Below are 57,671 nucleotides of genomic sequence, written 5' to 3'. Positions count from 1 at the left end.
TGTGAAAATGGTGCATAACGGTATCGAGTACGGTGACATGCAGCTGATTGGCGAAGCCTACCACCTGCTCAAGGACGTTCTGGGTCTGGATGCCAAGGAGCTGCACAGCACCTTCGCAGAATGGAACAATGGCGAGCTGGACAGCTATCTGATTGAGATTACGAAGGATATCTTCGCTCAGTATGACGAAGAGACCGGCAAGCCGATGGTGGATGTTATCCTTGATGCTGCCGGACAAAAGGGTACCGGCAAGTGGACAAGCCAAAGCTCGCTGGATCTAGGCGTGCCGCTGTCCATGATTACCGAATCTGTCTTCTCCCGCTTCCTGTCGGCCATGAAGGAGGAACGCGTTGAAGCCAGCAAAGTGCTGAGCGGACCTGCTGTGGCTCCTTTCGACGGCGACAAGGCTGAATTCATCGAGAACGTGCGCAAAGCATTGTTCGCCAGCAAGATCGTATCGTATGCCCAGGGCTTTGCCCAGCTGCGTGTAGCTTCTGACGAATACGGCTGGAATCTGAAATACGGCGAGCTGGCCAAAATCTGGCGCGGCGGCTGCATCATCCGTTCCCGGTTCCTGCAGAACATCACAGATGCTTATGAGAACAATGCAGAGCTGAAGAACCTTCTGCTTGATCCGTTCTTCAAGGATGTTATGGACAACTACCAGTCGGCATGGCGCAAGGTTATCGCTTCGGCTGTAACTCTGGGCATTCCGGTTCCGGGATTCTCCAGCGCCCTTGCATACTACGACAGCTACCGTACAGAACGTCTTCCAGCGAACCTGCTGCAGGCACAGCGCGATTACTTCGGCGCTCACACCTTCAAGCGTGTGGACAAAGAAGGCGTGTTCCACCACAACTGGCTGGCAGAGTAACAGGCAGCGTTCAGCTTCATGCTTAGGAACCCGAGATGCTTTCCGCTTCACGCGGAGGGCTATCGGGTTTTTTGCATCCATGTGGCATAGCCATGGCAGGTACAGGCCGCTTCAAAATGAAGGCTGCCGGCATTGTGCAAACTTTTCACCCTGTGTTATGATATGACAAATGTCGCGGCTTGGAGGTTGTTATGGACGATCGAAATATCATTCTCGTCGGGATGATGGCTACGGGGAAGTCTACAGTAGGCGCCATTCTGGCTGAGGAGCTTGACTATGAACTGGTTGATCTGGATGCAGTAATTACCGGAAGAGAGGGCCGCAGTATTGCGGATATCTTCGCAGAAGGCGGAGAGCAGGCATTCCGGCGCATTGAATCAGCGGTGCTTCAGGAAATGCTGCAGGGAGAGCGCAAAGTGATCTCTACAGGCGGAGGGGCGGTTCTTGCGCCAGGGAATGCCGCAGTCATGCTGGAGCATGGATTTGTTGTGGCTCTTACAGCCACGGAGGATGCCATTATTGAACGGGTCAGCGGGGATGTGAACCGGCCGCTGCTCGCCGGCAATGCGGCAAACCGGGTCCGTTCCATTATGGAACAGCGCAGGGAAGCTTACCGTTTCGCGCATTGCACGGTCGATACAACGGAGCTGAATGTGGCTGAGGTCTCGCAATACATTTTACTGCGTTACCGCGCTTGAGCTTTTATGTGTGTTGGCGCTTAACATCAGGATGAAGTTCAATTACGCTTCGGTATCATCCCACTCGATCATGCCGCCGCTCAGGTTAGAGCCTTGAATGCCGAATTGCTGCAGATATTCACAGACCCGCTGGCTGCGGTTGCCGGAACGGCAGATGAAGATGATCTCAGTGTCTGACGGAAGACTCTCCGTCTGCTGCGGGATCTGGCCCATCGGGATATGCTGTGCACCGGGAATCATGCCGAAGGCAACCTCATCCTCTTCACGGACATCGATCAGTACAAGCTCTTCGCCGGCAGCGAGCCGCTTACGCAGCTCCTGCGGTGTAATTTGCGGAATTTCATTCATGATAGTACCCTCTTTTCTGCCTGAATGGGAATGGACTTTCTTCACGCAATGATAACACAACTGCGGATTACCCTGTCAAACAGGACCGTACATACTGACTATATATGATGAAGGAGCGCTTATACTATGGACGTTATTGTTAGGCCTACGCCGACGCTGCAAGGAGAATTCGGAGCTCTGTCCTCCAAAAACTACACCACGCGCTACCTGCTGGTAGCCGCTCTCTCTGAAGGAGTCAGCACGATCTACCATCCTGCCCACAGTGAGGACAGCGACGCGATCCGCAGATGTATTGCCGATCTTGGCGCAGTCCTGACTGAAGATGATGAGAAAATCGTAGTCCAGGGGTTCGGACGCCATCCCCGTGACGTCAAGGAGCTGAATGTCGGGAATGCCGGCGCTGTGCTGCGCTTCCTGATGGCGGTGGCTGCTCTTAGCCCGGAGGTTACCTTCGTGAATACGTATCCCGATTCTCTCGGCAAGCGGCCGCATGACGACCTCATTCTGGCACTGGGCCAGCTCGGCGTGGAGGTCGAGCATAATAACGGAAGGCTGCCCATTACGATCCGCGGCGGCAAGCCGCAGGGCGGACGGATTACCGTTTCTGGCGCTGTCAGCTCGCAGTATCTCAGCGCACTTTTATTCCTTACGCCACTGCTTGAAGAAGACAGTGAGATCATCGTGGTGGATGATCTGAAATCAAAGGTGGTCATCGGCCAGACGCTGGAGGTGCTGGAGCAGGCCGGGATTATCGTACATGCGGCTGACGATTATATGTCCTTCAAGGTGCCTGGACGCCAGAACTATGCAGCCAAGACCTATACGGTGCAAGGCGATTATCCGGGATCAGCCGCAGTGCTTGCGGCCGCAGCAGTGACGAAGTCGGATGTGACCATTCACCGGCTGGCTGAGAGAAGCAAGCAGGGAGAGCGGGCCATTGTCGATGTGCTGCGGATGATGGAGGTGCCGCTCACCCATGAGAACGGAACAGTGCATGTGCAGGGGAACGGCATTCTGAAGGCGGTGGAATTCGACGGCGATGCGGCAACCGATGCAGTGCTGGCAATGGTAGCTGCGGCGGTTTTTGCTGAAGGGACCTCGCGCTTCTATAATGTGGAGAATCTGCGCTACAAGGAATGCGACCGTATCACAGACTATCTGGCTGAGCTGACCCGGGCCGGTGCGAAGGTCGAGGAACGCCGGGACGAGATCATTGTGCATGGCACACCGGATGGCGTGGAAGGCGGCGTAACGATCAATGCCCACTATGACCACCGTGTAATTATGGCGCTTACTGTAGTTGGCCTGCGGGCCCGCCAGCCGCTGCTGATCAAGGATGCCCATCATGTGGCGAAGTCTTATCCGCAGTATTTCGATCATCTGCGCTTGCTGGGTGCGGATGTGGAATGGGTGAATTGAGCAATCTAGGTTCTTTAAGCATCACACCTCTTGCTCCGGAAGATATCCCTTCCGTATCGAAGCTGTTCAAGGTGACGATCGCCGACGCCTTCGAACGGGAAGGATTGGGGCACCTGCAGGAAGACATCCGGCAGGAGACCGCAGCCAAGATACAGATGGCCAATGCTGCGCTGAATCCGCAGGATACGGATGTGTATTTCTGGCTGGCCAGAAGCGGTGGAGTGGTTATCGGCACGGTTTCTTATGCGCCTTGCGGAGAGGACATACGGAACTGCACCGATAACCGCCTATCGGCTGTCGGTGAGCTGGGAAGCTTGTATGTCCTGCCTGAATTTCAGGGGCAGGGTGTAGGCTCAGCTTTAATTGAGGAGGTCACGGTCTTTCTCAGAAAGCGGGGGATTTCCGAATTCTGCCTGGACAGCGGATATAAGCGAGCGCAGGACAGATGGCTGCGGAAATTCGGAACGCCCCATGCAGCAGTGCAGGATTATTGGGGGCCGGATTCCATTCATATGGTATGGCTGTGCAGCTTGGGGCACCCAGAGGATTCGTAGATCCAGATATAAATGAACAGTTACGTAAGGCTGACGGGAATTTGGAACTTCTGGTGCGGCGCTGTATGATATAGGTGTTGCTGAAAATGACAGAACCGTGGCTGAAGCGGCAAGCAGTGCTGCGGAGGGCATGGACGAAATCAGACGGAAGGGGAAATACACATATGAGCTTTGAGAACCCTAGCAGGGAAGAGATCGGCGAGATTCTGGCTGCGGCAGGCAATATCGCTGTTGTTGGCCTATCCGACAAAACTGACCGCACCTCATATATGGTTGCAGGGGCTATGCAGAGCCGGGGCTACCGGATCATTCCGGTCAACCCGTCAGTGGACGGGGAGATCCTGGGCGAGAAATGCTACCATACGCTGGCGGAGATTCCGGAGCCGGTGGATATTGTGAATGTATTCCGCCGCAGTGAATACTGCGCGGCTGTTGCGCAGGAGGCTGCTGATATCGGCGCACGTGTGCTTTGGCTGCAGCAAGGGATCATTAGTCAAGAGGCGGCGGACATTGCCGCTGCCAATCATATGATCGCGATCATGGACCGCTGCATTAAGGTGGAGGAAGCGATTACGATGAAGGGCCGGAGCCGGGGATAAGACGATTCGCATGTATGATCAGGTGTGCAGATACCGGATATACTTGTAGGTCAAAGCTATCCAGATTTAATTTTTTCAAATGTCCCTCAGACCTGGTTGCAGTATTCTTGATTAGTTCTCGCTAACAATTATTGAAATGATTTACACAGACGAAGAACGTCCTTTACTCCATTAACAAGGGGAGAAGGGCGTTTTTTTGCATTTTCCGGGAGGGGGAAGGTAGATATGGAATTTGAAATGGCACACAGCAGCTTTATGGAGGCACATACGAATGAAAGAACGGGTGAACGGAGGGGGAGGCTGCTGCGCGGACATAACTATGCGGAGAAGCTGTTTCTGCAGAATGTATGGTGGCCGCTATTCGAGTCACTGGAGCATCTGCACCCTGAATATGAGGTGTACGACTGGAACCGGAAGTCGCAGTTTCTGGATTTTGCTTTTCTGCCGCAGAACGGAACCCGCTTTGGCATCGAATGTGACGGTTATCAGAGCCATATCAAGGATATGGACCGGGAAAAGTTCAACTATGCGCTGAACCGGGACACCTTCCTGACCGGGATGGGCTGGAAGATGCTGCACTTCTCGTTCGACGACATCCAGCAGCGTCCCGAAGTGTGCCGGATGCTGCTGCAGCTGGCGCTGGCACCGTTTTTGGCGCGGAGTAGAGTGGCCGGAGCACAACTGTTGTCTGGAGAAAAAGACGTATTACGTTTAGCCTGGCAGATTGGAAGACCCCTTCGTCCTAAGGATGTAACGGATTATTTCGAGATTAACTTTAGAACGGCACACAAACTGCTCAGCGCTCTGAGCGAGAAAGGACTGCTCCAGCCTGTCGCTGGCGGAAGAGGGATAAGATCCTATGAACTGAGGCCAATGCATCAGGATCAGAGTTGGTGAGAAGACGGAACATCATTGGTTAAAAGGCTTTGAATAGTCGCAGCCGCACCAGTGTGAATGTATTTTGTACATTAGAATTTAGTCAAAACCCGCGATTTCGAGCTTCTGTTGCATTTTATACAGTAGAATTTTGATTTATGGTTGGTTATGATGTAATTCTGAGAATTCTAATGTACGAAATACAATAGATCGTGGATATGAGCGGAATTTCGGCCAATCTGTTGTACAAAATACAATCACCGCTCTATTGGTAGGCTGTCTGTGCTCATGCTACACTTTAGCGGGTGCGAAGGGTGCGAAGGGTGCGAAGGGTGCGAAGGGTGCGAAGGGTGCGAAGGGTGCGAAGGGTGCGAAGGGTGCGAAGGGTGCGAAGGGTGCGAAGGGTGCGAAAGGCGCTGATGGCGCTGACGGTGCCGTCTTCGTAGCGCGCTTCACCTCCGGTTCACGCCCAGATTCTTTTGACAAAAACTGCTGTAACGCTTACCATTCAATATAGAAAGAAAGGAGAGGGTCGCCTTGAATTGGCTCGGATCTTTGCAGCAGTTGGGCAGAGCCATTATGCTTCCTACCATGGTGCTGCCGGCGGCGGCTATCCTGCTGAGTCTGGGCAGCTTACCGTGGTCTGCATGGGGACTTTCTTCGGTATCCGAAGTGACGACGTACGCGGGGCAAGGAATATTCTATTTCATGCCTTATTTGTTTGCTGTCGGTGTGGCGTGGGGGTTGTCCAATCAGGCCGGACCGGCCGGACTGGCCGCACTCGCAGGGATGTTCACTTATGACCGGATTGTGTCCAACATGGGAGACGGGGCTGTACAGCCTGCAACATTAATCGGGATTATCCTTGGGATTGTAGCCGGTGTAGCGCATAACCGGTTTAAGAATATCAAGCTGCCGGAGGCGATCCAGTTTTTTGGAGGGTCGCGTTTTGTTTTGCTGTTCATGGGCTTATTCTCGGCTCTGTTCGCCTGGGTCATGCTCGGGGTGTCTCCGCTCTTGCAGCAGCTGCTCAATGAGCTGTTCAGGGTAGTGCAGGTGACCGGCGGCTATGGAGTGTTTGTCTACGGGGTGCTATACAGGGTACTGACGGCCTTTGGCCTGCACCATATTCTGAATAATGTGTTCTGGTTCCAATTGGGCTCCTTTACGACGCCTGACGGCAGTACAGTCGTACAGGGGGATTTGCCGCGCTTTTTTGCCGGTGACCCTACGGCGGGGGTGTTCATGGCCGGGCTGTTCCCGATCATGATGTTCGCCCTGCCCGCAATTGCTTTTGCGATCATTCAGGAAGCGCGCGAGGATCTCAAGCCCAAGATCAAGAAGACTTTTTTGCGTGCAGCATTGGTGTGCTTTCTGACCGGCGTGTCGGAGCAGATTGAATTCGCCTTCCTGTTCGCGTCGCCGTATTTGTTTGCGCTGCATGTGGTCATGTCCGGGCTTGCGATGGTGTTGACCTACTCGCTCGGGATTCATCACGGCTTCTCCTATTCGGCGGGGACCATCGACTTCTTCCTCAATATGCATCTGTCCCAGCGGGCCTGGCTGCTGATTCCAATCGGGATCGGCTATGGCATTGTCTATTATAACGTGTTCCGCTGGGCGATCCGCCGGTTCCAGATTCCTACGCCGGGCCGCGAGGAGGGTTCTGAGCTGGGCGACTGGGCGGGCAATATCCCGTATCAGGCTCCGCTGATTCTGGAGGCGCTGGGCGGCAAGGAGAATATTGTGCAGGTTCAGGCCTGCATTACCCGGCTGAGATTAACGGTGCATAATGACCGCTTCATAGATACAGGGGCGCTTAAGGGACTGGGCTCCGCAGGCATTATCAAGCTGGGCGGGGGCAATGTGCAGGTCGTCTTCGGTACATATTCGGAGCTGATCCGTGAGGAGATTGACAAGCTGATGCTGCGCGATCTGCCGCAGGTGCTGTTCAGTGCGCCGATCCAGGGACGGATGATGCCGATTGAAGAGGTGCCGGATCATATTTTTGCCGCGAAGCTGGTCGGAGATGGAGTGGCCTTTGTCCCGGAAAAGGGAGAGCTGGTCTCGCCCGTATTCGGCAAAGTGATGCACGTATACCCTACGATGCACGCAGTGGGCATTGCTACGCCCGAAGGGCTCGAGGTGCTCATGCATATCGGAATCGATACTTCGCAGCTTAAGGGTCCGTTTGAGGCGCTTGTACAGGAAGGTGACAGTGTGGAGCCGGGGCAGCTGCTGGTCAAGTTTGATCTGGCCTACTTGAAGGAGCATGCCGCTTCGCTGGCGACACCGATGGTGATTACCAACCCGGACCGGGTCAAATCCTGGAGCTATGCGCCATTCAAAAACGTGAAAAAGGGGCAGTCTTCCGTCATGTCCGTGGTACTACATGAAAGCAATGTTGGAGGGATCGAAGCATGATACAAGGCATAGGCGCCGCAGCAGGTGTTGCCATCGGGAAGGCCTTTGTCCTGCCGAACTGGGAATGGAGTCTGCCGGACACCCAGGTGAATCCGGTGGATCTGGCGAAGGAGTTCGAACGGTTGTACGAAGGCATTCGGACCTCCAAGGACGAAATCGAGTTTATCAAAAAAGAATTCCGCGAGGTCGTCGGACCGGAGGAATCGAGTATTTTCGATGCCCATCTGGCGATCCTGGATGATCCGGTGTTCATGAGCGAAATCCGCGGCATTATCGAACGCCAATACAAGGCAGCCGAGGTGGCGGTCAAGGAAGCGATCGACCACTTCGTGGCGATGTTCGATTTGCTCGACGATGAATATATGAAGGAGCGTGCGGTGGATATCAAGGATGTCGGCAACCGCCTGCTGAAGCATCTCCTGGGTGCGCCTGAGGTTACACTGCCGTCGGATACCCAGCCGTACATCCTGGTAGCGAAGGAGCTGTCCCCCTCACAGCTGGCGCATTTGAATCCGGCGTATGTGCTGGGCATAGCGACGATGATGGGCGGCAAAACCTCGCATTCCTCCATCATGGCCCGTGCGCTCGGCATTCCGCTGGTGGCGGGCCTGGAGAACAAGATCCTGACTCCTATCCAGACAGGGGACATGCTGGTGCTCGATGGGGAGACCGGGGCGGTCATGATTCATCCGGATGAATCCACACTGCTTGATTTCAACACCAGACGCGCGAAGCAGCAGCGGAAGCGGGAGCAATTGGAGCTGCTGGCAACCGTGGAAGCGGTGACGAAGGACGGGGTGTCTCTGCGGCTGGCTGGCAATATCAGTTCCGTGAAGGAGCTGAATATGGCGCTGAAATACGGGGCCGAGGGAGTGGGGCTGTTCCGTACAGAGTTTCTGTACATGGACCGCAGCTCTTTTCCGACAGAGGAGGAGCAGTTCGAAGTCTATAAGCTGGTCGCGGAAAAAGTCGGCAAGGAGACCGTGGTCATCCGTACGCTTGATATCGGGGGAGACAAGCATCTGGATTACTTCCAGCTGCCGGAGGAGCAGAACCCGTTTCTTGGCTACCGGGCCATCCGGATCAGCCTGGACCGCAAGGATATGTTCAAAACCCAGATTACAGCCATTCTGCGGGCCAGTCATTACGGCAATGTGCGGATGATGTTCCCGATGATCTCTTCGGTCGAAGAGCTGCAGGCGGCCAAAGCGGTGCTGAACGAGGTGAAAAGCGAGCTGGACAGCCGGGGAGTACCGTATAACCGCGACATGAAAGTAGGTATAATGATTGAGGTTCCGGCCGCAGTGATGATTGCCGACCTGCTGGCAGAGGAAGTGGACTTCTTCAGTATCGGCACGAATGATCTGGTGCAGTATGTACTGGCTGTGGACCGGATGAATGAGCAGATCGCCCATATGTATCATCCGTACCATCCGGGAGTGCTGCGCATGATCCGCATGACGGTGGATGCGGCACGCAGCGCAGGCATTGATGTCAGTGTCTGCGGCGAGATGGCCGCAGACGAGCGCTCACTGCCGCTCTGGCTGGAGCTGGGGATCAGTGTGCTGAGCATGTCGCCGCAAGCCTTGCTGAAGGTGAAGCACCGTACGCTCAACACCCTGGCTTCTGAAGCCAGGGAGATTGCGAAGGTCTGCTTCCGCAACCGCACCAGCTCGGAGACAGAGGAGCAGCTTACTGCTTTTGTAGGTCGGAGCGGATTTCCGCTGGGTGCCGGCGGAGACTCCAAAGAGAAGACGTCATAGCCTTCTAGCGGCCGAATGTTATCGGCGGAACAAAGACAAGGTGAACAGGAACATCGATATAAAGTCCGGTGAAGGTCAAGGGGCCATACACACCGGGCTTTTTGCTGTAAAGGGGTGCGAATCATCCATGGCTGTATTGCAGCTGAATTCATGTGCAACAGCATCATTCGCCCAAAAAGCAAAACCGTTTGGACTGCTGGACAGTCAGTATATACAGAAGTCAAAAAAAGAAGGGGGATACTAAGCCTCGATGGAACATACGTGGGAAGGCGAGCAGGTGCGCCGCTTGAATGAACAGGAGCAGCTGTTCATCAGCCGGGTACTGGAACAGAAGAAAATACTCTACAGCATTGCGTACAGTTACTTGCGCAGCGAGGCGGAGGCACTTGAAATGGTTCAGGAAACTACATACCGGGCCTGGGTCAAGCGCGGGAGTCTGAAGGATGAGGACCGGTTCGCACCCTGGCTGACCCGGATTCTGATCAACTGCTGCAAGGATGAACTGAAACGCAGGAAGCGGCTGGCCGCTCCTGTGCCGGAACAGGCAAGCGCTGGACTGCAGGAGATGACCAGTGACCGTAAGCTGGATATGGAGCGGGCTCTGGAAGCAGTGAAGCCGAAGTACCGTCAGGTGCTTGTCCTGAAGTACTACCGGGATATGACACTGACGGAAATTGCCGAGGTGCTGGGCAAGCCGGAAGGAACGGTCAAGACCTGGCTGAATAAGGGGCTTAAGCAATTGCGCGACAAGATGAAAATCAAAGGGGGACTATAGCATGGTCAAGACAGAAGAAGAGCTGCTGAAGGAGTACTACCACAGTCTGTCGGCGGAAGCCGAGGAGGTCCCGGAAATGAGGCTGAATACGGCAATCCGCAGAGGAATAACGCGTTCCAGAAGAAGCTCTATGTCACTTAGGAAGCGTTATGCTCTGGCCGCAGCGGCGGCAGTACTTGGACTAGTACTGTTGTTCTCTTTTCCCCGGGCAGGCGGGGTGTTGAAGACACAGGGAGCTGCTCCGGATCAGGCAGTATTACTTCCAAGCAATGGGGTGTTTGAAAAGTATAATCTGGCAGTAAGACATTCCACAGTATCTTCGGCAATCGAGGCTGGCCTTGTACAGCGCATCACTGGTGTTACCGCGGAGCAGAACGGATTTGTCCTGACTGTAGATGGAATTGCTGCGGATCAGAAGGGGATTATCATTTTATACTCATTGCAGAATAAGACTGGCGAGAATGCCGGAGTTGAACTTATGCAGCTTACTGGAGCTGCTGCAAACCCTTTGAATACAAGCAGGGGGCCGGGGAACTCAATTTCCCCAAATCGTATAACCTACGGTTATGAAGTAAGGCAGTGGGAGAGTGGTGCGGGAGCTCTTCCTGATCAAATTACGTTTGAGCTGGAGCTTGGGAAGTACAAGCAGTTCACTCCAGTTTCAGCAGATAGCCCTCTCTCTAAATTGTCTGTAGCTCTTCCGCTGGACCGGGAGCAGCTCGCCAAGGCAGGAGAAACCGTACATGTAGACAAAACACTGGAAATAGAAGGTCAGAAAATTAAAATCAATGAGGTCTATCTGGCCGCCTCCGGCATTTATCTGGACTATACCTGCGGCCCGCTGAACTCCAAACAGATCTTCTCCATATACAAACCGGGTTTCTTAGCAGGTGGCAGCGGTGACTATACGTATCTGGATTTACGCGCCGCCGACTTTACAGACAGTGGGGGCACACTGATATTTGCGAACGACAGCCGCCTGGCACAATCACTCCAGCTGCAAATCAATGGAATTCTGGCGCTGGATAAGAAGGCAACCCAATTAGTAATTGATACGGATAAGCAACAAATTATCAAGGCTCCGGATCAGAATTTGCAAATGTCCATTCATAACACGGAGAAGGGCTCCACGATGGTGCTGGAATATGATTCTCAGGCAAAGAACAACAGTATCTACAATGACTTTAGGCTGGGGCAAACATTTACCGATGGAGCAGGTACAGTTCATTCAGCAGAAAAGTTTGATATCGATATTCCGCAGCGCACGGAGCCGGAGAATGCGAAGTCAATCCCTCACATGTATTACAAAGGTCTGGGAAGTAATAAATATCCGCAGCCGCTGACGTTCACCATTGAGGCGTATCCTGCCCTGATCAAAGAGAAGCTGTCCGTTCCTATCCGCTAATCCCCTTTAAAAGCGGCAAAAAGCCCTGAATCCTGTCAGACGACAGGGCAGGGCTTGTGTTTATATCAGATATCATGCTGCCTGTTATTCACCGGCCAGCGCATCGCAGAACGCTTTGCCGTATGGCGGCAGGTCCGGCGGGCGGCGTGCGGAGATGATGTGGCCGTCCACAACGACAGGCTCATCCTTCCAGATAGCCCCGGCGTTCTCCATATCATCACGGATACCCGGTGTGGAGGTGACTGTTACACCTTCAAGAATTTTGGCGGAGATTAAGACCCAGCCGGCATGGCAGATCTGGCCAATCGGCTTCTTCGCAGTATTGAAATCCTGCACCAGCTTCAGCACTGCGCTGTACCGGCGGATTTTGTCGGGAGCCCAGCCTCCGGGAACAAGGATGCCGTCATAGTCGGCTGCCTTCAGCTCGTCCCAGCTGTATTCAGCAGTGGCCGGAACGCCGTATTTGCCGACATACGTCTTCCCCTTCTCAAGGCCGGCCAAATGAACCTCGGCCCCTTCCTCGCGGACGCGGTATACGGGATACCACAGCTCAAGATCTTCAAATTCATCGTCCACCAGCGCAATCACTTTTTTACCAGATAGTCTCATTCTGTACAGCTCCCTTCGGCTTAACTTCCTGATATCTATGTCATTCTATCAAAAGAGACAGTTGAAGTCACATTTCGATATGGAAAATACTAAAACTATTACCAATTAAAACATGATATGCTAACTAGCAGGGATTCAGGGGAATGAGGTAGAATACTAGAATAGGGAAAAGCCAATACTATGCGTTTTTAAAAGATCATTCTGAGGTGTGGGAGATGTATAAGGAACAATTAATGAAGAAGTCTTGCGGCTGCGGCGGGGTCATGACCATACATATGCATACGCTAATTTATAGTGCGAAGATCAAAATTACTCATGTCCCTGTATATACCTGCGGGCAATGCGCCCGCTATGAGCCCTTGACGGCGATTAAGCGTGACCTGGGTCTGCTGATCCGGGAGCTTGGAGAGCGCCCTGCGGGCAAGCTGCATCTGTCCTTTGCGGACCGCAATGAGTGGGCCAGTGTGCTGAAGGATACGCTTTCTGCGGGCTTGTTTGCCGGCGGCTTGCCGGAACTGGAGGAGGCTATCCGCAAGGCTATGCAGAGCCGGATTGATCTGCTGCTGGATGTATACCGCACGGCGGCGGATCTGTCCGACAAGAAGTGGATGGAAGAGATCGGTCTGCGGCTCTCCCAGTTGACTGCCCAATCGGCAGAAAGTGCCAAATAAAGAGCATTTTTTGACATTTTGAAAAAAAGTCTGCAAAAACAATGAAAAACTTTCAGCGAATGTTGGATTTTTCACGCGCTTTTTGATACGATAGAGAAAGCATACGGAATTATTGAAATTTTAAGGGCTTTCAACTGGAAGCTATTGGAGAATCAGGAATTGGCGGAAGGCGTTAAAGCCGCGCCAGAACTGGCGTTTCAACCTTTGAAAGAAATTTTGAAAGGAAAATGAAGCGTTATCATTGCACAATTGTACAAAGTGTCGTATCATAATTTTAATTAGTCGAACGATAAAATTTATCGCAATGGAGAGAGTAATTTGACGGTAACCATTTACGATGTAGCTCGAGAAGCAGGCGTATCTATGGCTACGGTATCACGGGTTGTGAATAATAACCCCAACGTGAAACCGCAGACCCGGAAGAAGGTTTTTGAAGCGATTGAGCGTTTGGGCTATCGTCCGAATGCTGTGGCGAGAGGTCTCGCCAGCAAGAAAACGACAACCGTAGGGGTTGTTATCCCTGATATCTCAAACTCGATTTTTGCGGAAATTGCACGCGGGATTGAAGATATTGCCAATATGTATCATTACAACATTATTCTCTGCAACGCTGACAAGCGCAAAGAGAAAGAGATTCGTGTCATTAACACACTGCTTGAGAAGCAGGTGGACGGGCTGCTGTTCATGGGCGGAACCGTTACGGAAGAGCATATTCAGGCGTTCCAGACCTCTGCTGTGCCTATCGTGCTCTGTGCGACCCGCGATGAGAAGGGGACGTATCCATCCGTGGATATCGACCACGAGACGGCTGCATTTGATGCAGTGAATACGCTGATCCGCCATGGACACCGTGAGATCGCCATGATCAGCGGCACACTGCAGGACCCTGCGAACGGGTATGCCCGGTTCCACGGCTACAAGAAGGCGCTGGAGGCGGCAGGTATCGAGTATCAGGAGGATCTGGTACGCATCGGTAACTATCGTTACGAATCCGGTGTCGAAGCTATGAAGTACTTCCTGGGTCTGAAGAAGAAGCCGACGGCTATCTTTGCCGCTACTGATGAGATGGCGATTGGCGCCATTCACAGCATCCAGGATGAAGGCCTCAAGGTGCCGGATGACTTCTCGATTATCAGTGTAGACAACATCCGGATGGCTTCGATGGTTCGTCCGCTCCTCACTACTGTAGCACAGCCCATGTATGATCTCGGTGCTGTAGCGATGAGACTGCTGACGAAGCTGATGAAGAAGGAGACGGTTGAGAATCCGCGGGTTATTTTGCCGCATGAGACCATTCTTCGTCTATCTGTCAACCATGTCAACAAATAAAATTAGTATGTTTAGCTCGTGAATATAGGTTTCATAAGAAGCTCCTTCGGGAGCTTTTTATGTTTGCGGGCATAAAGTTCAAGGGGGATATGAAATGAGCGGTGTTCTGGGTCTGATTGGTGCAATGGATGAAGAAATCAAGCTGCTGCTGGAAAAGATGGAGAATCGGCAGACCACAGTGAAGGCCGGAATTACCTTTTATGCAGGGACAGTGTTCGGGAAGGCAGCCGTGGTCTGCAAATCAGGGGTAGGGAAGGTGAACGCCGCCGTAACTACCCAGATTCTGCTGGACAGCTTCGACGTTGAGCAGGTGCTGTTCACAGGAGTAGCAGGAGCGCTGCATCCTGAGCTGAACATCGGGGATATTGTTATTTCATCCTCCTGCATTCAGCATGATATGGATGTTACAGCGCTTGGCTATGCCAGAGGGGTGATTCCGTATCAGGAGATCTCTGTCTTCCAGGCAGATCCGCTACTGGTGAAGTTAGCAGAAGAGGCCTGTCAAGAGCTGGGGCAGAAGTCTGTAACAGGCATCGTGCTGTCCGGGGATCAATTCATTGCCAGCAGGGCGTCCGTAGCTAAGCTGCGTGAGCAGCTGGGCGGGGCCTGCGCAGAGATGGAGGGCGCGGCGGTCGCCCAGGTCTGCTATATGAACGGGGTCCCTTTTGTAATCGTACGTTCCATGTCAGACAAAGCAGACGGCTCAGCCCATATGAATTACAGTGAGTTCACCGTAACGGCCTCGCAGCATTCGCATGCCATTCTGGAGCATATGCTTAAGGTTATGTAACCTGCAGGCAGGCCGCCTGAATTAATACATAAACCGCTGTCTGAAGCGCACCCGGTCGAAGGTCTCGCGGGAGGACAGCGGCACATCCCGGCCCATACGCACCATAAGGCAATTGGCCGGATGCGAGCAGATCTCCGGGTCATCGGTGGCATACCACACCATATCTACCGTCTTCATCAGCTTCTCCATCATCTGGCGGTACTCCCATACACTAAGGCCGCTCCCCTTGAGGTCCCAGTGCCAATAATATTCGGTAGTGAATACAATGCAGTTCTCCAGCTGTCCCTCTTCAAAAGCGCTTGAAACCAGCAGCTTCGCAAGGCCGCTTCCGCGATACTCGTCAGCTACTTCGATGGCTCCCAGTTCAATCAGATCCTCCATCCCGCCCTGCGACCATAACTCCAGTTCATCCGGGTAATGAAAAGTAACATAGCCCACGATAACGTCTGAGACCACTGCTGCCACGATACGCCCTTCAGGTAAGCCGGATATCTCGATCAAGGCTTCAAACTGCTCCTGCGGCTTACGGAAGGCGTCCAGATCGCGGTGCATGCTTAAGGTCTGAAGCGTTTCGGGAGTTAAGGGTCCACGGACAGAAATCAGCCGGCCTTGATGCTCTATGGTATGGGATACAGGGATTTTATGGTGCTCCATGCTTGGGCTCCCTTCCAGTTCACTATAATATGGAATGTAACCGCTTCCTGTGATATACTGATTCCGACACGGAATATTCACATTTAGAGCATTGACGGAATTAATAGAATTAGAGGGTACCCTTAAAGCTTAAAGCAAACCAGTAGGGGAGGCAAGAGTAATGGGGCAAGTTCAAGGCGAAATTTTACCGGGCCGGGTGCAGCATTCGAATATGGAGGATTATTCCCGGGCAGTTGAGGAATTCCGGTGGGAGGATGTCGAGCGCAGCTTCTCCTGGCATGGGACCGGCAAGGTGAATATGGCACATGAAGCGATAGACCGTCATGTCGAGGAGGGGCGGGGGGCTGCTACAGCACTGATCTACAGCGATGCGGTGCGTGAGGAGCGGTACACCTTCGCCGACTTACGGGAACGGTCGAATAAGTTCGGTAATGTACTGCGCAAATACGGAATCGGCAAAGGAGACAGGGTGTTCATCTTCATGCCGCGTACCCCGGAGCTGTATTTTAGCCTGCTCGGCATTCTGAAGACGGGAGCAGTGGCAGGCCCGCTGTTCGAGGCGTTCATGGAGACGGCGGTCAAGGACCGTCTGGAGGATAGCGGAGCGGTGGCGCTAGTAACCACACCTGAGCTGCTGCAACGGGTGAAGCGGGAGCAGCTTCCTGGACTGCGCCATATCTTTGTGGTAGGAGCTTCTGCTGCTGAAGATTCAGGGCTGCTGAACTATGAAGCGGAAATGGCTGAAGCGTCTGCCGAGCTGGAACCGGAATGGCTTAGCCTGGAGGATGGTCTGATTATGCATTATACCTCCGGTTCAACAGGAAAGCCCAAAGGCATCTACCATGTGCAGAGAGCCATGATCCAGCACTATTATACAGGCAAGGTAGTTCTGGATCTGCGGCCGGACGATGTATACTGGTGCACGGCCGATCCGGGTTGGGTGACCGGAACCTCTTATGGGATATTTGCCCCTTGGCTGAATGGAGTAGCCAATGTAGTCCGGGGAGGCCGATTCAGTCCGCTGGATTGGTATAAGACGATTGAGCGCTTCGGGGTGAGCGTATGGTATAGTGCGCCTACGGCGTTCCGCATGCTGATGGGAGCTGGCAAGGAGACTCTGGAGGGGATCGATCTAAGCAGTCTGCGTCATGTACTGTCTGTAGGCGAGCCGCTGAACCCGGAGGTTGTGCGGTGGGGCGACAAAATCTATCAGCAGCGGATTCATGATACGTGGTGGATGACCGAGACGGGAGCGCAGCTCATCTGCAACTATCCCGGAATGGACATCAAGCCTGGCTCCATGGGCCGGCCGCTGCCGGGGATTGAAGCAGCTATCCTTGATGACCGTGGCAACGTACTGCCGCCGTATTCCATGGGCAATCTGGCCATCCGCACCCCCTGGCCTTCCATGATGGCCAAGGTGTGGAATAACCAGGCTAAGTACGAGGAATACTTCCGGATTCCCGGATGGTATATCTCGGGGGATTCGGCTTACATGGATGCAGACGGCTATTTCTGGTTCCAGGGCCGGATTGATGATGTGATCAATTCCTCCGGGGAGCGGATCGGGCCCTTCGAGGTCGAGAGCAAGCTGGTGGAGCATCCGGCTGTGGCAGAGGCGGGAGTAATCGGCAAGCCGGATGTCATGCGCGGAGAGATTATCAAGGCTTTCATCTCGCTGCGGGATGGATACAGTCCAACCGCTGAACTGAAGGAAGAGATTGCGGCATTTGTCAAAGCAGGCCTGTCTGCCCATGCAGCACCGCGTGAAATCGAGTTCAAGGATAAGCTGCCCAAGACCCGTTCCGGTAAAATTATGCGCCGTGTACTGAAGGCCTGGGAGCTGCATCTGCCGGCAGGCGATTTATCTACCATTGAAGACTAGGCAGAATTACAAGTGGAAACGTCTTTGGCGTCCTATTAAAGGACGGTACCGTTTCGGCGAGAAATAGAAGGATAATGTACAGTGTGAAACATATACATTCTTATATTTAAAAAAAGCCCGTTCCCCTTATTCCGGGGAACGGGCTTTTGAAGCTTAAACTGAAGTCCGTCTGCCTAGCTTAACGTCCGGAGTTGCCTGTAGCGTTAGTGGCGGTACTGCCTCCGGCATTGCCGCTGGCATTGCCTGCAGGCTTCCCGCCGGTATTCCCGGCGGCATTCCCGCCGCTGGTTCCGCCCGCTGCGTTGGTACCGCCTAAAGGAGTTGAATCATCAACGGCAGGCGGCTGAATAATGATCATGCCAGGGTCCTCAGTACTGTCCGGAATGATTCCGGCGTCCGGTGTCGGTTCAGCGCCTGGGGTCTGTTCCGGAGTAGGCGTAGGCTCCGGTGTCGGCTTAATGCCGCCAGCCACACTGCCGGAAGCAGTCTCATGTCCGGCTACGTCTACAGCAGCCACATAGAAGGTAGCATTAGCGCCTGCCGGAGTCCCCGGCCTGAAGACGGTACTCTCTCCAGCCGCGAGAACGGCCTGCTTCTGGAAAGACCCGCCGTTCAGGGAACGGTAGAGGCGGTAGCCGACAACATCAGGCGAACCGCTTGGAGTGAACGTAACTACAGCCTTGCCTGTACTGTAGGAAACCATGACTTCACCGGGGGCACTTGGCCCGTTTCCGTCATCGACCCGCGGATCGACCTCGGTCGGATAGTCGGTCTTGGCATCCTGCGGCATGTAGTACGCCAGGGATTCATGTGATTTCATTGCCGGGAAGGCGGCCAGCAGCTCTTTGACCAGCTCCTGAATCGGCTTCTCGCGCTTGACTACGATCTTCTCCTTCAGGAAATCCTCAGGAGTTCCTTCCAGAGGGATGTAGTTCACCCCGTTATAAGTGATATATTTAGCATTGGAGATTCCGTCGTCGCTCTCCTTGGGAACAAACTTCGCGTTGAACAGGTCCGTTGTGAATCTGTCCGTCAGCTTGGAAGGCTTCTTGCCGCTGTATGCCGAGACTGTCGCCTTGACGATGCCCTCCGGCTGGGCGAATTCCTTCGTGGTGAACAGCTCGGGACGTTTATCAATCACTGTATTCATTACCTTGGTCCACAGAGTCTGCGCCTGGCGCTTCTGGGTATCCCCCTGAAGGGTATTGACCTGCTCTTTGTAGCCCACCCAAATTCCAAGGGTGACATCCGGGGAATAGCCCATGAACCAGACATCCCCATAGTTCTGGGTGGAACCGGTTTTGCCGACAATCGGAACTTCCTTGAAATGCTTGTAGTTCCTCTTCACTGTAGTTGCTGTTCCGTCAGTAATTACGGTGCGCAGCATATCCGTCATCAGATAAGCGGTCTGCTTGGAGAAGACCTGCTCCGGGTTAACTTTATGCTGGTAGACGATTTTACCCTGACTGTCTACGATCTTCTCGATCATATAAGCATCATTGAAGGCACCGCCGTTACCGATGGAGGAGTAAGCATTGGTCAGCTCTTCCACGGATACCCCGTACTTCAGACCCCCGATAACCCCGGTCTGAGCGCTATAGTCATTGTCTTGGATGGTGGTAATCCCCAGCTTCTTGGAGAAGGCCCAGGCCTTCTCAATGCCCACCTTGTCATTGAACAGCTTCAAGGCCGGAAGGTTCAGGGATTTGTTCAGGGCATATCGGGCGGTAACCAGACCCTGATAACGGTTGTTGGCATTCTTGGGAATGTGGTAGCCTTTGCCTCCGTCCTTCATGACAATCGGCGCATCATCCAGAATGCCGGCAGGCTGAATGAGCCCTGCATCCAGGGCAGGCAGGTACGCTGCAATCGGCTTCATGGTGGAGCCGGGCTGGCGGACCATCTGGGTAGCGTAGTTCATCTGCTCGATGTTGAAATCGCGCCCTTCAATCATGCCGAGAATCGCGCCCGTCTTATTGTTGATCATCATACCGGCCGTCTGTTCTTTGCCTCTGGCCTTGCTGTCCTTGGTGAAATTACTGCTGTCATCCGAGATGCTGTGCATCGCGCTGTACACTTTCTTGTCTATGGTGGTGTACACCCGGTAACCGCCGGTCATCAGCTGCTGGCGGGCTTCCTCCAGAAGCTGGGCGGAATCGGCCGCAGCGGCCGCCTTGTCTGCCGTACCCTGGTTCAGCTTCAGCAGGATCTCGGACGCTTTGCGTTCGGTCTCCATCATGAGATAAGGGAAGGTGGCATAGGCCTTCTTGGTATGCGGTGCAAGAGAGCTCTTGATGTCAAAGAGCAGCGCCTCGTCGTACTGGGAAGTGGTGATTTTGTTCTCCTCCAGCATCCGCCGTAGGACCAGCTTCTGGCGGTCCATCGCCCGGCCGAAGGCCGTCTCGTTGAATTCGCCTACGCCGTTGAACGCGGAATACTTGGAGGGGAGCTGCGGCAAGCCGGCGAGATACGCCGCCTGGGCCACGTTCAGCTTCTCCAGATCATCCAGGCCGAAGATGCCTTTGGCGGCAGCTTTGATACCGAATACATTATAGCCGTTGGAACCGTTCCCGAAAGGAACCTTATTTAAATAAGCCGTTAAAATCTCCTGTTTGGACAAGAAGCGTTCCAGCCGCAGGGACAGCAGGATTTCCTTCACCTTGCGGTCTTCTGTGCGGTCCAGGTTCAGGAACACGCGCCGTGCAAGCTGCTGGGTCAGGGTACTGCCCCCGGTCTGAACGGATTCGTTCAGTACCTTTTGCTTGACGGCCCGCAGGGTGCCGCTGAAATCCACCCCTTTATGATTGTAGAAATTATTGTCCTCTATAGCGAGAACGGCATCAATCACAAGCTGCGGAATATCGTTGAATTCAATAAGTCTGCGGTCTTCTTCTGTGCGGAGCTGGCCGATCGGCTGTCCGTCACTGAAATAGGCAAAGCCGGTAATGGCGTTCAGCCCAACCTGCTGCTGGATTAGTTCTTCGGGCCGGACCGGATCGTCCTTCACTATTGAAGTGACGTAGCCGGCTACAGCGCCGCCGGCGAACAGGCAGCCGAGTATACCGAGTATGAACATCCACTTCACAACTGAACCGAACCTGCGGAGCCAGGATCTGCGCGGTGGACGCTGTTTTGCGGTCTTCTTTTTCTTCTCCTCAACCATCGACGATAATCCTCCTTTTAACGGAACTATTATAGCACAATTTGGCGATTTTGAATGCGCTTCTGCCGGAGAGGATTTTTAAGATCCCCACAAAGTGGGGACTTCAGCTTCTTATCATAAAAAAAGCTCCCGGATAGAAATCCGGGAGCTTTGATCAGATTCCGCTGTAAGCGAATCTTAACGGTTATAGAACTCGACGATTTGCTTCTCATCAATATCCTGGGACAGCTCAGCACGTTCAGGCAAACGGATGTATTTGCCTTCGAACGATCCGTCAGCATATTCCAGGTAAGCCGGAAGATGGTTGCGGTTCTCGAGAGCTTCTTTGATCGAAGTCATAGCGCGGCTTCTTTCGCGGAGTCCGATAACGTCGCCAATGCTTACACGGAAAGAAGCGATGTCGACTTTTTTGCCGTTAACGGTTACGTGGCCATGGGATACCAACTGGCGTGCGCCTGCACGGGAGTTAGCGAATCCAAGACGGTAAACCAGGTTGTCCAGGCGGCTTTCGAGCAGGAACATGAAGTTTTCGCCCGCAATACCCTGAAGCTTTTGTGCCTTAGTGAAAAGAGTTTTAAACTGCTTTTCGCCCAGGCCGTACATGTGGCGCAGTTTTTGTTTTTCCAAAAGCTGCATTCCGTAGTTACTTACTTTTCTGCGTTGGTTAGCGCCGTGCTGTCCTGGTGGGAAAGGGCGTTTCAGGTCTTTGCCTGTACCGCTAAGGGAAATGCCCAGACGGCGGCTGAGTTTGAATTTAGGTCCGGTGTAACGTGCCATATTATAGTAGACTCCTTTTAATGAAAAAATGTATTGTAGGGCCTATTTGCGCCGCAATTCGTATCCGTGAAAGCGTTAAATGGTTTCACACTGCCGAGGGAAGTTCAGCCGCTGCCCTGACAGTAACGAAATGCGTAGAGGGTGACACAACGTTACGCCCAATAAGACTTGTTACAGTCTTGTTCAACAATAAATATTATATGAAAATGACAGGCAAAGTCAAGCGCAACTTAAAAGAGTTTTTGTCTATCTTTGTCGTTAGTTCTTTGGTCCTAAAAAAAATCCCGGTTTTGCGGAAAATATAATGCAATACCTCAAGAAAGGGAGTAAAATATAACTAATTGGATGTTATCGGAAAACTGTGATTTCAAAATATCCTGACTATAATTACGCTGAATTGGTAATGTCTCTACAATAGAATCAGGAGGCTGCTCCGGTCTGGCCTGATTGAAGATGCAAAGGAGGTCCTCTTTATGTCAGAGCAGGAGGCATACGGCCATAAGGATCGGGACGGCCGTATGCTGTTACAGGACATGAGGCAATCGGGCGGAGAGTATGAAGATCCCGCCGCCTGGCTGAAGGAGACGGATATCGTGTCTCACGATTTCCCCTACGCTGCCAGCTTGATTGCCGAGAGTTTCAGGGAATGGCAGGGACAGGGAGTCCCCTCCTTCGCGAAGACCTGGAACTGGTGTGTGCTGAATTATGAAGGTGATTGGATTGAGCCCGGCTCTGAATTCCGGCAGGGGCGCTGGAGAGCAGAATGGGAAGAAGCGGCGGCAATCTGCCTGCAGACAGGCGGGATGTATGCTGCCGAGGTCCAGGAGGAAGGACAGGCTTATTCACTTCTGGCTTTGCCGGTATTTACGCGCGGGCACCGGGAAGTATTTGCTGTGCTAGGCTGCAGAATGCCTGCGGAGCAGTATGAGTTAGGAGGGCAGCATACGGCTGAAGCTATGTCGATGCATTTCCAGACCTGCTTTTATCACCGGTTTGAGCATGTGTTTGTCTCGGATCTTGCGGGGATTCATCTGCATGCCGAGCGTGAGGGCAGCCGCCGTTCGCTGCTTTTTCAGATTGTCCAGCGCATGCATGACAACATTGATGTAGACGCCGTGCTGACGGAAGTCATTGACAGTATTGCTGCGATGTATCCGGGAGCGCGGCTTGACTTGTTCATGTCCCAGGACCATCGCAGTACGCATCCTCAGGTCAAGCCGCTTCCGCTGACATGGGCAAATAATGATGTCTGTGCCCGGGCCTTCAAGGATGGGCGGGTTACGCTTCATACCGGGAGAGAAGAGAACGGGACAGTGGAGGTAGGGCTTCCGCTCGGCGGCAAGCAGGGGGTATACGGTGTGTTTCATATGATTATGGACAAGGCGTCCTTCCATGAGCTGGATCTTAGCTTCCTGACCATGGTCGCGGATACCGCCGGTACAGCCTTTGAGAATGCGAAGCTGTACGAACGCTCCAATCAGCTGATCAGGGAGCTGCGCATGAGCAATGAGCTTACGCAGCGGCTGAATCAGAGCCTGAGGCTCGGCGATATTTTCCAGTTTGCTTTTGAAGAGCTGCTGGATATGTTCGAGGCGGATTATTGCTGTATTCTCCATATGAATGAAGAACGCGGCGGGCTTGAGGTAATAGCCTGCAATTATCTGCCGCTGCTGGGTGAAATATTGGATGGCAATCAGGGACTCGGCAGTAAGGTGTACGCTACGGGAGAGCCGCTGCTGCTCTCCGATTACAAGTATGCTGTAGGGCAGACTTCAACGCTGATGGATGCTACAGGCTCAGAGTCGCTGATCGCAACTCCGCTGAATGTGGGCGGGGAGGTACGGGGAGCCATTATGCTGGCGCATAAGCAGGCCCACTTCTTCTCCTATGACAGCTACAGGCTGCTGCAGGCGATGGCCGGTCATATCGGGCTGGCTGTCGGAAATGCGAGGCTTCATGCCGAGGTGCGCCGCCTGGCGAACCGGGATACGCTGACCGGACTCTTCGCCCGCCACTATCTGGATGAAGAGATCAAGCAGCGGCAGTCCAGTGATTTTTGCGGAACTCTGATTGTGGTGGACATTGACCAGTTCAAGATGGTGAACGATACCTATGGACACCAGAAGGGGGACAAAATCCTGAAGCAGGTCAGCGACATCGTGAAGACCTCGATCCGCCAGGGGGACGTCGCCGCCAGATGGGGCGGGGAAGAGCTTGCGGTCTATCTGCCTCAGCTTGGAGTGCAGCAGGCCGTATTCGTAGGGGAGCGTATCCGCAAGCGTGTGATGGGAGAGACAGAGCCGCGTGTGACCGTGTCCTGCGGGGTCGCCGAGTGGAGCTGGACCGATGACCGGGTCAGTGTCGAATCTCTTTTTTACCGGGCGGATATGGCGCTCTATGAAGCCAAGAACAACGGGCGCAACCAGGTAGTGATCGATAACAAAACCACAGAGAACAATTCGAAGAATCCTTGGGCTTAGGCCTTAAGGATTTTTCTTTTTATGAAAGCAACTGAATAGACATCGAAGCTAAAGCGTCACCTTGTGAGGGGGTTTTGCGTCATCCGGCGTATAAGCCCGGCATTCAGGGAGACCCTAGGTAGAATGCGGGTACACTCTACTTTTTGCGGAAAGGGCTTGATGGCCATGATGAACTTACGGCGCATCCGTACAGGATTTCTTGTACTTCTGATGCTCTCTGGTCTTGTATCCAGCGGGTGCACAGTGATGAAGGACAAGCCGGCTGCGGAGGACTTGAATCTGGTAATGGCGGGGATGGATGGCACTGACGGGGTGTCCTTTGAAGGAGCGGCTGCGCTGCTGATCGACGGGAAGACGGTACCGGAATCTTCACTCTACTATGGAGGGAAGGTGGCGGATCACAACCAGATCACTCTCTATTCGCTCTTGCCGGATGGGGGACAACCTGCACCTGCGGCAGAGTCCGGTCCGCATTCTCTTAGGCAGGGCTCGGGTGATGCACCAGTCTACTATACACGTATGGTGAAAGAAGACGGGAAATGGACGATGAAGCAGGCTTCTCCGGCTCTGGACGGCAGCAATCCGCTGGAGGCGCTGAATCCGCTGCGCCAGCTGGAGGAGCTGGAGAAAATGGGCAAGACGGTGACGGAGGAAGCGGGCAGTGCCAGAGGGACCCGTGTACTGCGGATTGAATTAACGGAAGCAGAGGCGCGCAGACAGCTATCGGCAGAGCTTGCGCAGAAGATGCAGGCAATCAAGCCGGCTGCCGGGGAAGACGCTGCTGTGCCTGCTGACACTCATGCTAAGGCACTTGCGGCTAAGAGCGCACTGTGGGAACAGAAGCAGACAGAGCTGCAGCAGAGGCTGAACCAGGCGGATATCCGCACGGTCTATTATCTTAAGGTCGACCCGAAGCGGAATCTGCCCACCCGGCTGACCTCGAACCGCACCCTCACCTATCCCGGCAAGGCCGGAGCGACCACGGAAGAGGCTTATATTACGCAGGTGGATTTCTACGGTTATAAGTGAGCGGTTTCCTTCCCGCAGGTGGCTTGCGCTCTATGACAGGCGTGCTACAATATAACGGTATGTTTATTTTCAGCAAGAGGAAGGAAGAGAGAGACAGATGAATGATCCCCGGATTCAAAAGCTTGCGGCGAACCTTGTAGGTTACTCCGTAAACGTACAGCCCGGCGAGAACGTGCTCGTCGAAATGATCGGCAGTGAACGAGATTTGATCAAAGCCGTTGTGGAGGAAGTGGGGAAAGCCGGAGGCCGTGCATTTGTGCAGCTGACCGACCGTACCGTTCTGCGCAGTATGCTCAAATATGCAACACCTGAAGGAATCAAAACCTGGGCGGAGATCGACTTGAACCGCATGAAGCAGATGGACTGCTATATCGGCATCCGTGCCGGTGAGAACGTCAATGATCTGTCCGATGTGCCGGAAGAGAACATGAAGCTCTATAATTCCCTGTATTCCCACCCGGTACATAGCGAGCAGCGCGTCAAGCACACCAAATGGGTGGTGCTGCGTTATCCTAACGCCAGTATGGCTCAGCTCGCCAACACGAGCACAGAGGCCTTTGAGGACTTTTACTTCGAAGTCTGCAACCTGGATTATGCCAAAATGGACAAGGCCCAGGATTCGCTGGCTGAGCTTATGCGCAGAACCGACAAGGTGCGTATATTAGGTCCCGGAACGGACCTTACGTTCTCCATCAAGGGAATCGGGGCGGAGAAATGCTCAGGCCAGAAAAATATCCCGGACGGAGAAGTGTACAGCGCACCTGTCCGCGATTCCGTGAATGGAACGATCAGCTATAATGCCGCATCGATCTATAACGGGGTGACCTTCGAGAATGTGAAGTTCACGTTCGAGAACGGGCGGATCGTAGAGGCTGCCAGCAATGATACCGCACGACTGAATGAAATTCTGGATTCCGACGACGGCGCGCGCCATATCGGTGAGTTCGCCATCGGCTTCAACCCTTATATTCTGCATCCGATGAAGGATATTCTGTTCGATGAGAAAATTGCCGGCAGTCTGCACTTCACACCCGGCCAGGCTTATGATGTAACGGATAACGGAAACCGTTCGTCCATTCACTGGGACCTCGTGCTGATTCAGCGACCTGATTACGGAGGCGGCGAAATTTACTTTGACGATGTGCTGATCCGTAAAGATGGAATTTTTGTGGTGCCGGAGCTGGAAGGTCTGAATCCGGAGAACCTGAAATAAAATGGTACAAGAGCGGTGATTCCAAAAGCACGCAATGCCTGTTTCCAAGAAACACCTTGCGTGAGTAAGCGGATTCAATGTATCATGGAATTGGTAACAAGTGAATATAAGTTTATAATCAAGTTGCGGAGGGATTCCTATGTCCAACAATGCGGCAATCGTGGATATTGCACAGACAGCAAGCCAATTTAATTCATCTATCGTTCTTCAAGCGGACAACAAGTACATTGATGTGAAGAGCATCCTGGGCTTGTTCACTACTCTGGTATCCAGCCAAAGCTACGAGCTGCATGTACATGGCACAGATGCCGAGGAAGCTAAGAAAGCCATGAGCGAAGTTTTTGCCAAACACAATCTGAATTTTACAGTAGTAGCAGAGTAATTCCATTTTCTTCTCGGACGTCCGGCCTTGCGGCTGGGCGTCTTTGCTGTGCAGCGGGGGGATTTTGCAGGAACTTCAGGAATAACCCAAACTGAAATCTTGTATTAGGTCCTAATTTCGACTAATATTAAGAATAATAAGCATTAGCAGCTGTAACTTTTGGACATGGGGGGGAAAATGCATGACTTCATCGGATTTGCAGGAACAGCTCAATATCAAAGCAATCAATCTTCTTCAAGAAGATGCCGATAAAATTCAGAAGCTCATTGAAGTACAGATGGAGAATTTGGCAACCCGTTACTGCCCTCTCTATGAGGAAGTGCTGGATACCCAGATGTACGGCTTCTCCAGAGAGGTCGATTTTGCGGTCAGAGCGGGGCTGGTGCCGGAGCTCACAGGCAAGCAGGTGCTGAGTAAGCTGGAACGCAATTTGGCTGTTCTGTATGAGGCACTGAATAAGAAGGCTGAGGAGCGGGAGATGTAAGTCCCGGTCATCAAGTGGGAGCGGCTATATTTTCAACAAAACGCACATGACAGACCCGGGGGTCAATCATGTGCGTTTTTTTATAATTATTTATAAGTTTCGGGGCCCCCGCAAAGTACCTGAGTAATCGTCGAAGCAAAAGCATCACTTTGTGGGGTTGTTTCAGACCAGATAAAACGATACGCCGAGAATCATGTAAACTGCTAGCAGCAGGAGACCTTCATACCAGTTGGTTGCGCCGTCCTGAATAATCGATTTGGCGATGAACACCGATACGGCTATAGCTACAATCTCAATCGTGGTGAAGACAATCGACATGGTGTTGCCCATGAAATAACTGGCGAAGATCAGCACAGGGGCAACGAACAGGGCGATCTGCAGACTGCTGCCTACGGCGATCTCGACTGCGGCTCCAATCTTGTTCTTCATGGCGAGCATAATGGCAGCGCTGTGTTCTGCGGCGTTACCGATAATCGCTACGAGGAATGCACCGACGAACAGCTCGCTGAAGCCGAAGCGTTCGGTGAGCGTCTCCAGCGTTCCGACCAGCCATTCACTGACGAAGGCGACCATCACGGTGGCAAGGACGAGGTAGAGGATTGAGCGGTTACGGGACCAGACTGGAGCATGCTCATTGGGCAGCTCTTCCGCCGTATCGTCCGTAACATCCGCCAGGTACTTCTTATGTGTGATCATGGAGAAAACCAGCCAGGCGAGGTAGGCTGCAATCAGCAGGCCGGCGACGACAAGGCTCAGTACATTGGTGTCTTTCTCGGTGATGGAATGGGTGTTGAAGAACATGGCCGGGACGAACAGGGCGATGACCGCAACGATCATCAGTGAGCCGTTTAGACCGGCGAGCGTGACATTGAAGTTCTGAACCTTGAACTTCATGCCCCCGGCAAAAATACTCAGTCCGAGGACAAGCAGCAGGTTGCCGATGATGGAGCCGGTCAGACTCGCTTTGACCATGTCAAACAGTCCTTCCTTGACCAGGAAGAAGGCGATGATCAGCTCGGCCGCATTGCCGAAGGTTGCGTTCAGAAACCCTCCAAGCCGCTGTCCGGCGTAGTGGGCTACACTCTCAGTGGCCCTGCCGAGGAAACCGGCCACGAAGATGACCGAAATGGCAGACAATATGAACTGAAGGGTATGATCCCAGTTCGCGTAATGCCCGGTGGCGCTGAGGATAAAGCTGATGACCAGCAGCGCCGGTGAGATCCATTTTTTCAAAGGTAAGCACTCTCCAGTCTCTTTATGTAGGTTGAATTCATAATCAATATACCCAAATTGTTCCTGGCTGTAAACGGGGGTGAGAGAAAGTCATTTGCTTTTTAGCCCGCTTTGGAATTACAATAATTGATAATGAGAGTAGGGGGGATATGGCATGGCAGAACAGCTTCAACTGGAATTGGGAAATATACGGATATCGAATGACGTTGTCTCAAAAATTGCCGGCCTGGCCGCGCTTGAGACTCCCGGAATTGCAGCCATGTCTGGCGGTTTGTCAGAAGGCTGGGCAAAGCGCCTGAGCGGCAAGAACGTGCAGAAGGGCGTTACTGTCGAAGTTGGCCAATTGGAAGCTGCGGTAGACTTACGCATCATCGTACTGTACGAAACGCCGATTCATGAAGTGTGCCGCATGCTTCAGCAGAATGTCCGCGAGGCTGTGGAGAGTATGACCGGGCTTCACATCGTAGAGGTTAACGTTAAGGTCGAAGGCGTAGCCTTCAAGAACGACGAGATTTCTTAAGCACAATTATACTAGGCATCCATGCAAAAGGCAGTCCGGAATATATTCCGGACTGCCTTTCTACTTGTTGGCTCAACCCTCATCAGCATGCAGGTTGCCTCTTAGCGTGCGCGTGTACCTGCACTTCTGTTGTTTCGCACTTGTCTGACCGTAGTCACAGACTTCACGACTTCCTCCTTGGCAGGACGGTTGGTCTCCCGTGAGATGCTCAGCATAATCCCCATACAGAGCATGGTGACGAGCAGGGAGGAGCCGCCATAGCTGATGAAGGGCAAGGTGACCCCGGTCATCGGAATTGTATTCGTGACACCGCCAATGTTGATGAAGGCTTGAATGGCGATGAGCCCCATGATTCCGATGCCGACCAGAGTGCCGAATGGATCGGTGCACCGCAGTGAGATCAGAATTCCTCTCCAGATAAAATACAGATAGAGCAGCAGGAACACGGCGGTTCCGACGAATCCCAGCTCCTCACCGATGACGGAGAAAATAAAGTCGGTATACGGATAAGGCAGATAATGCAGCTTCTGAATACTTTGCCCGAACCCGGAGCCTTGTGTTCCACCTTCACCGAGGGCGATCAGAGACTGCATAATATTATATCCACTGCCCTCGGAATTTCCCTGAGGGTCCAGGAAGGCTTCGATACGGCCCTGTCTGTAGTCCTTCTGAATCTCTGCCTTCTCGGTCGGCGGAGACAAGGAATCGATAGCGGCCTTCGCCCCGATGACGAGGGCTACTCCCAGAACAAGCAGAGCGATCGATCCCATGATGTGCTTCATGCTGGCGCCGCCGGCATAGATAACAAGGCCGCTGGTCGCTACGAGAATGAGACAGGAGCCCAGATCGGGCTGCATCATAATCAGTCCGGCGACAATTCCGACGATAATCATGACCGGGATATACCCTGTCCGCAAATCGCGCAGACGTTCGCCTTTTTTGGTGATCAGGGCAGCCAGGTAGAGAATGATAGAGATCTTGGCCAGCTCGGTAGGCTGAATCCCCAGGGTTCCGATACTCATCCAGCTCTTGGCGCCGTTAATCCCCTCGGTGGTTGCTACGAACAGCAGGAGGACGAGGGTAATCACGAAGATCGGTGCGTACCATTTCTTAAATTTGCTGTAGTGGATGTTCATGACCACGAACATGATGAAGCTGCCCAGCACGGCCCAAACCACTTGCTTTTTGACGAAGAAAAATGCATTATTGCTGTATTTCTCGCTCGCAAGGGTTAAGCTGGAACTGGAGCTGAACACCATAAGCAAGCCGAAGCCCACGAACAGCAGGGTGAGAATAAGCAACTGGAAATCGGGTGTTCCTCTTTTGGGCGGGCTGGCCTTGGAGGCCTTCTTTCCCTTCGCGGTGCTCAAGCTTCCAGCAGCGCTTTCAATTCACCGATATGCTTCCGGGCTACCTCAAGCACCGGCTGAGGCACCGGAGATTCATATTCCAGTCCGTGGGGGAATGTAGCCTTGCCTAGGTAGACAGCTTCAATAGCCAGTACCGCGTCCGCCTTCTCCAGCTTCCCTTCCACAGCACGGGTATTAATGCGCAGGAAGTATTCGCCGCCGTCCTTGCGGTCTTCTATCTTGCAGTCGTAGGTCGCCCGGTAGTATTCCCATTGCCATCTGATGAATCCTGCTCTTGCTGCACTTTCGTCGAGATAAAGAAGGTTGCTCTTCAATCCTTCGAGACCCGTGTTCTCAAATATCATAGCGCACAACTCCCCTTAATGAAGTATAATGATTCATTTGTAATTAAAATTTGTTATTGTTCTTCCTCATGATAGTCTGTTTCCCGGGGTTGTGCAAGGTAGAACGGGCTGATCGATACCCACTTTTTTGTGTTTCTGCTACAATAAAAGAAAGTTGGCAGTCTGCGGAGCGGGCAGAGCCTACGGGCTTGTCCTGACGGCTTGTCCGCAGGATGCTGCCAGAGAAGGGAATGGAGAGTTATGGAGAGGTTAGAGATCGGGGAGCTGCTCCCGGAAATGATCAAGTGGCGCCGCCATCTGCACCGTCATCCGGAGCTGTCCTATCAGGAGAAGGAGACCTCCGCTTATGTCGGGGCAAGGCTCGCGGAGCTGGGGATTGAGGTCCGGCGGAGTGAAGCAGGCTATGGATTGACAGGTATACTTAAGGGCCGGGAGTCCGGCAAAACGGTAGTCCTGCGTGCCGATATGGACGCGCTGAATATTACAGAGGAGAGCGGCCGGGAATATGCTTCCCAGCACCCCGGAGTGATGCATGCCTGCGGCCATGACGGCCATACCGCCATGCTGCTGGCTGCGGCGGCGTATTACAGCTCCCGCCGTGAGGAGCTGAAGGGGGAGATCCGCTTTCTGTTCCAGCCGGCGGAAGAGGTGTGTCCCGGCGGCGCAGTAGGCATGATTGCGGAAGGCGTGCTTGCGGGTGCAGATGCCGTCTACGGGCTGCATCTGTGGACACCGTTCCTTCTCGGGACGGTAGGCAGCGCGCCAGGTCCGCTTATGGCCTCAGCCGATGAGTTCTTCATTGATCTGATCGGCCGGGGAGGACACGGCGGAATGCCCCACCGCACGGCAGACAGCATTGTGGCCGGTGCGGCACTGGTTACCGGGCTGCAGACGATTGTCAGCCGGAATGTTGATCCGTTGCGTCCGGCAGTAGTCAGCATAGGAACGATTCAAGGAGGTTCGGCCCAGAATATCATAGCCGAGCGTTGCCGGATTACCGGGACGGTGCGGGCATTTGATGAAGAGACGCGTCATCTGATCCGCCGCCGCATTGAAGAGATGGCGGCCTCTGTAGCCGCAGCCTATGGTACGGAGGCCAAGGTGGACTATCTGATGGGGTACCCGCCGCTGGTGAATGACGAGGCGGAATATGAACGTTTTGCCCGTGTTGCCCCGAAGGCGCTTGGGACAGATGCCGATGTGATGCTGATGGAGAAGATTATGCCTGCGGAGGACTTTTCCTATTATGTTCAGGAGATTCCCGGCTGCTTCATCTTCGTCGGTGCGGGCAATGCGGCCAAGGAGGCTGTCTATCCGCATCATCACAGCAAATTTGATTTCGATGAGGATGCCATGCTCTATGGCTTGAAGCTGCTTGTAGGTATGGCCGACTCCTGTCTGAATGAGTCAATTTCCGTATAAATGTTACCGTTACAGGAAAAACTACTCTCAAATGCCACGCTAACGTGGACGGGAGGGTTCATTCTTGAAGACAGTCAAAGAAGTAATGACCGCGCAGCCGGTGTCGGTTACTCTGCTGGACAATATCTATGAGGTTGCCGTTGCCATGAGAGATAGCGGGACGGGCTTTATTCCGGTGGTAGATTCGGCTGATGGAGCAACGCTGATTGGTGTGATTACAGACCGCGATCTGGTCATCCGCGGGTACGCGGCCAAGCATCCCGGCTCAACAGCCGTGGAGACTGTCATGAGCCGGGAGATCCTCTCCGTTGAGGAATCCGCCTCTGTGGAGGAGGCGGCTGAGCTGATGGCCTCCGCACAGATCCGGCGCATTCCGGTGACGCAGGGCAAGAAGCTGACCGGAGTAGTCTCCTTAGGTGATCTGGCAGACAAGAGAATGTTCGCAGATGAGGCTGCTGAGGCGCTCCATGAAATCTCGCAGCGCCAGCAGCTGCATTAATAGAATGACGAATGGCTCATATCCGTTAGGCGGAAATGGGCTTTTTCGTTGTAGGGAGAATGTGGATGCTGGCTAATGAGCCATTGAGTAACATTAACAGCTTAAACCGCTATCACACATAAGGAGGGAACAGGATGAGAGGAGTAGAGGCGGGGCCATGTATAATACGGAATGACCGGACAATTTTGCTGGAATGCGGACATCCGGGATTTGAGGAGGCGCGGGCGGTTCTAAGCGGCTTTGCCGAGCTTGTCAAAAGTCCTCCAGCCTATCACACTTACCGGATCACGCCTTTGTCCCTATGGAATGCCGCAGCCGGGGGGCAGTCTGCGGCAGAGGTCACTCAAGGACTCCGCAGGCTGTCCAGGTGGGGCATTCCTTCCGAGGTGGAGGGGGAGATGGAGCTGTTAATGTCCCGTTACGGAAGCTTGCACCTGCATGCAGATGAGAGTGATTCACAGCTTGTCAGGTTAACTGCTGACCGGGCGAGCCTGCTGGATGAACTGGATGATGCTCAGGAGCTGAAGGAGCTGGGCCTCTGCCGGGCCGGGGAGCTGCATAGCTATTGTCCGAAGATGAACCGGGGCTTGCTGAAGCAGGAGATGACCAGACTGGGTTATCCGGTTCTTGACTACGCCGGGTACCGGGACGGACAGAAGCTGAAGCTAGCCTGGCGGGAGTCTATTGGGAACAACGTCCGAGAGGGCAGCAGCAGTGGATTCGAGCTACGGGATTATCAACGGGAGGCTGTCCGTAAGTTCCAGGGGACTGGAGGACATGGAGGCAGCGGAGTGGTCGTGTTGCCCTGCGGGGCAGGCAAGACGGTTGTGGGCCTTGGGGTGCTGGAGCAGCTGCAGTGTGAGACGCTGATCCTTACTTCGAGCACGACTTCTGTAGAACAGTGGCGCGGGGAGCTGCTGCTGCGGACCTCGCTGAGCGAAGAGGAGGTTGGGGAATACACGGGAGAGCACCGGGAGGTGCGGCCTGTAACCGTTGCAACCTATCAGATGATGACCCATAGGCGCTCCAAGGGAGGAGCGTTCGTCCATATGAATCTGTTCCATGAACGGAATTGGGGGCTGATTATCTATGACGAGGTCCACCTGCTTCCGGCACCTGTCTTCCGGGCAACCGCAGATATTCAGGCTACGCGGCGGCTGGGGCTGACAGCAACGCTGGTCCGGGAGGACGGACGGGAGGGAGATGTGTTCTCCCTGATCGGCCCGAGATGCTATGACCTGCCCTGGAAGGTGCTGGAGCGGCAGGGATGGATTGCGGCTGTCGATTGCATCGAGGTCATCGTTCCGATGAGCCAGGAGCTGCGGCAGCAATATCTGTATGCCGGGGCGAAGGAGCAGTTCCGGCTGGCGGCCGGCAATCAGGCCAAGGCTCAGGCGGCAGCACAGCTTGCCAAGGCGCATCCCGCAGCGGCGATACTTGTGATCGGCCAGTATCTGGACCAGTTGGAACAGCTGGCGGCGCTGCTTGCGGCCCCGCTGATCACAGGCAAGACTCCGCAGAAGGAGCGGAACGCGCTCTATGCTGCGTTCAATGAAGGCAAGCTGCCGGTGCTGATCGTCTCCAAGGTAGCGAATTTTGCTGTGAATCTGCCGGATGCCTCAGTGGCAATTGAGGTATCCGGCGCCTTCGGTTCCCGCCAGGAGGAGGCTCAGCGGCTGGGCCGCATCCTTCGTCCGAAGCCGGGGGATAACCGGGCGTATTTCTACACGCTGGTTACGGGAGACAGCCGGGAACAGGATTTCGCTCTGCGCCGCCGGATGTTTCTGACTGAGCAAGGCTACGAATACGGGGTCCGGATGCTGGACCCGGCGGAAGGAGCTGTTCTCTGATGGAACTGGAACCGGCAGATGATATTAGCAGACTATCTTCGGACGCCTGTGAAGTACTGCTGCGGATAGCGGCAGAGCATGCGGCCTCGCCGTGTACAGCAGATTCTATAGAGCGTCTGCGGCCTGAATTCCTGTGCAGGGCTGAACAGATACTGGCCCTGGAGGAACTGCTTCATACGGGGATGCTGGAGCTGCGTCAAAAGGTGTGGGGAGAGAGGCTGTATCAGGTACCGCAGCAGCAGTATCCCTTGATCCTGCGGAGCTTCTGGACGGGTTGCCCGCAGGTACAGGTGGAGGGGACAATACGGGTTGAGCATGCGGCGTGTTCAGAACTGGCAGGGGAGATATTTCAAAGCCTGTTGTTCATAGCCCGTGAAGGCCTGCCGCTGACATCTAAGGGAGTGTTACATAAGAAGCAGCTCAGCCGGTTAGCCGGAAGGTTGTCCATACCGGAGGGGGCTTTGGCCCTGCTGGAGTCCTCCGCCGGTCACCAGAGCTATCCGCTGCCGGTTACATTAATCATTGATCTGCTGAGCGCACTGGGGCTGATCACCCGCGACAATAGCGGGTATGCATTAGACAGACCGGTGCTGCAACGCTGGCTGACGCTTACTGCTCAGGAGATGACGGATACACTCTATACCTTGATCATCAGCCGTTACGGTGCTCCGCTGCCTGAAGAGCAGCATTTCAGACATTTGCTCTCGGCAGCGGAGTTTAAGGCGGACGAGTGGTTTGCGGTAGCGCCTGTACTAAGCTGGATGAGACAGAATGGTCTTGCCGGAGAGCAGGCTGTGCCGGGGACGGCAGGGACAGACTCAGGGCTTAAGCAGGCTGCACTTGCCTGGCTTCGCCTTCTGGCCGCCTTCGGATGGTGTGAGCTAGGATCTTCAGCAGAAGGGGAGGAGTGCTTTCGCTGGAAGGCAGTGAAGCCACAGCTAACGGGGCATAGTCTAGGAGCAACCCCGCAGAATCAAGAGGGGTACCTAGACAGCGCCTCCGAAGCTCAAGACACCGCCTTCAGCCCGCAGAGACCCGCAGCAACTGAAGCCGCACGCAGCCCGCTGCCGCAAGAATCGGATTCAGCTTTCCCCGGCTTCATTGTCCAGCCGGATTTCGAGGTGCTGGTTCCGCCGGAGGTCCCGTATACGGTCCGCTGGACCTTGGCCGGGTGTGCGGAGCTGCTGCACCACGAGGATATCTGGAGCTTCCGGCTAACGCGGGAGCGGCTGGAAGCGGCAGCGGACCAGGGCTTCGCTCCGGGTGAGGTGATCTCCTGGCTGAACGACCATGCCGCCGGAGGATTGCCGGAGCAGGCCATACTTGCGCTCCGGCAGTGGGCCAGAGCGATCGGGCGGACTGAACTGGCGGAGGTGCTTCTGCTGTCCTGTGCCGGAGAGCAGGAGGGCGGGGATATCGCTGCTCATCCCCGGCTGCAGGACATCGTTACCCGGATTGGCCCGCTCCACTTCATCGTCCGGCCGGAGGCAGCCGGGCAGCTGCGCAAGGAGCTTGCCGCCGCCGGTCTGGCGCCGTCTGTAAGGGCAGGGAAGCTGAACGGGACTGCCCCTACCCAACTGTTTGAACTGTCCGGGACAGTACAGCGTTACGAGCTTCCTGCCGCAGCCGGGGAACGGGGCCTGTTGGGAACGGGACCCTCCCCGAAGCTTCTGCCGCCGGACAGGGGCACCCCCCCGATGCTGGAGCTGCCGGGTGAAGAGGCCGTGCCGCAGATGTGGTTCAATCAGTGGAGGCAGTATCATGCCACCACAGCGCAAAAGGTAATGGAGCATGCCCTAAGCTGGGGAATCAAGGTCCGGCTCTCCTATGGCGGCAAGGCGGCGGATTTCATTCCGGAGCGGATCAGCGGACGTCCATGGAGGGTGCGGGGTATTCTGCTTTTTCCGGGGACGGGGACGGCAGAGGAGGCAGAGCTTGCAGCGGAAGACTGGCAGGAAATTCAGCTGTTGCATCCGCTTAGGTACAGAAATTCTTCTTCTGCTGAGGCGGGCGGATATGTTATGATAAGGTAGTCTATCGCTGCGGTAGAACATTAAATGCAGAAAAGAGTTGAAGTTCATGAGCGTAGCGGAATTAAATACGGTCGATATGGCCGAAGTGCTGACATACGCCTATGAATTAGGCGATATGATTAATCAATCCGCAGAAGTGTCGGATTACCTATACTGGAAGGGGCAGGTGGATAACCATCCCGAAATCCAGGCCATGATCAAGCGGCTGCAAAGCAAGAAGGAGCTGTTTGAGGAGACACAGCGGTTTGGTCATTTTCACCCGAACTATCACTCGGCCAAGGATGAGGTTGAGGCTGTAGAACGGGAGCTGGAGCAGTTCGAAGCGGTAGTCCGCTTCAAGAATGCGGAGAAGACGCTGGATGATATTCTTCATTCCATGTCGGAGGCGATCGCATTCTCGGTCTCGGACAGCATCAAGGTTCCTAGTAACGACCCGTCCCCCAAGGGCGGATGCGGCAGCGGCGGCAAATGCTCTTGCGGATAAGCTGACCCGTGAGGAGACAGAGAAAGAGAGGCGGATAAGCTTATGTTTGCGGAACGGACAGGTTATATCGTATGGGTTAGCGACGTCAAGGCGGCACGCAACCTGGAGAAGTACGGCACACTGCACTACGTTTCCCGTAAAATGCATTACGCGGTAATGTACGTCAATGCGGAGCGCGCCGAGGAAGTCATGAAGAATGTCCGCAGACTTTCTTATGTGCGTAAGATTGAGCGTTCGTACCGCAATGAACTGAAGACGGAATATACCAGCAACGGACCGGACAAGTCCAAGTATTACGGTCTGTAGTTCAGGGATAAAGGGTAGTTAGACAGGCGCCGCTGGCGTCTGTTTTTTTAGGGAGGGGGACCCGCAATGAACAAAGAGGAACAGGTCTTAACCGCTTTCCGGGAACTATTTAATAAGATGAACTGGCTGAACAAGTCGAAGATGGAGATCAGTCTTAAGGGCAATAAACCCTCCGAGGTGCACTGTATTGAATACATCGGAACACATGCAGACGCCAACGTGACCAGGCTTGCAGAGGCCTTGTACATGACCAGGGGGGCAATCAGCAAGATAACACGGAAGCTCCTGCACAAGGGGCTTATCGAGAGCTACCAGAAGCCGGACAATCAGAAGGAAATCTATTTCAGGCTTACTGTTAAAGGGGGGGCTGTATATCAGATCCATGACGAACTGCACCGTGAGTTCCGGGAGCGGGACAGACCTGTGTTTGAGCAGGTGACCGACAGCCAGTATGCCGGGATGCTAAGCTTCATGGAGAAGTACAATAGGCATTTGGATGAAGAGATTAAGAAGCAGGAACTGGAGAACGGCACGAAAGAAGATTGATTTTCCCTATATACTTTAGGCATAATAGTTCAGGCAGAGCTACCTTCACCCGACAGGGTGTTTTTTTATGTCTATATTTTTGTTTCCGTGGAATCAAAAATGTGTTAGGATGATATTGTTTCTTAGGAAACAAAGCATAAACTCTAAGGAGGCAAGATACATGTCTACATCCAAACCTGCTCATCATCAAGATCAATCTTCAGAACCAAAGGTAGACAAGCACGCGCTTATATTCGGTCTAATCTCAGTATTTTTATGCGGAATAGGCTTCAGTATTATCGCTCCTGTGGTTCCGTTTCTCGTCCAGCCTTACATTAGCGATCCCGGAAAACAAGCGGTGATGGTTACCCTGCTGACTTCAGCGTATGCGGCCTGCCTGTTCTGTGCCGCGCCTGTGCTGGGTGCGCTGAGTGATAAATACGGGCGGCGTCCACTGCTTCTCCTATGCCTGCTGGGTTCTGCTGCCGGTTACTTCATATTTGGCCTTGGAGGGGCTTTGTGGGTGCTGTTCGCCGGGCGGATCATTGAAGGGATCACAGGCGGGAGCATCGGTACGATCTTCGCTTATTTTGCAGACATTCTTCCGCCGGAGCAACGGACTAAGTACTTCGGATGGGTGAGCGCGGTGGTAGGGGCGGGTACTATTATCGGTCCGTCTGTGGGCGGGCTGCTGGCCAAGTTCGGATACTCGGTGCCCATGTATGCTGGCGCAGCCGTGACACTACTCAATGTGGGTTATGGCTTCCTCTTCATGCCGGAGAGTCTGGAGAAAAGCAAGAGACTAAAGGTCATCCCCTTAGTCAGGCTGAATCCCTTTTCTCAGCTTGCCAGCCTGCTGTCCATGAAGAACCTTAACAGGCTGTTGGTCTCTGCGCTCCTGCTGTGGATACCGAATGGATCATTCCAGGCTATTTTTTCACAGTTCACGTTGGATAATTTCAGCTGGAAGCCGGTTATCATTGGAGTGATGTTCTCCATCATGGGCTTGCAGGATATCCTGTCCCAAGGGTTCATTATGCCGAAGCTCCTGAAAAGATACAGTGACAGGCAAATAGCGCTCCTCGGAATGGTCTCGGAAATTGTTGGCTACATCCTGTTTGCGTTGTCGGCTGTGCTCGCCTTTTATCCTCTTTTTATCGCAGGGATGTTTATCTTCGGCTTCGGCGATTCGGTCTTCGGGCCTTCGTTCAACGGAATGCTGTCCAAATCTGCCGCTGCGGGCGAACAGGGATGGGTTCAAGGAGGCAGCCAATCGATTCAGGCACTGGCGAGAATGATCGGGCCTCTGGTCGGAGGACAGCTCTACGTGTCCCTTGGACCGGCTGCACCGGCCTTCATGGGGGTGATCCTAATTGGAGCGGCAATCCCTGTGCTCTATACGATTAACCGGGCAGAAATACTGTCGAAATAAGTCGTTAATGTGAAAAATGTTTAGAAAGCCATGCCCCGTCCCGAAGTTTATCCCTGCTTAATAATTCCAATCTATGCTGAGGAGAGTGTTATTGAATTCACGAAGACAAGCAGACGGGGGATTAGATGAATAAGACAGGAGCCCTGTCCCGCAAGCTTGCGGCTTTGCCGCAATATCTGAGGTACATGAGCGGGAGATTCAGGGATGAGGTTCAGGAGCTGGGCAGATTAGCTGTGCTGCTGGAGATTATGGAGCATGAATTGCTGGATACGTATTTTCAGCCCATTCTGCATTTGCGGACCGGGGAGACACTGGGACATGAGGCGCTGAACCGCCCGCCCGCTTCGCCGCAGTTTCCGAGCACGGAGCACTTTTATGATTTTGCCGGACGGAGTGATCAGATGTTCCGCTTCGAGCAGTACTGCCGGAGAATGTCGCTGTCCCGGTATATGGAGCGGCTGCCGGAGGCAGAGGCCGGGAACAGGGAACTTCTGTTCTTGAATGTGCAGCCCGGTGTGCTGTATGACCCCCGCCACAAGAGCGGAGAGACGCTGGGCTATCTGAAGGAGCTGGGGCTTTCGCCGGAGCGGATCGTCTTCGAGCTGACAGAGCGCCAGGCGGTGCAGGACTATGTCCGGTTTGAAAAGGTTCTGTCCCATTACCGCGAGCAGGGCTTCCGCATTGCTGTGGATGATGCCGGCTCCGGCTACAACAGTCTCAAGACGCTGGTCTATCTGAAGCCGGAATTCATCAAGCTGGACAAATCCCTCATCCGGGGTATTCATACCAGCCGGGAGCAGCAGGAGCTCCTGGGACTGGTCAGGGAATATGCCGACCGTTCTTCCACCCGGGTGATAGCCGAGGGGATTGAGACTGCGCCGGAGCTGCATTTTTTACAGATGGCGGGAGTGGAATATGGTCAGGGCTTTGCGCTCGGGAGGCCGGCTCACCGGCCTGAGCGTGGAGCGCTTCCGTCTCCGGTGCTTCCGTATCCAGTCAAGGGAGGGTGTAAGCATGTTTCTTCAGATCGGTGAAATCGCTGAACAAATCCCGGACATTTCGATTCATCACAAATGCGGGTTTGTCGACCAGATTTTTAAAAGCAATCCCCAGCTCCAAGGCGTAGCCGTCACACAAAACGGGCGGACTGCCGGATTGATTATGAGGATCAGCTTTTATCAGAAAATAGGTACGCTATACGGCTATACGCTCTATATGGGCAGACCTGTAGAGCTGGTGATGGACACAAATCCGTTGGTGGTGGACTATAACACGCCCATTATCGAGGTAAGCCGGCAGGCGATGTCCAGGCGGGAAGAGAATCTGTACGATTATGTGATCGTAACTCACGAGAAGGCTCTGTTCGGTGCGGTCAGCGTACGGGAGCTGCTGCTTAACTTCGCGGAGATTCAGGCAGTGGCCGCCAGCTTCCTGAATCCGTTAACGGGTCTGCCGGGGAATATCAGCATTACCGAGTGGATGGTGAAGACGCTGCTGCAGGATGAATTCAGTGTACTCTACATCGATCTTGACCATTTTAAGGCGTACAACGACACCTACGGTTTCAAGGAAGGCGACCGGATGATTCAAGCTACTGCGGAGCTGCTGAAGCACGAGGCGCTGCGGATGAACGGATTCCTGGGGCATATCGGCGGGGATGATTTTATTATTTTTATCAGCAATTATCACTATGAGGAATGCTGCAGAAGCATTATCGCGGCGTTCGATACGGCAGTTAAGGATTTCTATCATGCCGGGCATCTGGCCCAGAAATACGTGCTGACCGAGAGCCGTTCGGGACAACTGGAGGAGATTCCGCTGGTCTCGATCTCGATTGCCGTCGTTACGAACCGCAGCCGCCGGTTTGCTTCCATTGAAGAGCTGTCGGTAGAGGCGGCCCGCTTCAAAAAAAGCTGCAAAATGATCAGAGGCAGCAGCTACGTCGATGACACCGATATCAGTATACATAGGACGGGCAGCTGACGTTTCGCACTGCAACACTCCCGGGGAGGGCAGGATGCTTGAACAACGGCCCTAAGTGCGGTAAGATTGACAACAATAAGAGCATGCCAAGACCCTTTTTACGTGGAGTGTGATGACTATGCAGGGCAAGGGGCTGGATTGGTGGGGCGAGCACGAACCCTTCCATATCATGCTGAATAACTACGGGATTGCCGACATCGTGCTGACCCGGCATGCGGGGAGCCGTTATGCGGACCGGGTAGCTGCTGAGGACAGCGGGAATGTGGAGGTGACCGCCTGGATCTGGCAGGCTTTGAAGCAGAATCGGCTGAGACCTTACTCGAACAGTGATTATAATGCCTATCTGATCGATAATGATACGGTGATCGTGGTTAATTTCAGGCAGCTTGAGGGCGTCACCGCCCTCTCCGGAGAGCCGCTGTATGTCATGGTGATCGTGTCTTTTCTGGGCAAAATATCGGTGACTCCGCAGCTTCGGGATCTCAAGAGATACTATTCCTGGCTGCGTCATTCCCGGCGCATGAAGCTGTCCAAGAAACGCCGCAGGCGCAAGTAGGATACTTGAAACGAGGGAGGCATGCGGCTTAGGGCTGTGTGCCTTTTTTGCTCTACACTCTACAACTGTAATTAGCGAAGGAGTCAGTAACGTATGAATTTTCATCAGCTTCATATTTTCTATACCGTGTCCGAACGGGGCAGCTTCTCGGCGGCGGCACAGACTCTGCATATGACCCAGCCTGCGGTGACCATGCAGATTCAGGCGCTGGAGGATTATTTCGGAACCAAGCTGTTCGACCGCTCCACCAAAAAAATCATACTCACTGAGGCCGGCCTGACGCTGATGCCGTTCGCGGTGCGCAGCATGCAGCTGATGCGCGAGACGGATCAGGCGATGTCAGCCTTCACCCACATGCTGGAGGGCCGTCTGATGCTCGGAGCCAGCCTGACCATCGGCGAATATGTGCTCCCCCGCCTGCTGGGGCCTTTCGGCAAGGAATATCCGAATATCTCGATTATGATGAAGGTGATGAACACTTCACAGATTATGGATGAGATTCACAAGCATCAGCTCAATTTCGGGCTGATTGAAGCGCCGGTCTCCCACCCGGATATGGTGATTGAGCCGGTAATGGGCGATGAGCTGAAGCTCATCGTTCCCGGGGAGCATCCGCTGGCCGGCCAGGCGGAAGTGACGCTGGCGCAGGCGCTCGCCTACCCGTTCGTGCTGCGTGAACGCGGTTCCGGTACACGGCGGGTGATGGAGGAGCAGCTTGAGGCGAACGGACTTGATCCTGCGGCGATGCAGATTGTGATGGAGCTGGGCAGTACGGGAGCGGTGAAGTCGGCGGTAGAGGCGGGATTGGGGATTACCATCATCTCGACCTCCTCGGTCAAGCATGAAGTGGCACTCGGCCTGCTCAAAATTGTTAATCTGACGGATGCCTCCTTCAAACGGCAATTCTACGCCATTCATCTGAAATCGACCCTGCTGCCGATCTCGGCGGTAACCTTCCTGAGCTTCCTGCGCGAGCATGCCGGCGGACAGTAACCTTAATTAAAAGAACAAATTAAAAGAACGGAGGAATTCTATGACAGACCATAAGCGTCATAGCGGTCCATCAGAGGCGGAGTTAGTTACAACGGTTCTTGCTGATACTGCCGGAAGATGCGACCTGCACACCCATACCCAGGCCTCGGACGGCATGCAGCCGCCGGCTGAGAATGTGCGGCTTGGGTATGAGGCCGGCTTAGCAGCGTTAGCCATTACTGACCATGATACGGTCAGCGGTGTAGCGGAAGCGGTGGAAGCAGGTAAGCGGTATGGGATTGCTGTAGTTCCCGGTGTTGAGATTAGCACACGGCAGGGCGGGAAGGAGATCCACGTCCTCGGTTACTATATTGACATAGAGCAGGAGCTGCTGCTGTCCCGCCTGGAGGAGCAGCGGGGAATCCGGCTGGGGCGGAATGAAGCGATTCTGGAGAAGCTGCGCGGACTGGGTATAGCGATCACCCTGGAGCAGGTAGTGTCAGGGCTGGGCCGGGAGCTGAAGCCTGATGAGAGCATCGGCCGGCCGCACATTGCGGATGAGCTGGTACGGCTGGGTGCAGCTGTGGATATGCGGGATGCCTTCGACAAGTATCTGGGCGAAGGGGCGGCGGCTTATGTCTCGCCTCCGCGTATTACACCAGTGACAGCCTGCGAGTGGATTCGTGAAGCAGGCGGTGCAGCGGTGCTGGCCCATCCGGGAATCTACGGGGATGACGCTCTGGTCCGGAGCATTGTGGAGCAATGTGATCTGGACGGCATCGAGGTATATCATTCCGACCATGGCCCGGCAGAGCATGAGCGCTACCTTGCTCTTGCTGCGGAATTCGGCCTGCGGGTAACCGGCGGCTCCGATTTCCATGGTGCGCGGCAGGGCGTTGTTTTCCACGGGGATATCGGCAGTGTGAGTGTGCCTGCCGCTGTGCTGGAGCAGCTTAAGGCTGCCAGAGGCTGACGGCAGGACAGAGAGCATAGGGCATAGGATACAAAAAATCAGACACAAGGCACCACGCCACAGGACATCAAAACCAAAACCAAAACCAAACCAACCCAAAAACCTCCCTCCCTTAGCGTAGGCGCTACAGGAGGGAGGTTTTTTTGGTGGAGGAGTCTTTACTGTTAGTAAAGCGCATGATCAGTAAGAGTAAACCACCTGTTATTGTGTTCGGTTTTCCGCATACATTGGGCCCACGCGCCTTCAATGCGAGCCGATTGTATGCTTTTTTCCGCACACAATTGGCCCACGTGCCTTCACACGAGCCGAATGTATGCTGTTTTCCACATACATCTGGCCCACGCGCCTTCACACGAGCCGAATGTATGCTGTTTTTCCACATACATCTGGCCCACGCGCCTTCACGCGAGCCGAATGTATGCTGTTTTCCGCATACATTGGGCCCATGAGCCCTGAGCGAGCCGAATGTATACTGTTTTCCACATACATCTGGCCCATGCGCCCTGAGCGAGCCGAATGTATGCTGATTTCCACATACATCTGACCCATGCGCCTTCACACGAGCCGAATGTATGCTGTTTTCCGCATACATTGGGCCCACGCGCCTTCACACGAGCCGAATGTATGCTGTTTTCCGCATACATTGGGCCCATGCGCCTTCACACGAGCCGAATGTATGCTGTTTTCCGCATACATTGGGCCCACGCGCCTTCACGCGAGCCGAATGTATGCTGTTTTCCACATACATCTGGCCCACGCGCCTTCATACGAGTCGATTGTATGCTGTTTTCGCACACAATTGGAACACGCGCCTTCACGCGAGCCGATTGCATGCTGTTTTCCGCATACATCTGACCCATGCGCCTTCGTGCGAGCCCGATGTTTTGCAGACTACTGGTGTCCTAACTTCGCAGCACATTCGGCAGCTGTTTGATCCGCTCTTCATCCGGTGTGACGAAGAGTGTGCGCTGATGATCGTAGATGACGAAGCCCGGCTTGGCACCGCTTGGCTTGCGCACGTAACGGATGAGGGTGCAGTCCACCGGCACGCTGCTGGATTGCTTGGCCTGGCTGAAGTAGGCGGCGAGCTGGGCGGCTTCCTCCAGGGTGGCATCGCCGAACTCCTCGCTGCGGATCACCACATGTGAGCCGGGAATATCCTTGGTATGCAGCCAGGTATCGTTCGGCGCGGCGAGCCGGTTGGTGACATATTCGTTTTGCAGATTGTTTTTGCCGACATAGACGTCCACCCCTTCAGAGGAGGTGAAAACCTGCAGCGTGGGTCTGGCTGCCTTCTTTTTCTTCTTGCCTTTCTTGCTGCGGTCGCGCAGATAGCCCTGGCTGACCAGCTCCTCACGGATCTCCTCAATGTCATTCAGTGAGGCATGAGCCAATTGCTGGAGCAACAGCTCCATATAGGCGATCTCTTCGTGCGTCTTCTTAACCTGCTCGCCGATCACCCGCAGGCTGTTCTTGTATTTGTTATATTTCTTGAAATACCGCTGTGCATTGTCCGTAGGGCTGAGCAGCGGGTCAAGCGGAACGGTGATCTCCGCCTGATTCTCATCATAGTAGTTTACTAGTTTTGCTTGCTTGTCGCCTTTGTTCACGGTGTGCAGGGAAGCGAACAGCAGCTCGCCCCAGATGCGGAACTGGTCTGCATCCTCGGCTTCGTTCAGATCCTTTTGCAGGTTAGCCAGCTTCTTGATGTTCTTGCTGCGCTCGTTGCTGAGGAAGCGGATCAGGTCGCTGACCCGTTGCTTAACGGTATCCTTCTCCGCTTTGTCCCCGTAATAATCCTCCAGGCACAGGCTTATGGAGCTGTAATGCTTCACATTCCCGCTCATCAGCTTCAGCGGAATGGCTGAGAAGACCGGCTTGCCCTTGGCGTTCCAGCCAGTGACCGGAGCGAATTCCTGCTTGCTTACAGGTTCCATGACCGATTGGAAGGCTTCCCAGAGCTGTTCAGGCTTATCCATTCCGCTGCTGTAACCTTCAGCTTCACCGCTCAACTCTTTGTACCGGTATAGAATTTCCCCGGCGATCAGCGGACTCAGGCCGCTGAAGGCGTGAACCAGCCAGCCGGCCGGATCGGCTGAAGGGGCCGGGCCGCCCGAGCCGTCAGCCTGCGGGGCCTCAAGCGAGGCCAGCAATGCTGCGATCTCGCCCTCGATCAACTCCTCCTCCGGCTCCTGCGGATGCTCGGCGGCGTAACGGGCCGCTTCCTCTGCCGATGCCAGGAGGGTCAGGAAGTCGGGCTGGCTGATCTGCAGGGGATTCAGCTTATGCTGCTGCGGCGGCTGGGTATAGGCCGCACCCGGCATAACGACCCGGTAGCTGCTGATCGACGGGGTAACATGATGAATGCCGTCGATAATCGTCCCCGTGGCCAGCTCAGTCAGAATGATATTGCTGTGGCGTCCCATCAGCTCGATGATGATTTTTTTGGCGGAGACATCCCCCAGCTCATCCCGGGTTCTGACGGTGATATGAATAATCCGTTCAAGCCCCACCTGGGTGATGCTCTCGATGGTGCCGCCTTCACAATGCTTGCGCATCAGCATGCAGAACATCGGCGCTTCCGCCGGATTGATGCTGCTTCTCTCGGTCAGGTGCAGCCGGGGGTAGGTCGGGTTTGCCGACAGCAACAGCTTGCCGCCGCCGCCCGCACCGCGCAGGGTGAAGATGAGGTCATGTGTGCTGGGTTGATATATTTTGCCGATGCGTGCACCGATGAAGGGCTGAAGCTCATGCACGATCGCTTGGGTAACAATGCCGTCTAATGCCATGATAAGGTTCTCCTGTCGCCTGATAATGAATTACTCCCTCTATGATGCCATACTTTTACCGGTTCGCGCAAAAGGATAAGCCTAGATGCAGTGATATTTTGGGACGACCATGAATACACTTGGACATGAACAGGTGGAAAAGCTGTGCGCCGCCGGAAGTCAAGAAACGACCGGGAGGGGAAAGATTAGTTATGGAACAAAAAAGCTGGCACCGGCTCGGTGCAGAGGAGCTGCAGGAGATGTTCGGCGTTCAGCCGGGAACGGGGTTAAGCGCCGAGGATGCCGCCGCAAGACGGAAAGAGAGCGGGTACAATGAGCTGTCTGAGGGCAAAAGGGTGTCACCTTTTACACTGCTGCTAAATCAGTTCAAGGATTTCATGGTACTGGTGCTGATGGGGGCGACACTGGTATCCGGCCTGCTCGGCGAATATTTAGACGCCATTACGATTATCGCGATTATTCTGCTTAACGGGGTACTCGGATTCGTGCAGGAGTTCCGCGCCGAGCGTTCGTTAAGAGCACTGAAGCAGCTCTCTGCGCCTACGGCCAAAGTAATGCGCGGCGGGAAGCAGGAGGTGCTGCCCGCCAGAATGCTGGTCCCCGGAGATATCGTCCTGCTGGAGAGCGGGGACCGGATACCGGCAGATGTCCGCTGGCTGCAGTGCAGCAGCATCTATGCCGAAGAGTCGGCGTTGACGGGGGAGTCGCTGCCGGTCTCCAAGCATGCCTCGGCGATCTATGCCGAAGACATCCCGCTGGGCGATCAGAAGAATATCGGCTTCATGGGTACGATGGTCACCCGGGGAACCGGGCGGGCCGTGGTCATCCGCACCGGTATGGCTACGGAGATGGGCAAGATCGCCGATCTGATCCAGAATACGGAATCCCAGGAGACTCCGCTGCAGCACCGTCTGGAGCAGCTCGGCAAGATCCTGATCTATGTCTCACTGGGGCTGACTATTGTCGTAGTCCTGGCAGGAATTCTGCATGGCCAGCCGGCAACGGCGATGTTCCTGGCCGGGGTGAGTCTGGCGGTGGCAGCTATTCCTGAAGGGCTTCCGGCCATTGTGACGATTGCGCTCGCCCTGGGTGTCCAGCGGATGATCAAGCGCAAGGCGATTGTCCGCAAGCTGCCTTCGGTAGAGACGCTGGGCTGCGCCTCAGTCATCTGCTCGGATAAGACAGGAACCCTGACACAGAACAAAATGACGGTCACCCAGCTCTGGAACGCCGGACGGACTCTTGAGGTATCAGGGGAGGGTTATGCTCCGGTAGGGAGTGTACTGCGTAACGGCCGGCCTATTGATCTAAAAAATGACCAGAGTCTCCGGCGCATGCTTCAGGTAGGTGCATTATGCAGCAACGCAGAGATCTATGAGAGCATCCCCGAGGCGCGCAGCAAAAAGAAAGGCAAAGGTGCAGAAGCGGATAAAGCGGCTAATGCCCAGCCGGTCTGGGAACTGAAGGGCGATCCTACGGAAGGTGCACTGGTCGCTTTGTCTGCCAAAATGGGACTAACTGCCCAGGCGCTTGCCGTAACCTATACGCGGGAGACGGAGTTTCCGTTCGATTCCGAACGTAAGCTGATGTCCGTAGTTGTAAATCACCCCGGCGGCCGGATGATCTGCACCAAAGGCGCACCTGACGTGCTTCTGAATTGCTGCACGTATATGCTATGGGAGGGTGGAGTCGTGCCCTGCACGCCGACCTTGCGCCAGAAGGTACTGGATGCCAATGAACAGATGGCTTCCGGTGCGCTGCGTGTGCTCGGGATGGCTTACCGCGATCTGCGGAGCGGAGAAACGGCCGGCAGCGAAAAGGAAGCGGAGAGCCAGCTTGTCTTCGTGGGTCTGGCCGGGATGATCGATCCGCCGCGCAAGGAAGTGCGCGATGCGATCAGTGTGACGCGCCGGGCAGGCATCAAGACAGTCATGATTACCGGCGACCATGGGACAACGGCAGAGGCTATTGCCCATCAGCTTGGCATTCTGCAGCGCGGCGGTACGGTTCTGACCGGCAGCCAGCTTAGCCGGATGGACGATGATGCACTGGATAAGGTCTCCGACAGCGTATTCGTCTACGCCCGGGTATCGCCGGAGCATAAGCTGCGGATCGTCAAATCGCTGCAGCGCCACGGCCATGTCGTAGCGATGACTGGCGATGGAGTGAACGATGCGCCTGCAATTAAGGCCGCCGATATCGGGATCTCGATGGGAATCACCGGTACGGATGTGACGAAGGAGGCCTCGGCCCTGGTCCTCGGGGACGACAACTTCTCGACCATCGTGGCCGCCATTGAAGAGGGACGGAATATCTACGAGAATATCCGCAAGTTCATCCGGTACCTGCTGGCCTCGAATGTCGGCGAGATTCTGACCATGTTCTTCGCCATGATGCTCGGGCTGCCGCTGCCGCTGGTTCCGATCCAGATTCTGTGGGTCAATCTGGTTACAGACGGCTTGCCTGCAATGGCGCTGGGCGTGGACCAGCCGGAGAAGGATCTGATGGAGCACAAGCCGCGCGGTGCGAAAGAAAACATCTTTGCCCGGCGGCTGGGCTGGAAGATTGTCAGCCGCGGGCTGCTGATCGGCCTCTGTACGCTGGCCGCCTTCTGGCTCACGCTGCGGATTGATCCAGGCAGCGCGCAGCAGTTGATCCGCGCGCAGTCGGTTGCTTTTGCCACCCTTGTGATGGCTCAGCTCATTCATGTGTTCGACTGCCGCAGCTCGCGTTCGGTCTTCTACCGGAATCCGTTCCAGAACAGATATCTGGTCCTGGCGGTCCTGTCCTCTGTCCTGTTAATGCTTGCTGTTATGTATCTCCCTGTGCTTCAGCCGGTGTTCAAGACCGTTCCGCTCAGCTTCCGTGAATGGTGCCTGGTGCTGGTGATGTCCGGAATCCCGACCTTCCTGATGGGAGCGGGCAGCGTCTGGGGCGGCAAGAAGAACCGCAGCCGCAGCGGCGGACGCCAGATGATAAAAAGTACAAAGTTTTCAGCATAAAATCAATAGCTTCACTCCACTCCTATAAGGTATGCTGGTTTCACTGAGAAGCTTGGTTTATGATGAATCAGGAATGTGAAAATAGCTGAGATTACTTATAGGAGTGGACCTGACAATGGAATTTACTAAAATGCACGGATTGGGCAATGATTTTATTATCGTATTCGGCGAGGAAGAGCTGCCGGGCAATGCCCCGGAGCTGGCAGTTACGCTGTGCAACCGGTTCTTCGGCATCGGCGCAGACGGACTGGTGTACATTCTCCCTTCGCAGCGCGGTGACTACATGATGCGTATCATGAATTCTGACGGCTCTGAGGCTGAGCAATGCGGTAATGCAATCCGCTGTGTATCCAAATATGTATATGAGCATGGTCTGGTGGAATCGGAGCAGATTGTCATTGAGACGATTGGCGCCGGAGAACAGAAGGTATCCCTGAAGGTGAAGGACGGGATCGTGGAGAGCGTGACGGTGGATATGGGCGAGCCGGTTCTGTCCGGACTGCAGATTCCTGTAGCGATTGACGCGGAGCCTGTGCTGGACCAGCCGATTGAAGCGGACGGCACAGCGTTCAGATTCACCGCAGTCTCCATGGGGAATCCGCATGCGGTCATTTATGTGGATGATGCCGTAACGTTCGATCTTGCTGCCTGGGGACCGAAGCTGGAGGTTCACCCGCTCTTCCCGCGCAAAGTGAATGTGGAATTCGCCACCGTGGTGAACCGCAGCCACGTGGATATGCGCGTCTGGGAACGCGGAGCCGGTCCTACCCTGGCCTGTGGAACAGGCGCCTGCGCGACTCTGGTCTCCTCCGTGCTGAACGGAGTGACGGACCGCTCGGCGGTCATCAGCCTGAAGGGCGGCGACTTGTTCATCGAATGGAACGAGGAAGACAATCATGTCTATATGACCGGCCCGGCCCAGGTGGTATACACCGGCTCAGTGAACATCTGATATCTGATTCCCATGGAACTATTTGCAATCCCCTGCATGTCAGATGCAGGGGATTTTTAATGTAATTCAGAGCCAGTATGAGCCTGAGCATGAAAGAAAAGCCGAATAATGGCAGGCATATCCGCGAATAATAGAACCCTGTATGGAATCAGGGAGGAGGAGCGGGTATGAAATCAGGGTCCAACCGAAAAACACAGAAGGCGGGAGCAGAGACTGCACCGGAATCGGTACGGCCGCAGAGCGGCGTTCCCTTGGGTCTTGCAGATACGGTCGCTCAAAGTCTGCTCCACATTCAGACGGAGCTTGGTGACAGCCCGGATCTTCAGATTCGCAGAATCCAGATCGGAGGAGAACGCCGGCTGCAAGCGGCCGCTGTTCATCTGAGCGGGCTGGCGGACTCTGCGGCTGTGAATGAATTCGTGCTGGGCTCGCTCTTGAATCATACGGAGGAGCTGTTCCCCGGCAGCACGGCTGGCGGCGCTGACAGTCCCCGGGAACAAGCTTCGCTCCCGCAGCAGATCCTTAGCCGCGCTATGGAGATAGGTAACGCGGAGCTGCAGGAGGATTGGAAGGAGATCATGCTTGCTATTCTCTCCGGGGACACAGTAATTTTGCTGGAGGGCTGCCGGGCAGCAATTCTGTGCGGGACCAGGGGCGGGGAGCAGCGGGCGGTCAGTGAGCCATCCTCCCAGCTCGTGGTCCGGGGGCCAAAGGACGGATTCGTCGAGTCGGTGGCCACGAACATCTCGCTGATCCGCCGCAGAATTAAATCCGCCAAGCTGCGCCTGGAAGTCATGAAAATCGGCTCTGAGACCCATACCCATGTAGCACTGATGTACATGGAAGGGATTGCGGGGGAGGATCTGATCCATGAAGCCAGAGACCGGCTGAACAAAATTGTCATGAATGAGATTCTGGAATCCGGGTACATTGAGGAATTAATCCAGGACAAGACATTCACACCTTTTCCGACAATCTACAACACGGAACGGCCGGATGTGGCAGCGGGTAATCTGCTCGAAGGCCGGGTGGTCATTATTGTGGACGGCACGCCGTTTGTGCTGATTCTTCCTGCGGTGTTTACACAATTTTTTCAATCTGCCGAGGATTATTCCCAGCGGTTCGATATTACCATATTGATGCGGCTGGTCCGTTATTTGAGCTTCCTCGTGCTGATTCTGGGGCCTTCGGTGTACCTTGCGCTGACTACCTATCATTATGAGATGATTCCGACCACGCTGCTGATCAACCTGCTCTCCCAGCGGGAGAATGTGCCGTTCCCGGCCTTTGTAGAGCTGCTCTTGATGGAGCTGGCCTTTGAAATCCTGCGCGAAGCCGGAGTACGTATGCCGCGCGCCATCGGGCAGACGGTCTCTGTGGTCGGTGCGCTTATCCTGGGAACGGCGGTGGTCGAGGCCGGGATTATTGCGCCTATCATGGTCATCGTAGTGGCGTTGACCGGGATTGCCAGCTTTGCGCTTCCGGCGTACAACCTGGCGATTGCCGGGAGAATTATCCGGTTTGCTTTTCTGATCATGGCCAGTATATTCGGCTTCTATGGAATTACACTGGGCCTGATCCTGCTGGTGGCGCATATGAGCAGCCTGAGATCCTTCGGCGTTCCTTATCTCTTCCCCTTCGTGCCGCTCTCCATTAAAGGGCAGAAGGACACGCTGTTCAGAATGCCGCTCTGGCTGATCGGGCCGGACAAGCCGCCGGCACAGATGCGCGAAGAAATGCCGGATTATATGCTGTTAACGACCGGTCATGAGGAGCAGTTGCCCCCGTTAATCCGCAAGAATGCCAGGGCTAAGGAGGAGAACCGTGAAGAATAGAATTTTCCGTCTGGGGCTGATGCTTATCCTTCCAATGCTGCTGCTTACCGGCTGCTGGGACAGTGTTGAACTCAACCGGCGGGCGATTGTCTCGGGGGTAGCGATCGATAAAGGCGACTCTGAGGCTGAGCGGTACAAGCTGTCTTTTCAAGTGATAGTAGCGGAGGAAATCTCCGGAGAGAAAAGCAGAGGCATATCACCGGTTGCGCTGTACACAGGTGCAGGCCGTACGATGTTCGAGGCGCTCGCAGATGCTTCCCGCCAGACGGCACGCTTCCTCTCTCTGGGCCATGTGCGGGTGCTGGTGATCTCGGAGGTCTTCGCCCGCGAAGGCATCAAGGATCTTCTGGATGTGCTGGAGCGGGAGAGCGATACCCGGCTGAACAGCCTGATCTTCATCTCCAAGGGACAGCCTGCGCGTGAGATCATGTCCACAATGACTGTATTCAGCAAAATCCCGGCCAATGATCTGGTGGAAAAGCTGGAGACGACCTCCAAGCAGTTCGGGTATAACTTCCGCATGGCCGTAGACGATGTGATCCGGGGAATTGAGATCAGAGGAGGCGGTCCGGTGATCAACGGGGTATACACGAGAGGAGGGTGGACTCCGGCATCGGGCAGCAATGACAGCCTGAAGAATATCGAACCCGGGTCGATCCTGAGAGTCTCCTCCCTGGCGGCGTTCAAGGATGACAAGCTGAAGGGCTGGCTTACGGGTGACGCTGCACTGGGCACCGTTCTTTTGCATAATCGGATCAAAGAGTTCCCGGTTCTGCTCAAGCAGCAGGAGGGCAATTATCTCTCCTTCAATGTCTATCAGTCCCAGGTGTCGCTTGCAGTCGAGTCGTCTGACCCGGAGCATCCGGTCTTTACGGTCAAGATCACTCAGCAGGCAGCGCTCAAGGAGGCTCCGGGTCCGCTCGATCTTACCTCGCCTAAAGTGCTGAAAGAGCTGTCAGACCGGCTTATAAAAGAAAGCGTGAAGCATGTCCAGGCAGCTATAACCACCGCCAAAGAAATGGGCAGCGATTATCTCGGCTTCGGACGGGCATTGCAGCGGAAGGACCCGCGCGGCTGGAAGAAGGTCAGGGACCACTGGGAGAATGTATTCGCTGACTGTGAGATCCGGTTCGATGCGGATGTGGTCATCCGGCATACGGATATGCGCAGCAACTCTTTTCAGATTCATTAAGTCTGCCGGTAGGGTAACCGGGTGAGGAGGTCCACGAAATATGGGTAAGGTCAAAATCGGACTCGGCGAATTCTTCAGCCTGACGGTGCTGTTCGAGCTGGGCACGGCGCTGGTGGTTAATCTGGGAATGGGGGCAGGCCGTGATGCCTGGCTCTCCATCCTGATCGGCTGCGCGGCGGGGCTGATCGTGTTCACGGGATACGCCTATCTGTACCGCAAGCACCCGGACCAGCCTTTTACAGCCTATACACGGCAAATTCTCGGAAAATATATCGGGGCACCGGTAGGCCTGCTCTACATTGTTCTCTACATAAACCTGGCCGCCCGGGATCTGCGCGATGGCAGCACTATGCTTGCAATGTCGACCATGCACAATACTCCGCTGTTCATCTTAAGCGCCCTGATGCTGCTCTCGGGAGCATATGTGCTGCATAAGGGGATAGAGGTACTGAGCAGAACGTCCATGGTATTCGCATTTGTCGTTCTGGGAATCGGCCTGTTCGGGACAGTGATGCTGATACTCTCCGGTACAATCAATCTGCACAGACTGTTGCCTGTACTGGAGAATGGCTTCCAGCCTGTGCTTAGCTCGGTGATTCATCAGAATTATATGTTTCCTTTCGGGGAGATGGTGTGCTTCACTATGCTGATGCCGTATCTGTCCAGTGTCAAAAAAGGGCCCTGGATCATCGCCGCCGCCATGGTATTCTCCGCGCTGCTGCTCAGCTTCACGATGGCTCTGAATGTTTCGGTTCTGGGTGCTGACATTGTAGAGCGCTCGCCGCTCCCGCTGATGCCGACGATCAGCAAGATTTCCATTTCGGATATCATCCAGCGGGTGGACATTTTCGTGGTTATGGTACTGATCATCGGGGTGTTTTTCAAAATGGCCGTCTTCTTCGCTGCCGCGCTGATCGGAATCTCGGACCTGTTCAAGCTGCCGTACCGGAGAATGCTCTATCCCTGCGGACTGATCATCCTCTTCACCTCCATGCTGGATGCACGCAGCTTCATTGAACATCTCGATGAGGGCGGGACCCTGCTGTACAGGGTGTATCCTTATTTAATGATAGTCATTCCGGTGCTGCTGGTCATTGTAACGGCGGTCCGTGATCATTTCTCCGCTCCCCGGCCGGGCTGACGGCCGCTCACCCAATAGATGGCATCCGGCACAATCAGCAGCAGCACCAGCACAGCGGCAGTCAGCTTCTCCGAGGTAGTATAGAGCAGATAATTCAGAATATAGCGGATATTCTCCGCGCCGTAGCCGAGCATCAAGTCCAGCAGGTACAGGTACAGCAGCGAAAGCGCCGACAGCAGGAGAATTACGGTATATTTGCGCAGCAGCAGTTTTCTTGTTTTTTTCTTCATTTATGCAGTCTCCTTCCGGCAAGATTAAGCGTAGTATGATTCATTTGCCGGACTGGCATACAAGAATAACGGACGCCTGCCTCTTTTGCCTGCTAAAGCTTATCATCCATCCCGATTTATGTTACATTAGTATGAAACTAATGTCAGTCAAGGGGAGGTTCTTGCGGTGAAGCCGGATTTGCGCTCTGCATGGGAGAACAGCGTGTTGGTCGGAGACGGAGCGATGGGAACTTTTTTGTATCAAAAGGGTTTCCCTGTCGGCATCTCCTACGAGGAATTGAATCTGACCTCACCGGAGGTCATTGAGGATGTGCACCGCAGCTACATCAATGCAGGTGCTGTACTGCTGGAGAGTAATACCTACTCCGCGAACTACGACAAGCTGTCGAAGTTCGGATTGGAAGCCAAGGTGGCGGATATCAACCGTGCGGGTGTCCGCATTGCCCGCCGGGCTGCCGGCGAGAACGGTTATGTGGTCGGAGCCATCGGCTCGATCCGTGCCGGCAAACGGGCGAATCTGTCTTCCTCCGAGCTGAAGAAATTCTTCTCGCAGCAGATTGCTGCACTTCTGGAGGAAGCGCCGGACGGAATCATGCTGGAGACCTTCTATGATGTCGAGGAGCTTCATCTGGCGCTGAAGGCTGTGCGCAAACTCAGCCCGCTGCCGGTAATCTGCCAACTGGCGGTGGACGATTCGGCGCGGACGCTGGACGGGTTAACCCTTCCCGAAGCCTTCCATATTCTGCAGCAGGACGGAGCGGACGTAATCGGCTTCAACTGCAACACCGGACCAAACGGGATCAAGCGTGCGCTGGGTACCCTACAGGGCAAGCTGACGCTGCCGGTGTCGATCTATCCGAATGCGGGCGTAGCCGATTATGTAGACGGCCAGTACCGCTACGGGGCATCACCGGAGTATTTCGGCCAGATGGCACCGGTGTTCGCGGATATGGGCAGCCGGATTATCGGGGGCTGCTGCGGCACCACCCCTAAGCATATCGCTGAAATCTCCGCCGCCCTTAAGGGCTATGTGGTGGAGCCGCTGCCTGAGCCCGCTGCCTTCAGCGCGCCTGAGAGAATTGCGGTGCAGGAGCATTTGGCGGATGACGGGGGGCAGGGAGGCGGCGAGCCAACGCTGGTCGATCTGGTCAAGGAACGCCACACCGTCATCGTAGAGCTTGACCCTCCGCGCGATCTGGACATCGCGAAGTTCATGAAGGGCGCAGAAGCGCTGCGCCGGGCCGGAGCCGATGCCCTGACGCTGGCCGATAATTCGCTTGCTGTAACCCGTATGAGCAATATGGCGCTGGGGCATCTGGTGCAAGCCCGCACAGGCCTGCGGCCGCTGGTGCATATTGCCTGCCGCGACCGCAACCTGATTGGTACCCAGTCGCATCTGATGGGCTTCGACGCGCTGGGGATTGACCATGTGCTGGCCGTGACCGGAGACCCTGCCCGGTTCGGGGACCTGCCCGGCTCAAGCTCGATCTATGACCTGACTTCCTTTGAAATTATACGTATGATCAAGCAGCTCAATGACGGCGTGGCCTTCTCCGGTAAGCCGCTCAAGCAGAACGCAAAGTTCGTCATCGGTGCAGCATTCAATCCCAATGTCAAGCATCTGGACAAAGCGGTTGAGCGCCTGGAGAAGAAGATTGCCTCGGGTGCAGATTATATTATGACCCAGCCCGTGTATGACCCTGAATTGATTGCCCGGATAGCCAAGGCTACTGAGCACCTTGATATTCCGATCTTCATCGGCATTATGCCGCTGGCCAGCGGACGCAATGCCGAGTATCTGCATAATGAGGTTCCCGGCATTCAGCTCTCCGCCGAGGTCCGCAGCCGGATGGCCGGACTCGAAGGGGAAGCGGGCCGGGCCGAAGGGGTGCTGATCGCCAAGGAGCTGCTGGATGCGGCGATTGCACATTTTAACGGAATCTATCTGATTACGCCGTTTATGTTCTATGATATGAGCGTGCAGCTGCTGGAGTATATTTGGAAGAAGCAAGGACGTAAGTTATCCCCCTTGTTTCGCTAGTAATAATCAATTACAATAGTGTAATGGATGTGATTCCGTTGTCATATAGTATGACCGGATACGGTCAGTCAGCCCTGCAATCCGGCGGACACAAGATAACATTCGAGGTCAAATCGGTGAATAACCGGTACTGCGAAGTTGTGCTGCGGTTGCCCAGGGAATGGACGGGGTATGAGGATAGACTGCGCAGAATGGTTCAGGCTCATATCAGACGGGGACGGGTAGATGTTATTATTAATAGAGAACTCACCGACGGGGCGGCTGACACGCCTGTGCTGGACCGCCGCAGGGTGAGCGCCTATCTTGATGCAGCGGAGGTGCTGGTCCGGGAGTATGGCTTCAAGGGTGAGTTGTCCCTGCGGGATATCCTTGCTATGCCCGGTGTGATGGAACCGAAGGAAGAGACAGCTGCTGCTGACGCTTCCGGAGAACTTGCAGAGCTTCTGGAGCAGGGTCTCCAGCTTAGTCTGGAGGCCCTGCTGGAGATGCGCGGACGCGAAGGCTCCTATCTGGCGGCTGATCTGACGCGCAGACTTGACCGTCTGGAAGAGCTGCATGCCGGAATCAGCAGATATGCGCCTCTGGTTGTGGAGGAGCAGCGCGAGAAGCTGCGGCAGCGGCTTAACCTGCTGAATGACGGGAGCTTCCCCTGGGATGAGCATAAATTTGGCATGGAGATGGCTATTTTTGCCGACCGCTGCAATATTGATGAGGAGTTGACCCGGCTTCACAGCCATTTCGGCCAATGCCGGGCCCTGCTGCTGGGCAGCGAGCCTGCCGGACGCA

51 protein-coding genes (2 of these 51 running past the window's edge) are annotated in these 57,671 nt (G+C 54.5%); 41 read left to right on the top strand and 10 right to left on the bottom strand.

The genetic code is table 11. The annotated features are described in order from the left end of the window. On the top strand, nt 1-874 hold the 3' portion of the coding sequence (gene gndA / locus NSU18_RS06350; protein ID WP_341021103.1) for an NADP-dependent phosphogluconate dehydrogenase. Its footprint begins 539 nt before the window's first position; the window shows 874 of its 1,413 coding nt (coding positions 540-1,413); the start codon falls outside the window, past its left edge; the stop codon is at nt 872-874. A 191-nt stretch (nt 875-1,065) separates the two neighbouring features. Further along, nucleotides 1,066-1,572: a shikimate kinase gene (locus NSU18_RS06345; protein WP_341021104.1), complete on the top strand. Its 507-nt coding sequence runs from the start codon at nt 1,066-1,068 to the stop codon at nt 1,570-1,572. 42 nt (nt 1,573-1,614) lie between these two features. Here the strand turns inward: NSU18_RS06345 and NSU18_RS06340 are convergent, their stop codons facing one another. Continuing rightward, nucleotides 1,615-1,920: a rhodanese-like domain-containing protein gene (locus NSU18_RS06340; protein WP_341021106.1), complete on the bottom strand. Its 306-nt coding sequence runs from the start codon at nt 1,918-1,920 to the stop codon at nt 1,615-1,617. A 126-nt stretch (nt 1,921-2,046) separates the two neighbouring features. Here NSU18_RS06340 and aroA point away from each other — a divergent pair, with 126 nt between their 5' ends. The 9 genes from aroA (at nt 2,047) to NSU18_RS06295 (ending at nt 11,735) form a co-directional block, all read left to right on the top strand. Beyond that, a complete protein-coding gene (gene aroA, locus NSU18_RS06335; RefSeq protein WP_341148550.1) occupies nt 2,047-3,339 on the top strand; it encodes a 3-phosphoshikimate 1-carboxyvinyltransferase in 1,293 nt (430 codons plus the stop codon). Next, entirely contained in the window at nt 3,327-3,893 is a 567-nt protein-coding gene (locus NSU18_RS06330; RefSeq protein ID WP_341148549.1) for a GNAT family N-acetyltransferase, read from the top strand. Before aroA ends, NSU18_RS06330 begins: the two co-directional genes overlap by 13 nt. A 164-nt stretch (nt 3,894-4,057) precedes the next feature. Then, nucleotides 4,058-4,492, top strand: a complete 435-nt coding sequence (locus NSU18_RS06325; RefSeq protein WP_341023278.1) for a CoA-binding protein — start codon at nt 4,058-4,060, stop codon at nt 4,490-4,492. A gap of 225 nt (nt 4,493-4,717) precedes the next feature. Then, nucleotides 4,718-5,389 carry a hypothetical protein gene (locus NSU18_RS06320; RefSeq protein WP_341021112.1) on the top strand — a complete coding sequence of 224 codons (672 nt, stop codon included), beginning with the start codon at nt 4,718-4,720 and terminating at the stop codon, nt 5,387-5,389. A 247-nt stretch (nt 5,390-5,636) separates the two neighbouring features. After that, on the top strand, nt 5,637-5,885 hold the full coding sequence (locus tag NSU18_RS06315; RefSeq protein ID WP_341148548.1) for a hypothetical protein: 249 nt from the start codon (nt 5,637-5,639) through the stop codon (nt 5,883-5,885). A 20-nt stretch (nt 5,886-5,905) separates the two neighbouring features. Then, nucleotides 5,906-7,792 (top strand): glucose PTS transporter subunit IIA, encoded by a 1,887-nt coding sequence (locus tag NSU18_RS06310; protein ID WP_341021114.1) that lies wholly within the window; start codon nt 5,906-5,908, stop codon nt 7,790-7,792. After that, a complete protein-coding gene (ptsP, locus tag NSU18_RS06305; protein ID WP_341021116.1) occupies nt 7,789-9,555 on the top strand; it encodes a phosphoenolpyruvate--protein phosphotransferase in 1,767 nt (588 codons plus the stop codon). Before NSU18_RS06310 ends, ptsP begins: the two co-directional genes overlap by 4 nt. A 250-nt stretch (nt 9,556-9,805) precedes the next feature. Then, the gene (locus NSU18_RS06300) at nt 9,806-10,330 is read left to right on the top strand and encodes a sigma-70 family RNA polymerase sigma factor (RefSeq protein WP_341021118.1); all 525 of its coding nucleotides are present in this window, start codon (nt 9,806-9,808) and stop codon (nt 10,328-10,330) included. A 1-nt stretch (nt 10,331) separates the two neighbouring features. Continuing rightward, nucleotides 10,332-11,735 (top strand): DUF4179 domain-containing protein, encoded by a 1,404-nt coding sequence (locus NSU18_RS06295; RefSeq protein ID WP_341148547.1) that lies wholly within the window; start codon nt 10,332-10,334, stop codon nt 11,733-11,735. 84 nt (nt 11,736-11,819) lie between these two features. Here NSU18_RS06295 and NSU18_RS06290 read toward each other — a convergent pair whose 3' ends face one another. Further along, nucleotides 11,820-12,344 carry a type 1 glutamine amidotransferase domain-containing protein gene (locus tag NSU18_RS06290; RefSeq protein WP_341148546.1) on the bottom strand — a complete coding sequence of 175 codons (525 nt, stop codon included), beginning with the start codon at nt 12,342-12,344 and terminating at the stop codon, nt 11,820-11,822. A 233-nt stretch (nt 12,345-12,577) separates the two neighbouring features. On the opposite strand from NSU18_RS06290, the gene NSU18_RS06285 reads away from it, so the two are divergent. From NSU18_RS06285 to NSU18_RS06275, 3 genes are all read left to right on the top strand, one after another. After that, nucleotides 12,578-13,015, top strand: coding sequence for a hypothetical protein (locus tag NSU18_RS06285; protein WP_341148545.1), 438 nt, complete (start codon nt 12,578-12,580; stop codon nt 13,013-13,015). 318 nt (nt 13,016-13,333) lie between these two features. Then, on the top strand, nt 13,334-14,344 hold the full coding sequence (ccpA, locus tag NSU18_RS06280; protein WP_036695017.1) for a catabolite control protein A: 1,011 nt from the start codon (nt 13,334-13,336) through the stop codon (nt 14,342-14,344). A gap of 94 nt (nt 14,345-14,438) precedes the next feature. Further along, the gene (locus tag NSU18_RS06275) at nt 14,439-15,134 is read left to right on the top strand and encodes a 5'-methylthioadenosine/adenosylhomocysteine nucleosidase (RefSeq protein ID WP_341148544.1); all 696 of its coding nucleotides are present in this window, start codon (nt 14,439-14,441) and stop codon (nt 15,132-15,134) included. A 21-nt stretch (nt 15,135-15,155) separates the two neighbouring features. Here NSU18_RS06275 and NSU18_RS06270 read toward each other — a convergent pair whose 3' ends face one another. Then, the gene (locus tag NSU18_RS06270; protein ID WP_341021129.1) at nt 15,156-15,788 is read right to left on the bottom strand and encodes a GNAT family N-acetyltransferase; all 633 of its coding nucleotides are present in this window, start codon (nt 15,786-15,788) and stop codon (nt 15,156-15,158) included. 160 nt (nt 15,789-15,948) lie between these two features. On the opposite strand from NSU18_RS06270, the gene acsA reads away from it, so the two are divergent. After that, complete coding sequence (gene acsA / locus NSU18_RS06265; protein WP_341148543.1) at nt 15,949-17,673, top strand: acetate--CoA ligase; 1,725 nt, start codon at nt 15,949-15,951, stop codon at nt 17,671-17,673. Nucleotides 17,674-17,851: 178 nt separating this feature from the next. Here the strand turns inward: acsA and NSU18_RS06260 are convergent, their stop codons facing one another. Together NSU18_RS06260 and rpsD are read right to left on the bottom strand one after the other, a co-directional pair. Next, nucleotides 17,852-20,836: a transglycosylase domain-containing protein gene (locus NSU18_RS06260; protein WP_341021133.1), complete on the bottom strand. Its 2,985-nt coding sequence runs from the start codon at nt 20,834-20,836 to the stop codon at nt 17,852-17,854. A 177-nt stretch (nt 20,837-21,013) separates the two neighbouring features. Beyond that, nucleotides 21,014-21,613, bottom strand: a complete 600-nt coding sequence (gene rpsD / locus NSU18_RS06255) for a 30S ribosomal protein S4 (RefSeq protein ID WP_341021135.1) — start codon at nt 21,611-21,613, stop codon at nt 21,014-21,016. Nucleotides 21,614-22,086: 473 nt separating this feature from the next. On the opposite strand from rpsD, the gene NSU18_RS06250 reads away from it, so the two are divergent. The 5 genes from NSU18_RS06250 (at nt 22,087) to NSU18_RS06230 (ending at nt 27,201) form a co-directional block, all read left to right on the top strand. Then, on the top strand, nt 22,087-24,093 hold the full coding sequence (locus tag NSU18_RS06250) for a sensor domain-containing diguanylate cyclase (protein ID WP_341148542.1): 2,007 nt from the start codon (nt 22,087-22,089) through the stop codon (nt 24,091-24,093). A gap of 165 nt (nt 24,094-24,258) precedes the next feature. Beyond that, nucleotides 24,259-25,122 (top strand): hypothetical protein, encoded by an 864-nt coding sequence (locus tag NSU18_RS06245; RefSeq protein ID WP_341021140.1) that lies wholly within the window; start codon nt 24,259-24,261, stop codon nt 25,120-25,122. Between the two features lie 97 nt (nt 25,123-25,219). Then, the gene (locus NSU18_RS06240; RefSeq protein WP_341021142.1) at nt 25,220-26,335 is read left to right on the top strand and encodes an aminopeptidase; all 1,116 of its coding nucleotides are present in this window, start codon (nt 25,220-25,222) and stop codon (nt 26,333-26,335) included. Between the two features lie 139 nt (nt 26,336-26,474). Continuing rightward, nucleotides 26,475-26,717 (top strand): HPr family phosphocarrier protein, encoded by a 243-nt coding sequence (locus NSU18_RS06235; RefSeq protein WP_036695008.1) that lies wholly within the window; start codon nt 26,475-26,477, stop codon nt 26,715-26,717. Between the two features lie 181 nt (nt 26,718-26,898). After that, nucleotides 26,899-27,201, top strand: coding sequence for a YlaN family protein (locus tag NSU18_RS06230; RefSeq protein WP_036695007.1), 303 nt, complete (start codon nt 26,899-26,901; stop codon nt 27,199-27,201). Nucleotides 27,202-27,363: 162 nt separating this feature from the next. Here the strand turns inward: NSU18_RS06230 and cax are convergent, their stop codons facing one another. Beyond that, nucleotides 27,364-28,434 carry a calcium/proton exchanger gene (gene cax / locus NSU18_RS06225; RefSeq protein WP_341021144.1) on the bottom strand — a complete coding sequence of 357 codons (1,071 nt, stop codon included), beginning with the start codon at nt 28,432-28,434 and terminating at the stop codon, nt 27,364-27,366. 154 nt (nt 28,435-28,588) lie between these two features. Here cax and NSU18_RS06220 point away from each other — a divergent pair, with 154 nt between their 5' ends. Beyond that, nucleotides 28,589-28,954 carry an Asp23/Gls24 family envelope stress response protein gene (locus NSU18_RS06220; protein WP_036695005.1) on the top strand — a complete coding sequence of 122 codons (366 nt, stop codon included), beginning with the start codon at nt 28,589-28,591 and terminating at the stop codon, nt 28,952-28,954. Nucleotides 28,955-29,055: 101 nt separating this feature from the next. Here the strand turns inward: NSU18_RS06220 and ftsW are convergent, their stop codons facing one another. Both ftsW and NSU18_RS06210 read right to left on the bottom strand, forming a co-directional pair. Continuing rightward, on the bottom strand, nt 29,056-30,324 hold the full coding sequence (gene ftsW / locus NSU18_RS06215; protein ID WP_341148541.1) for a putative lipid II flippase FtsW: 1,269 nt from the start codon (nt 30,322-30,324) through the stop codon (nt 29,056-29,058). Beyond that, nucleotides 30,321-30,668, bottom strand: coding sequence for a YugN family protein (locus tag NSU18_RS06210; protein WP_341148540.1), 348 nt, complete (start codon nt 30,666-30,668; stop codon nt 30,321-30,323). The genes ftsW and NSU18_RS06210 overlap by 4 nt, the downstream gene beginning before the upstream one ends. 240 nt (nt 30,669-30,908) lie before the next feature. Here NSU18_RS06210 and NSU18_RS06205 point away from each other — a divergent pair, with 240 nt between their 5' ends. From NSU18_RS06205 to NSU18_RS06145, 13 genes are all read left to right on the top strand, one after another. Next, the gene (locus NSU18_RS06205; protein ID WP_341148539.1) at nt 30,909-32,090 is read left to right on the top strand and encodes an amidohydrolase; all 1,182 of its coding nucleotides are present in this window, start codon (nt 30,909-30,911) and stop codon (nt 32,088-32,090) included. Between the two features lie 64 nt (nt 32,091-32,154). Beyond that, on the top strand, nt 32,155-32,589 hold the full coding sequence (locus NSU18_RS06200; RefSeq protein WP_341021153.1) for a CBS domain-containing protein: 435 nt from the start codon (nt 32,155-32,157) through the stop codon (nt 32,587-32,589). A gap of 134 nt (nt 32,590-32,723) precedes the next feature. After that, nucleotides 32,724-34,439, top strand: coding sequence for a DNA repair helicase XPB (locus tag NSU18_RS06195; RefSeq protein WP_341021155.1), 1,716 nt, complete (start codon nt 32,724-32,726; stop codon nt 34,437-34,439). Continuing rightward, the gene (locus tag NSU18_RS06190) at nt 34,439-36,472 is read left to right on the top strand and encodes a helicase-associated domain-containing protein (protein WP_341148538.1); all 2,034 of its coding nucleotides are present in this window, start codon (nt 34,439-34,441) and stop codon (nt 36,470-36,472) included. The genes NSU18_RS06195 and NSU18_RS06190 overlap by 1 nt, the downstream gene beginning before the upstream one ends. A 46-nt stretch (nt 36,473-36,518) precedes the next feature. Next, a complete protein-coding gene (locus tag NSU18_RS06185; RefSeq protein ID WP_341021159.1) occupies nt 36,519-36,956 on the top strand; it encodes a YlbF family regulator in 438 nt (145 codons plus the stop codon). A 42-nt stretch (nt 36,957-36,998) separates the two neighbouring features. Next, nucleotides 36,999-37,262 (top strand): YlbG family protein, encoded by a 264-nt coding sequence (locus tag NSU18_RS06180; RefSeq protein ID WP_036694997.1) that lies wholly within the window; start codon nt 36,999-37,001, stop codon nt 37,260-37,262. Between the two features lie 66 nt (nt 37,263-37,328). Then, nucleotides 37,329-37,808: a MarR family transcriptional regulator gene (locus NSU18_RS06175; protein WP_341148537.1), complete on the top strand. Its 480-nt coding sequence runs from the start codon at nt 37,329-37,331 to the stop codon at nt 37,806-37,808. Between the two features lie 160 nt (nt 37,809-37,968). Then, nucleotides 37,969-39,219: an MFS transporter gene (locus tag NSU18_RS06170; RefSeq protein ID WP_341148536.1), complete on the top strand. Its 1,251-nt coding sequence runs from the start codon at nt 37,969-37,971 to the stop codon at nt 39,217-39,219. Nucleotides 39,220-39,344: 125 nt separating this feature from the next. Then, on the top strand, nt 39,345-40,253 hold the full coding sequence (locus NSU18_RS06165) for an EAL domain-containing protein (RefSeq protein ID WP_341021166.1): 909 nt from the start codon (nt 39,345-39,347) through the stop codon (nt 40,251-40,253). Beyond that, on the top strand, nt 40,234-41,202 hold the full coding sequence (locus NSU18_RS06160) for a GGDEF domain-containing protein (protein ID WP_341021168.1): 969 nt from the start codon (nt 40,234-40,236) through the stop codon (nt 41,200-41,202). The genes NSU18_RS06165 and NSU18_RS06160 overlap by 20 nt, the downstream gene beginning before the upstream one ends. Nucleotides 41,203-41,314: 112 nt before the next feature. After that, entirely contained in the window at nt 41,315-41,758 is a 444-nt protein-coding gene (locus NSU18_RS06155; RefSeq protein WP_341021169.1) for a hypothetical protein, read from the top strand. A gap of 93 nt (nt 41,759-41,851) precedes the next feature. Next, complete coding sequence (locus NSU18_RS06150; RefSeq protein WP_341021171.1) at nt 41,852-42,751, top strand: selenium metabolism-associated LysR family transcriptional regulator; 900 nt, start codon at nt 41,852-41,854, stop codon at nt 42,749-42,751. Nucleotides 42,752-42,791: 40 nt separating this feature from the next. Next, nucleotides 42,792-43,703 (top strand): PHP domain-containing protein, encoded by a 912-nt coding sequence (locus NSU18_RS06145; protein WP_341148535.1) that lies wholly within the window; start codon nt 42,792-42,794, stop codon nt 43,701-43,703. 902 nt (nt 43,704-44,605) lie between these two features. Here the strand turns inward: NSU18_RS06145 and NSU18_RS06140 are convergent. Beyond that, a complete protein-coding gene (locus NSU18_RS06140; protein WP_341148534.1) occupies nt 44,606-46,492 on the bottom strand; it encodes an Rqc2 family fibronectin-binding protein in 1,887 nt (628 codons plus the stop codon). A 191-nt stretch (nt 46,493-46,683) separates the two neighbouring features. On the opposite strand from NSU18_RS06140, the gene NSU18_RS06135 reads away from it, so the two are divergent. From NSU18_RS06135 to NSU18_RS06115, 5 genes are all read left to right on the top strand, one after another. Then, nucleotides 46,684-49,494 carry a calcium-translocating P-type ATPase, SERCA-type gene (locus tag NSU18_RS06135; protein WP_341148533.1) on the top strand — a complete coding sequence of 937 codons (2,811 nt, stop codon included), beginning with the start codon at nt 46,684-46,686 and terminating at the stop codon, nt 49,492-49,494. A gap of 115 nt (nt 49,495-49,609) precedes the next feature. Beyond that, nucleotides 49,610-50,446 (top strand): diaminopimelate epimerase, encoded by an 837-nt coding sequence (dapF, locus tag NSU18_RS06130; RefSeq protein ID WP_341148532.1) that lies wholly within the window; start codon nt 49,610-49,612, stop codon nt 50,444-50,446. A 167-nt stretch (nt 50,447-50,613) separates the two neighbouring features. Next, entirely contained in the window at nt 50,614-52,281 is a 1,668-nt protein-coding gene (locus NSU18_RS06125; RefSeq protein WP_341148531.1) for a spore germination protein, read from the top strand. Then, complete coding sequence (locus tag NSU18_RS06120) at nt 52,271-53,473, top strand: Ger(x)C family spore germination protein (RefSeq protein WP_341021184.1); 1,203 nt, start codon at nt 52,271-52,273, stop codon at nt 53,471-53,473. The genes NSU18_RS06125 and NSU18_RS06120 overlap by 11 nt, the downstream gene beginning before the upstream one ends. Before the next feature lie 40 nt (nt 53,474-53,513). Beyond that, the gene (locus tag NSU18_RS06115; protein WP_341148530.1) at nt 53,514-54,614 is read left to right on the top strand and encodes a GerAB/ArcD/ProY family transporter; all 1,101 of its coding nucleotides are present in this window, start codon (nt 53,514-53,516) and stop codon (nt 54,612-54,614) included. On the opposite strand, the gene NSU18_RS06110 is transcribed toward NSU18_RS06115, so the two are convergent. Continuing rightward, nucleotides 54,587-54,844: a hypothetical protein gene (locus tag NSU18_RS06110; RefSeq protein WP_341021188.1), complete on the bottom strand. Its 258-nt coding sequence runs from the start codon at nt 54,842-54,844 to the stop codon at nt 54,587-54,589. The genes NSU18_RS06115 and NSU18_RS06110 overlap by 28 nt on opposite strands. A gap of 166 nt (nt 54,845-55,010) precedes the next feature. Between NSU18_RS06110 and NSU18_RS06105 the strand changes: the two genes are divergently transcribed. Together NSU18_RS06105 and NSU18_RS06100 are read left to right on the top strand one after the other, a co-directional pair. Further along, on the top strand, nt 55,011-56,885 hold the full coding sequence (locus NSU18_RS06105) for a bifunctional homocysteine S-methyltransferase/methylenetetrahydrofolate reductase (protein ID WP_341021189.1): 1,875 nt from the start codon (nt 55,011-55,013) through the stop codon (nt 56,883-56,885). Between the two features lie 38 nt (nt 56,886-56,923). Beyond that, nucleotides 56,924-57,671, top strand: the 5' portion of a protein-coding gene (locus tag NSU18_RS06100) for a YicC/YloC family endoribonuclease (RefSeq protein ID WP_341150992.1). Its footprint extends 143 nt past the window's final position; only the first 748 of its 891 coding nucleotides appear in the window; its start codon is at nt 56,924-56,926; the stop codon falls past the right edge of the window.

Origin of the sequence: Paenibacillus sp. FSL H8-0048 (genome assembly GCF_038002825.1) — a bacterium.
In the GTDB taxonomy this organism is placed as follows: Bacteria; Bacillota; Bacilli; order Paenibacillales; family Paenibacillaceae; genus Paenibacillus_AQ.
This window is presented reverse-complemented; position numbering and strand designations above follow the sequence as displayed.

Bases quoted from the DNA above. Each gene is read 5' to 3' on its own strand.
- NSU18_RS06345 (WP_341021104.1), top strand. From the start codon at position 1,066: ATGGACGATCGAAATATCATTCTCGTCGGGATGATGGCTACGGGGAAG.
- NSU18_RS06340 (WP_341021106.1), bottom strand. From the start codon at position 1,920: ATGAATGAAATTCCGCAAATTACACCGCAGGAGCTGCGTAAGCGGCTC.
- aroA (WP_341148550.1), top strand. From the start codon at position 2,047: ATGGACGTTATTGTTAGGCCTACGCCGACGCTGCAAGGAGAATTCGGA.
- NSU18_RS06330 (WP_341148549.1), top strand. From the start codon at position 3,327: ATGGGTGAATTGAGCAATCTAGGTTCTTTAAGCATCACACCTCTTGCT.
- NSU18_RS06325 (WP_341023278.1), top strand. From the start codon at position 4,058: ATGAGCTTTGAGAACCCTAGCAGGGAAGAGATCGGCGAGATTCTGGCT.
- NSU18_RS06320 (WP_341021112.1), top strand. From the start codon at position 4,718: ATGGAATTTGAAATGGCACACAGCAGCTTTATGGAGGCACATACGAAT.
- ptsP (WP_341021116.1), top strand. From the start codon at position 7,789: ATGATACAAGGCATAGGCGCCGCAGCAGGTGTTGCCATCGGGAAGGCC.
- NSU18_RS06300 (WP_341021118.1), top strand. From the start codon at position 9,806: ATGGAACATACGTGGGAAGGCGAGCAGGTGCGCCGCTTGAATGAACAG.
- NSU18_RS06295 (WP_341148547.1), top strand. From the start codon at position 10,332: ATGGTCAAGACAGAAGAAGAGCTGCTGAAGGAGTACTACCACAGTCTG.
- NSU18_RS06290 (WP_341148546.1), bottom strand. From the start codon at position 12,344: ATGAGACTATCTGGTAAAAAAGTGATTGCGCTGGTGGACGATGAATTT.
- NSU18_RS06285 (WP_341148545.1), top strand. From the start codon at position 12,578: ATGAAGAAGTCTTGCGGCTGCGGCGGGGTCATGACCATACATATGCAT.
- NSU18_RS06275 (WP_341148544.1), top strand. From the start codon at position 14,439: ATGAGCGGTGTTCTGGGTCTGATTGGTGCAATGGATGAAGAAATCAAG.
- NSU18_RS06270 (WP_341021129.1), bottom strand. From the start codon at position 15,788: ATGGAGCACCATAAAATCCCTGTATCCCATACCATAGAGCATCAAGGC.
- acsA (WP_341148543.1), top strand. From the start codon at position 15,949: ATGGGGCAAGTTCAAGGCGAAATTTTACCGGGCCGGGTGCAGCATTCG.
- NSU18_RS06260 (WP_341021133.1), bottom strand. From the start codon at position 20,836: ATGGTTGAGGAGAAGAAAAAGAAGACCGCAAAACAGCGTCCACCGCGC.
- rpsD (WP_341021135.1), bottom strand. From the start codon at position 21,613: ATGGCACGTTACACCGGACCTAAATTCAAACTCAGCCGCCGTCTGGGC.
- NSU18_RS06250 (WP_341148542.1), top strand. From the start codon at position 22,087: ATGTCAGAGCAGGAGGCATACGGCCATAAGGATCGGGACGGCCGTATG.
- NSU18_RS06245 (WP_341021140.1), top strand. From the start codon at position 24,259: ATGATGAACTTACGGCGCATCCGTACAGGATTTCTTGTACTTCTGATG.
- NSU18_RS06240 (WP_341021142.1), top strand. From the start codon at position 25,220: ATGAATGATCCCCGGATTCAAAAGCTTGCGGCGAACCTTGTAGGTTAC.
- NSU18_RS06235 (WP_036695008.1), top strand. From the start codon at position 26,475: ATGTCCAACAATGCGGCAATCGTGGATATTGCACAGACAGCAAGCCAA.
- NSU18_RS06230 (WP_036695007.1), top strand. From the start codon at position 26,899: ATGACTTCATCGGATTTGCAGGAACAGCTCAATATCAAAGCAATCAAT.
- NSU18_RS06220 (WP_036695005.1), top strand. From the start codon at position 28,589: ATGGCAGAACAGCTTCAACTGGAATTGGGAAATATACGGATATCGAAT.
- NSU18_RS06210 (WP_341148540.1), bottom strand. From the start codon at position 30,668: ATGATATTTGAGAACACGGGTCTCGAAGGATTGAAGAGCAACCTTCTT.
- NSU18_RS06205 (WP_341148539.1), top strand. From the start codon at position 30,909: ATGGAGAGGTTAGAGATCGGGGAGCTGCTCCCGGAAATGATCAAGTGG.
- NSU18_RS06195 (WP_341021155.1), top strand. From the start codon at position 32,724: ATGAGAGGAGTAGAGGCGGGGCCATGTATAATACGGAATGACCGGACA.
- NSU18_RS06190 (WP_341148538.1), top strand. From the start codon at position 34,439: ATGGAACTGGAACCGGCAGATGATATTAGCAGACTATCTTCGGACGCC.
- NSU18_RS06185 (WP_341021159.1), top strand. From the start codon at position 36,519: ATGAGCGTAGCGGAATTAAATACGGTCGATATGGCCGAAGTGCTGACA.
- NSU18_RS06180 (WP_036694997.1), top strand. From the start codon at position 36,999: ATGTTTGCGGAACGGACAGGTTATATCGTATGGGTTAGCGACGTCAAG.
- NSU18_RS06175 (WP_341148537.1), top strand. From the start codon at position 37,329: ATGAACAAAGAGGAACAGGTCTTAACCGCTTTCCGGGAACTATTTAAT.
- NSU18_RS06170 (WP_341148536.1), top strand. From the start codon at position 37,969: ATGTCTACATCCAAACCTGCTCATCATCAAGATCAATCTTCAGAACCA.
- NSU18_RS06165 (WP_341021166.1), top strand. From the start codon at position 39,345: ATGAATAAGACAGGAGCCCTGTCCCGCAAGCTTGCGGCTTTGCCGCAA.
- NSU18_RS06160 (WP_341021168.1), top strand. From the start codon at position 40,234: ATGTTTCTTCAGATCGGTGAAATCGCTGAACAAATCCCGGACATTTCG.
- NSU18_RS06155 (WP_341021169.1), top strand. From the start codon at position 41,315: ATGACTATGCAGGGCAAGGGGCTGGATTGGTGGGGCGAGCACGAACCC.
- NSU18_RS06150 (WP_341021171.1), top strand. From the start codon at position 41,852: ATGAATTTTCATCAGCTTCATATTTTCTATACCGTGTCCGAACGGGGC.
- NSU18_RS06145 (WP_341148535.1), top strand. From the start codon at position 42,792: ATGACAGACCATAAGCGTCATAGCGGTCCATCAGAGGCGGAGTTAGTT.
- NSU18_RS06140 (WP_341148534.1), bottom strand. From the start codon at position 46,492: ATGGCATTAGACGGCATTGTTACCCAAGCGATCGTGCATGAGCTTCAG.
- NSU18_RS06135 (WP_341148533.1), top strand. From the start codon at position 46,684: ATGGAACAAAAAAGCTGGCACCGGCTCGGTGCAGAGGAGCTGCAGGAG.
- dapF (WP_341148532.1), top strand. From the start codon at position 49,610: ATGGAATTTACTAAAATGCACGGATTGGGCAATGATTTTATTATCGTA.
- NSU18_RS06125 (WP_341148531.1), top strand. From the start codon at position 50,614: ATGAAATCAGGGTCCAACCGAAAAACACAGAAGGCGGGAGCAGAGACT.
- NSU18_RS06115 (WP_341148530.1), top strand. From the start codon at position 53,514: ATGGGTAAGGTCAAAATCGGACTCGGCGAATTCTTCAGCCTGACGGTG.
- NSU18_RS06110 (WP_341021188.1), bottom strand. From the start codon at position 54,844: ATGAAGAAAAAAACAAGAAAACTGCTGCTGCGCAAATATACCGTAATT.